This is a genomic window from Paraburkholderia tuberum STM678, from assembly GCF_902833905.1.
Taxonomy (GTDB): Bacteria; Pseudomonadota; Gammaproteobacteria; order Burkholderiales; family Burkholderiaceae; genus Paraburkholderia; species Paraburkholderia tuberum.
The window spans coordinates 57,672-110,713 of record NZ_CADFGP010000027.1 but is presented as its reverse complement, the minus strand read 5'-3'; the positions used below and the strand labels follow the sequence as shown (position 1 = coordinate 110,713).

52 protein-coding genes, 1 tRNA gene and 3 pseudogenes (1 of these 56 only partly in view) are annotated in these 53,042 nt (G+C 63.8%); 25 read left to right on the top strand and 31 right to left on the bottom strand.

Going from position 1 to position 53,042, the window contains the following annotated elements:
* Positions 1-164 precede the first annotated feature (164 nt).
* Entirely contained in the window at positions 165-1,292 is a 1,128-nt protein-coding gene (locus HWY30_RS23250; protein ID WP_090808445.1) for a 4-hydroxyphenylpyruvate dioxygenase family protein, read from the bottom strand.
* A gap of 162 nt (positions 1,293-1,454) precedes the next feature.
* A complete protein-coding gene (pcaQ, locus tag HWY30_RS23245) occupies positions 1,455-2,408 on the bottom strand; it encodes a pca operon transcription factor PcaQ (protein ID WP_090808443.1) in 954 nt (317 codons plus the stop codon).
* Between the two features lie 112 nt (positions 2,409-2,520).
* Between pcaQ and pcaH the strand changes: the two genes are divergently transcribed.
* A complete protein-coding gene (pcaH, locus tag HWY30_RS23240; RefSeq protein ID WP_090808441.1) occupies positions 2,521-3,225 on the top strand; it encodes a protocatechuate 3,4-dioxygenase subunit beta in 705 nt (234 codons plus the stop codon).
* A gap of 3 nt (positions 3,226-3,228) precedes the next feature.
* Positions 3,229-3,816, top strand: coding sequence for a protocatechuate 3,4-dioxygenase subunit alpha (gene pcaG / locus HWY30_RS23235; RefSeq protein ID WP_090808439.1), 588 nt, complete (start codon positions 3,229-3,231; stop codon positions 3,814-3,816).
* Positions 3,817-3,912: 96 nt separating this feature from the next.
* Here pcaG and HWY30_RS23230 read toward each other — a convergent pair whose 3' ends face one another.
* Positions 3,913-4,179: an H-NS family nucleoid-associated regulatory protein gene (locus tag HWY30_RS23230; RefSeq protein WP_090808437.1), complete on the bottom strand. Its 267-nt coding sequence runs from the start codon at positions 4,177-4,179 to the stop codon at positions 3,913-3,915.
* Positions 4,180-4,668: 489 nt separating this feature from the next.
* Here HWY30_RS23230 and HWY30_RS23225 point away from each other — a divergent pair, with 489 nt between their 5' ends.
* Complete coding sequence (locus HWY30_RS23225) at positions 4,669-5,307, top strand: LysE family translocator (protein WP_090808434.1); 639 nt, start codon at positions 4,669-4,671, stop codon at positions 5,305-5,307.
* Positions 5,308-5,388: 81 nt separating this feature from the next.
* On the opposite strand, the gene HWY30_RS23220 is transcribed toward HWY30_RS23225, so the two are convergent.
* On the bottom strand, positions 5,389-7,023 hold the full coding sequence (locus HWY30_RS23220; protein WP_090808432.1) for an acyl-CoA synthetase: 1,635 nt from the start codon (positions 7,021-7,023) through the stop codon (positions 5,389-5,391).
* Between the two features lie 124 nt (positions 7,024-7,147).
* Here HWY30_RS23220 and HWY30_RS23215 point away from each other — a divergent pair.
* Positions 7,148-7,813, top strand: a pseudogene (locus tag HWY30_RS23215) (Crp/Fnr family transcriptional regulator); the annotation flags it as partial.
* 18 nt (positions 7,814-7,831) lie between these two features.
* Here HWY30_RS23215 and HWY30_RS23210 read toward each other — a convergent pair.
* Complete coding sequence (locus HWY30_RS23210; RefSeq protein ID WP_090808428.1) at positions 7,832-8,188, bottom strand: transposase; 357 nt, start codon at positions 8,186-8,188, stop codon at positions 7,832-7,834.
* Positions 8,189-8,331: 143 nt separating this feature from the next.
* Here HWY30_RS23210 and HWY30_RS23205 point away from each other — a divergent pair.
* Positions 8,332-9,106 (top strand): annotated as a pseudogene (locus HWY30_RS23205) (porin); the annotation flags it as partial.
* Between the two features lie 151 nt (positions 9,107-9,257).
* Here HWY30_RS23205 and HWY30_RS23200 read toward each other — a convergent pair.
* The 7 genes from HWY30_RS23200 to HWY30_RS23170 all read right to left on the bottom strand — a co-directional run bounded on the left by HWY30_RS23200 (position 9,258) and on the right by HWY30_RS23170 (position 18,404).
* Positions 9,258-10,400 (bottom strand): porin, encoded by a 1,143-nt coding sequence (locus HWY30_RS23200; protein ID WP_090808426.1) that lies wholly within the window; start codon positions 10,398-10,400, stop codon positions 9,258-9,260.
* Positions 10,401-11,503: 1,103 nt separating this feature from the next.
* A tRNA-Ile gene (locus tag HWY30_RS23195) sits at positions 11,504-11,591 on the bottom strand.
* 153 nt (positions 11,592-11,744) lie between these two features.
* A complete protein-coding gene (rpoD, locus tag HWY30_RS23190; protein ID WP_090808422.1) occupies positions 11,745-14,135 on the bottom strand; it encodes an RNA polymerase sigma factor RpoD in 2,391 nt (796 codons plus the stop codon).
* Between the two features lie 91 nt (positions 14,136-14,226).
* On the bottom strand, positions 14,227-16,107 hold the full coding sequence (dnaG, locus tag HWY30_RS23185; RefSeq protein ID WP_090808420.1) for a DNA primase: 1,881 nt from the start codon (positions 16,105-16,107) through the stop codon (positions 14,227-14,229).
* Positions 16,108-16,224: 117 nt separating this feature from the next.
* Positions 16,225-16,671, bottom strand: coding sequence for a GatB/YqeY domain-containing protein (locus HWY30_RS23180; RefSeq protein WP_090808418.1), 447 nt, complete (start codon positions 16,669-16,671; stop codon positions 16,225-16,227).
* Between the two features lie 235 nt (positions 16,672-16,906).
* On the bottom strand, positions 16,907-17,119 hold the full coding sequence (gene rpsU, locus HWY30_RS23175) for a 30S ribosomal protein S21 (protein WP_090808416.1): 213 nt from the start codon (positions 17,117-17,119) through the stop codon (positions 16,907-16,909).
* Positions 17,120-17,168: 49 nt separating this feature from the next.
* Positions 17,169-18,404 (bottom strand): BaiN/RdsA family NAD(P)/FAD-dependent oxidoreductase, encoded by a 1,236-nt coding sequence (locus HWY30_RS23170; protein ID WP_090808414.1) that lies wholly within the window; start codon positions 18,402-18,404, stop codon positions 17,169-17,171.
* Positions 18,405-18,549: 145 nt separating this feature from the next.
* Between HWY30_RS23170 and tsaD the strand changes: the two genes are divergently transcribed.
* Positions 18,550-19,578: a tRNA (adenosine(37)-N6)-threonylcarbamoyltransferase complex transferase subunit TsaD gene (tsaD, locus tag HWY30_RS23165; RefSeq protein ID WP_090808412.1), complete on the top strand. Its 1,029-nt coding sequence runs from the start codon at positions 18,550-18,552 to the stop codon at positions 19,576-19,578.
* Positions 19,579-19,672: 94 nt separating this feature from the next.
* Here tsaD and folE2 read toward each other — a convergent pair whose 3' ends face one another.
* From folE2 to HWY30_RS23145, 4 genes are all read right to left on the bottom strand, one after another.
* Positions 19,673-20,479, bottom strand: coding sequence for a GTP cyclohydrolase FolE2 (gene folE2, locus HWY30_RS23160; RefSeq protein WP_090808410.1), 807 nt, complete (start codon positions 20,477-20,479; stop codon positions 19,673-19,675).
* 245 nt (positions 20,480-20,724) lie between these two features.
* Complete coding sequence (gene dxs, locus HWY30_RS23155) at positions 20,725-22,632, bottom strand: 1-deoxy-D-xylulose-5-phosphate synthase (RefSeq protein WP_090810358.1); 1,908 nt, start codon at positions 22,630-22,632, stop codon at positions 20,725-20,727.
* An 87-nt stretch (positions 22,633-22,719) separates the two neighbouring features.
* Positions 22,720-23,601, bottom strand: a complete 882-nt coding sequence (locus HWY30_RS23150; protein ID WP_090808408.1) for a polyprenyl synthetase family protein — start codon at positions 23,599-23,601, stop codon at positions 22,720-22,722.
* Entirely contained in the window at positions 23,598-23,906 is a 309-nt protein-coding gene (locus HWY30_RS23145; RefSeq protein ID WP_090808406.1) for an exodeoxyribonuclease VII small subunit, read from the bottom strand. The genes HWY30_RS23150 and HWY30_RS23145 overlap by 4 nt, the downstream gene beginning before the upstream one ends.
* A gap of 320 nt (positions 23,907-24,226) precedes the next feature.
* Between HWY30_RS23145 and HWY30_RS23140 the strand changes: the two genes are divergently transcribed.
* Both HWY30_RS23140 and HWY30_RS23135 read left to right on the top strand, forming a co-directional pair.
* On the top strand, positions 24,227-25,333 hold the full coding sequence (locus HWY30_RS23140) for an aromatic ring-hydroxylating oxygenase subunit alpha (RefSeq protein WP_013092999.1): 1,107 nt from the start codon (positions 24,227-24,229) through the stop codon (positions 25,331-25,333).
* 149 nt (positions 25,334-25,482) lie between these two features.
* Entirely contained in the window at positions 25,483-26,352 is an 870-nt protein-coding gene (locus HWY30_RS23135; protein ID WP_090808405.1) for a sulfurtransferase, read from the top strand.
* A 50-nt stretch (positions 26,353-26,402) separates the two neighbouring features.
* Here HWY30_RS23135 and HWY30_RS23130 read toward each other — a convergent pair whose 3' ends face one another.
* The 3 genes from HWY30_RS23130 to polA all read right to left on the bottom strand — a co-directional run bounded on the left by HWY30_RS23130 (position 26,403) and on the right by polA (position 31,620).
* Positions 26,403-27,275, bottom strand: coding sequence for a dienelactone hydrolase family protein (locus HWY30_RS23130; protein ID WP_090808403.1), 873 nt, complete (start codon positions 27,273-27,275; stop codon positions 26,403-26,405).
* 90 nt (positions 27,276-27,365) lie between these two features.
* Entirely contained in the window at positions 27,366-28,721 is a 1,356-nt protein-coding gene (locus HWY30_RS23125; protein ID WP_090808401.1) for an NAD(P)/FAD-dependent oxidoreductase, read from the bottom strand.
* A 157-nt stretch (positions 28,722-28,878) separates the two neighbouring features.
* Positions 28,879-31,620, bottom strand: a complete 2,742-nt coding sequence (gene polA, locus HWY30_RS23120; protein ID WP_090808399.1) for a DNA polymerase I — start codon at positions 31,618-31,620, stop codon at positions 28,879-28,881.
* Between the two features lies 1 nt (position 31,621).
* On the opposite strand from polA, the gene HWY30_RS23115 reads away from it, so the two are divergent.
* Positions 31,622-32,365 (top strand): LOG family protein, encoded by a 744-nt coding sequence (locus tag HWY30_RS23115; protein WP_035471771.1) that lies wholly within the window; start codon positions 31,622-31,624, stop codon positions 32,363-32,365.
* A gap of 177 nt (positions 32,366-32,542) precedes the next feature.
* Entirely contained in the window at positions 32,543-32,740 is a 198-nt protein-coding gene (locus HWY30_RS43010) for a hypothetical protein (protein WP_090808397.1), read from the top strand.
* A 1-nt stretch (position 32,741) separates the two neighbouring features.
* Here the strand turns inward: HWY30_RS43010 and HWY30_RS23105 are convergent, their stop codons facing one another.
* Complete coding sequence (locus HWY30_RS23105) at positions 32,742-34,268, bottom strand: AMP nucleosidase (RefSeq protein WP_409259241.1); 1,527 nt, start codon at positions 34,266-34,268, stop codon at positions 32,742-32,744.
* A 190-nt stretch (positions 34,269-34,458) separates the two neighbouring features.
* On the opposite strand from HWY30_RS23105, the gene HWY30_RS23100 reads away from it, so the two are divergent.
* From HWY30_RS23100 to HWY30_RS23070, 8 genes are all read left to right on the top strand, one after another.
* Complete coding sequence (locus tag HWY30_RS23100; protein WP_090808396.1) at positions 34,459-34,854, top strand: hypothetical protein; 396 nt, start codon at positions 34,459-34,461, stop codon at positions 34,852-34,854.
* Between the two features lie 214 nt (positions 34,855-35,068).
* Complete coding sequence (locus tag HWY30_RS23095; RefSeq protein ID WP_090808392.1) at positions 35,069-36,064, top strand: homoserine kinase; 996 nt, start codon at positions 35,069-35,071, stop codon at positions 36,062-36,064.
* Entirely contained in the window at positions 36,055-36,861 is an 807-nt protein-coding gene (locus HWY30_RS23090; RefSeq protein ID WP_090808390.1) for a BPSS1780 family membrane protein, read from the top strand. The genes HWY30_RS23095 and HWY30_RS23090 overlap by 10 nt, the downstream gene beginning before the upstream one ends.
* A gap of 156 nt (positions 36,862-37,017) precedes the next feature.
* Entirely contained in the window at positions 37,018-37,470 is a 453-nt protein-coding gene (locus HWY30_RS23085) for a MarR family winged helix-turn-helix transcriptional regulator (RefSeq protein WP_090808388.1), read from the top strand.
* A gap of 171 nt (positions 37,471-37,641) precedes the next feature.
* Entirely contained in the window at positions 37,642-38,061 is a 420-nt protein-coding gene (locus tag HWY30_RS23080) for an organic hydroperoxide resistance protein (RefSeq protein WP_090808386.1), read from the top strand.
* A 186-nt stretch (positions 38,062-38,247) separates the two neighbouring features.
* Entirely contained in the window at positions 38,248-38,913 is a 666-nt protein-coding gene (locus HWY30_RS41775; protein WP_244144967.1) for a cryptochrome/DNA photolyase family protein, read from the top strand.
* Positions 38,802-39,320 (top strand): FAD-binding domain-containing protein, encoded by a 519-nt coding sequence (locus HWY30_RS41770; RefSeq protein ID WP_244144966.1) that lies wholly within the window; start codon positions 38,802-38,804, stop codon positions 39,318-39,320. Before HWY30_RS41775 ends, HWY30_RS41770 begins: the two co-directional genes overlap by 112 nt.
* 57 nt (positions 39,321-39,377) lie before the next feature.
* Entirely contained in the window at positions 39,378-39,836 is a 459-nt protein-coding gene (locus HWY30_RS23070; protein ID WP_090808383.1) for a TspO/MBR family protein, read from the top strand.
* A gap of 155 nt (positions 39,837-39,991) precedes the next feature.
* Here HWY30_RS23070 and HWY30_RS23065 read toward each other — a convergent pair whose 3' ends face one another.
* Complete coding sequence (locus HWY30_RS23065; protein ID WP_090808381.1) at positions 39,992-40,171, bottom strand: DUF3563 family protein; 180 nt, start codon at positions 40,169-40,171, stop codon at positions 39,992-39,994.
* A 109-nt stretch (positions 40,172-40,280) separates the two neighbouring features.
* Entirely contained in the window at positions 40,281-41,459 is a 1,179-nt protein-coding gene (locus HWY30_RS23060) for an extracellular catalytic domain type 1 short-chain-length polyhydroxyalkanoate depolymerase (RefSeq protein WP_090808379.1), read from the bottom strand.
* A gap of 358 nt (positions 41,460-41,817) precedes the next feature.
* Between HWY30_RS23060 and HWY30_RS23055 the strand changes: the two genes are divergently transcribed.
* The 4 genes from HWY30_RS23055 to HWY30_RS23040 all read left to right on the top strand — a co-directional run bounded on the left by HWY30_RS23055 (position 41,818) and on the right by HWY30_RS23040 (position 44,889).
* A complete protein-coding gene (locus HWY30_RS23055) occupies positions 41,818-42,519 on the top strand; it encodes a phosphatase PAP2 family protein (RefSeq protein WP_090808376.1) in 702 nt (233 codons plus the stop codon).
* Positions 42,520-42,709: 190 nt separating this feature from the next.
* Positions 42,710-43,480 (top strand): molybdate ABC transporter substrate-binding protein, encoded by a 771-nt coding sequence (modA, locus tag HWY30_RS23050; protein ID WP_090808374.1) that lies wholly within the window; start codon positions 42,710-42,712, stop codon positions 43,478-43,480.
* A 22-nt stretch (positions 43,481-43,502) separates the two neighbouring features.
* On the top strand, positions 43,503-44,177 hold the full coding sequence (gene modB, locus HWY30_RS23045) for a molybdate ABC transporter permease subunit (protein WP_090808372.1): 675 nt from the start codon (positions 43,503-43,505) through the stop codon (positions 44,175-44,177).
* Position 44,178: 1 nt separating this feature from the next.
* Positions 44,179-44,889, top strand: a complete 711-nt coding sequence (locus HWY30_RS23040) for a sulfate/molybdate ABC transporter ATP-binding protein (RefSeq protein ID WP_090808370.1) — start codon at positions 44,179-44,181, stop codon at positions 44,887-44,889.
* Between the two features lie 37 nt (positions 44,890-44,926).
* On the opposite strand, the gene HWY30_RS23035 is transcribed toward HWY30_RS23040, so the two are convergent.
* From HWY30_RS23035 to HWY30_RS23000, 8 genes and pseudogenes are all read right to left on the bottom strand, one after another.
* The gene (locus HWY30_RS23035; RefSeq protein WP_090808368.1) at positions 44,927-45,772 is read right to left on the bottom strand and encodes a TOBE domain-containing protein; all 846 of its coding nucleotides are present in this window, start codon (positions 45,770-45,772) and stop codon (positions 44,927-44,929) included.
* 84 nt (positions 45,773-45,856) lie between these two features.
* Complete coding sequence (locus HWY30_RS23030) at positions 45,857-46,561, bottom strand: SDR family NAD(P)-dependent oxidoreductase (RefSeq protein WP_090808365.1); 705 nt, start codon at positions 46,559-46,561, stop codon at positions 45,857-45,859.
* A 345-nt stretch (positions 46,562-46,906) separates the two neighbouring features.
* A pseudogene (locus tag HWY30_RS23025) lies at positions 46,907-47,329 on the bottom strand (NAD(P)H-dependent oxidoreductase); the annotation flags it as partial.
* Positions 47,326-48,423: an ACR3 family arsenite efflux transporter gene (gene arsB, locus HWY30_RS23020; protein WP_090808363.1), complete on the bottom strand. Its 1,098-nt coding sequence runs from the start codon at positions 48,421-48,423 to the stop codon at positions 47,326-47,328. The gene arsB and the pseudogene HWY30_RS23025, both read right to left, overlap by 4 nt.
* The gene (locus tag HWY30_RS23015) at positions 48,410-48,931 is read right to left on the bottom strand and encodes an arsenate reductase ArsC (protein WP_090808361.1); all 522 of its coding nucleotides are present in this window, start codon (positions 48,929-48,931) and stop codon (positions 48,410-48,412) included. The genes arsB and HWY30_RS23015 overlap by 14 nt, the downstream gene beginning before the upstream one ends.
* Positions 48,928-49,395: an ArsI/CadI family heavy metal resistance metalloenzyme gene (locus HWY30_RS23010; RefSeq protein ID WP_090808359.1), complete on the bottom strand. Its 468-nt coding sequence runs from the start codon at positions 49,393-49,395 to the stop codon at positions 48,928-48,930. Before HWY30_RS23010 ends, HWY30_RS23015 begins: the two co-directional genes overlap by 4 nt.
* Positions 49,392-49,724: an ArsR/SmtB family transcription factor gene (locus HWY30_RS23005; protein ID WP_018424160.1), complete on the bottom strand. Its 333-nt coding sequence runs from the start codon at positions 49,722-49,724 to the stop codon at positions 49,392-49,394. The genes HWY30_RS23010 and HWY30_RS23005 overlap by 4 nt, the downstream gene beginning before the upstream one ends.
* A 91-nt stretch (positions 49,725-49,815) precedes the next feature.
* Positions 49,816-50,208 (bottom strand): tautomerase family protein, encoded by a 393-nt coding sequence (locus tag HWY30_RS23000; protein WP_090808357.1) that lies wholly within the window; start codon positions 50,206-50,208, stop codon positions 49,816-49,818.
* A 100-nt stretch (positions 50,209-50,308) separates the two neighbouring features.
* Between HWY30_RS23000 and HWY30_RS22995 the strand changes: the two genes are divergently transcribed.
* Complete coding sequence (locus HWY30_RS22995; RefSeq protein ID WP_090808355.1) at positions 50,309-51,160, top strand: LysR family transcriptional regulator; 852 nt, start codon at positions 50,309-50,311, stop codon at positions 51,158-51,160.
* Positions 51,161-51,204: 44 nt separating this feature from the next.
* On the opposite strand, the gene HWY30_RS22990 is transcribed toward HWY30_RS22995, so the two are convergent.
* Complete coding sequence (locus HWY30_RS22990) at positions 51,205-51,879, bottom strand: hypothetical protein (protein WP_090810354.1); 675 nt, start codon at positions 51,877-51,879, stop codon at positions 51,205-51,207.
* Between the two features lie 187 nt (positions 51,880-52,066).
* On the opposite strand from HWY30_RS22990, the gene HWY30_RS22985 reads away from it, so the two are divergent.
* Together HWY30_RS22985 and HWY30_RS22980 are read left to right on the top strand one after the other, a co-directional pair.
* Positions 52,067-52,429 carry an MbcA/ParS/Xre antitoxin family protein gene (locus tag HWY30_RS22985; protein WP_018424156.1) on the top strand — a complete coding sequence of 121 codons (363 nt, stop codon included), beginning with the start codon at positions 52,067-52,069 and terminating at the stop codon, positions 52,427-52,429.
* On the top strand, positions 52,426-53,042 hold the 5' portion of the coding sequence (locus HWY30_RS22980) for an RES family NAD+ phosphorylase (protein WP_090808353.1). Its footprint extends 85 nt past the window's final position; the window shows 617 of its 702 coding nt (coding positions 1-617); the start codon lies at positions 52,426-52,428; the stop codon falls past the right edge of the window. The genes HWY30_RS22985 and HWY30_RS22980 overlap by 4 nt, the downstream gene beginning before the upstream one ends.

The following is a 53,042-nucleotide window of genomic DNA, read 5'->3' as shown; positions in this document are numbered from 1 at the left end:
ACGCTGCCAGCGATCAAATCGGCAGCTTGATGACCCCGGCTCTTCCACTTATAAATTCGATCTGACTGTCCGAACCAACGGCGCCACTTCTGCCCGAGGGGGCGTGACGCGACGAAAACCGCATGCGTGAGTGATCCAATCACGCATGCGACTGCGCGCAGTGTTCAGCTGCCGGTGCGCGCCTGGGCCAATGCGGCGAGATTGCCTTCGCCGAAGCCATGATGCCCCCGGCGTTGCACGATCTCGAAGAAAATCTCGCCGGCGCGACGCCGCACGAAGGTCTGGAAAAACAGCAGCGGCACGCCGTCCGCGCCGATCTCGCCATCTACGAGCACATGCGTGCGCCGCAGTCGCTCGACATCGAGCCCGTGGCCCGGCAAACGTGCATCGAGCTGCTCGTAGTAGCGCGGCGGCGGCTCGACGAATTCGACGCCGTTCGCGAGCAGACGCTCGACGCACGCGAAGATGTCGTCGGTGGCGAGCGCGATGTGCTGCACGCCTTCGCCGGGATGATCGGGCAAATACTCGTGCATCAAGTTGGTCCGGCCCGTGCCTTCCTCGTACAGCGGCACGCGGATCGCGCCGCACGGCGACACCATCACGCGCGATTCCGCCGAGACATGCCAGTTGGCGTGCAGCTCGCGGATCTCGCGGAAATTCAGCAGGTCGCGATAGAAGTCGATCCACTCCTGCATGCGGCCTTCGCCAACGGTTTGCGTCAGATGGTCGACCGCGATCAGGCCGCTGCCCGCGTGATTCAGATCGGCTGCGGCCGTGTCGATTTCGATGGGCCGGAAGTCGATGTCGAAGATCGAGATATCGCCGAGGCCGCCGCGCTGACCGCCGCGCCCGCGCCAACGATCGACGAAATAGATGTGCGAATCGCCGATGCCTTGAATGGCCGGAATCAGCAGTTCGCCGGCACCGAGGCGTTCGCCTTCGAACGCCCACGCGCCGAGTTCCACCGCGCGTTCGAACGCGCGCTGTGCGTCGGCGACGCGAATCCCGATCGCGCAGATGCCGACCCCGTATTCTTCCGCGTAGCGCGCTGCGAACGAATCGGGCTCCGCGTTGATCAGGAAATTCATCTCGCCCTGGCGATACAGCGTCACATCCTTGCTGATATGACGCGCGATCGCCTTGAAGCCGAGCCGCGTGAAGGTCTCGCCGAGCGCCTGCGGATCGCGCGCGGCGAACTCGACGAACTCGAGGCCGGCCGTGCCGAGCGGATTGTGCTGCGGCGCCAATACGGCGCGCTGCGCGGCCTCTGGAGTGGGCAAGTCGCTGGGCATGGCAATCTCCTTGTACGGTCCTTCGACGCGGGGCCGGTCTTTCCGGGTTCGGCGCGAAGTGTTCCGGTCGTTCGCGAGGGGCTGCGTGATGCGTGCTCGCTCGTGGCGCGCACTCGGCGTGCCGCAGGAACAACGGTCTGTGGCGGCTTTCGCACCGTGTTTTTACACCGGGTCGCGGGGCGTTCGCAACCGTCTGCCCCGCGCGACCTCGCGCACCGCCTCGATGAACGCGCGTCCCACCGTCGACGGCTGCGTATCCGAGCGACGAATCAGCCCCACCGGCTCGCCGGTGCCCGCAAACGGCAGCGGCAAGCGCACCAGCATGCCGTGCGCGAGTTCGTATTCGACCGCGCTTTGCGGCACGAACCACACCGCGCCGTTTTCGAGCGTCAGCGCGCGCCCCGTGGATACCGACAACACCTCGACGAACGCCGACAACGGCGGCACGCCCCACGCGCCGAGCAGGCTCTCGGCCGATTGGCGGATCAGCGTGCCGAACGGCGGCAGCACGATCGGAAATTCCTCCAGCGACGTGGCGGGCAAGGCCTTCCCTTGCGCCAGCGGATGCCCGGCGCGCACGACCGCGATCAGCGGCTCGGTAAACAGTTGCTCGAAACTCAGGCCGACCATCCGCTCCGGGTCCGCGAGGCGGCCGATCGCGAATTCGATCGACCCCGCTTTCAGGCGTTCGAGCAATTCCGGATTTGCGCCGGTCGCGAGGCGCACGATCACGCGCGGCCACTGCGTCGCGAACTGTCTCAGCACGGGCGGTACCAGCACCGCGGCGACAGTGGGCAGCACACCGACTTCGAGCGTCGCGGCGGCCGCGCCCTCGGCCCGCGCAAGCAGATCGACGCCCTGGCGCAGCGCGCTCACGCAGGCGCTCGCGTGCGGCATGAAAAGCTGCCCCTCGCGCGTCGGCACTGCGCCGTGACGGCCGCGCTCGAACAGCTTCACGCCGAGAATGGTCTCCAGCTCGGCGACCGTCTTCGATACCGCCGGCTGCGTGATGGACAAACTGTCCGCCGCCCGCTGGACGCTGCCGAACTGCGCGACGGCCAGAAAGCACTGGAGATGACGGAATTTGACGCGGCTATCCGCGAGACTGCGTTGCATAACGGAAGGTTATACGAAACGGGCAAAAACGTCATTTTTCATAACCGCACGCTTTGTATAAAGTGCGAGTCATAACGTCGCATCCCCCCGATTCCTCCAACGGAGACACCTCATGGAAGATTCAATTCTTTCGCCGCGAGATTTCGCGTCCCATCCCGAGTACATCTATCCGCCGTACGGTTCGTCGGTCAAACGCGGTCCGTCGCGTCCGCTGATTCCGCTGAAGGAACGGCTGCGGGACCAGCGCGTGCCGGTCTACGGCACCGACGACCTCGACCCGCTCGACAGCGACCTGACCCGCAACGCGGTGCGCAATGGCGAACCGCTCGGCGAGCGCATCATCGTGACGGGCCGTGTGCTCGACGAAGGCGGCCGCCCGGTGCGCAACACGCTGGTGGAAGTCTGGCAAGCGAACGCCGCCGGCCGCTATGTGCACAAGGCCGACCAGCACGACGCGCCGCTCGACCCGAACTTCCTCGGCGCGGGCCGCTGCATCACCGACAACGAAGGCCGTTACCGCTTCATGACCATCAAGCCGGGCGCGTATCCGTGGGGCAACCATCCGAACGCCTGGCGTCCGCAGCACATCCATTTCTCGCTATTCGGCGACCACTTCGGCTCGCGTCTCGTCACGCAGATGTACTTTCCCGGCGATCCGCTGCTCGCATTCGACCCGATCTACCAGGGCACGCCCGAGCACGCCCGTGAGCGCATGGTCTCGAAGTTCTCGCTCGACACCACGCAAGAGGCCTACGCGCTCGGCTACGATTTCGACATCGTGCTGCGCGGCCCGAACGAAACCCCGATGGAGCGCTAAGCCATGACGACTCTCAAGCAAACGCCTTCGCAAACCGTTGGTCCGTACTTCGCCTACGGTCTTTGCCCGCAGCAATACGATTTCGACTTCAAGAGCCTGTTCACGAACGTTCTGGCCGACATGGAAGCGGCCGGCGAGCACATCACGATCGTCGGTCAGGTGTTCGACGGCGACGGCAAGGTGATCGGCGACGCGATGATCGAGATGTCGCAAGTCGACTCGAACGGCCACTATCCGGAATCGCGCGAAGAAATCCTGAAGACCGGCTTTCACGGCTTTGCGCGCGTCGGTACGGGCACGGATCCGCACAAGCGCTTCATCGTCGAGACGGTGAAGCCGGGCCGCGCGAATCCCGACGAAGCGCCGCACATCGACGTAATCCTGACGATGCGCGGCATGCTGCTGCACACGTTCACGCGCATCTATTTCGAGGACGAAGCGCGGGCGAACGAGCAGGACACCGTGCTGGCGTCGGTGCCGGCCGAGCGCCGTAATACGCTGATCGCGCGCCGCGTTGCCGGTACGGCCAACCTGTATCGCTTCGACATCCACATGCAGGGCGATCAGGAAACCGTGTTTTTCGACCTGTGATGCGCGATTCGTCGCGAGACTCCGCGCAGTAAAGATCGAGCCCGCCTTGCGCGGGCTTTTTTTCGCGCGGGCGTTTCGCGGTGCGCCTGCGCGCGCTCAGCAGCGGAAATGATCGATGCTTTGTCCGGCGTGAATCGCGCGCGCGAGCCACGCCGGTTTATCGCCGCGACCGTCCCACGTGTTACCGAACGCGTCGCGATACAGCACTGCGGCCACGGCGTTCGCATCGGCTTCGAGCGATTCGGCCAGCGCTTCGAATGTGATGCCGTGGTCGTCCATGCGTCGGCGGATCCACGCGATCATGCGCTCGCGCAGGTTCTCGTCGCGTTCGAACAGTCGTTGTTGTCCTTCTCGTTGTTTCATAACGTATTGGTGTCGCAGCTCTTGCTGGCATTAGACAAACGGGCAACTCGCATAGCAACGCGAGGCTCGTGCGTAATTCAATTTGAATGGAAGCAATTCGACGAATTCACGCGATCCATGCAAATGCGTGAAAACCCGCATTTGCAAGAGATGCCTGTCAGATCCTGAATTAAAGCGCCTGAAGTAAAGCGCCTGAGTTGAAGCGCTGGAATCAAGCGAATCGGCTACTCGAAAAATCGGCGTGGCTCGAATTGCGCCCGTGTTTCGCGTCGTGCGTCGCCTCGTCGTGACGAGGGAGCTTCCGCGTATGGAAAGTCATTCTAGCATTCGATGTATTTGGGCCGCAGCAAAGAACTTTTTCTAATTTCACTGATTGCGCGACTTCCGAGTTTTCGGTATTCGTGGCTTCCGCCGCGCGACTGGCGGACAATGCGAGACTCTGTATTCGCCAGAACATCTGGCATCGGCCCGACATCAGGAGACACGACCATGCCCGCCTCGACCGCCATCCTCACGATCCTCGCCGCGCTGCTATTGGGCGCGATGAGTCCGGGGCCCAGCTTCGTCATCGTCGCACGCAATGCGATCGGTCTGTCGCGCGGCGACGGTCTCGCGACAGCGCTCGGCATGGGTATCGGCGGTGTGTTTTTTAGCGGCATCGCGCTGCTCGGGCTTTATACGCTGCTCGCGACGGTCGAATGGCTCTACGTCGGGCTGAAAGTGGCCGGCGGCGTCTACCTGGTCTATCTGGCGTCGAAAATCTGGCGCGGCGCCGCGAAGCCGCTCGCGTTCAGCGAAACGCGAACCGGCAGCGGCGGCAATCCGCGCAAGTCGTTCTGGATCGGCTTGAGCACGCAGCTCAGCAATCCGAAAACGGCTGTCTATTACGGCAGTATCTTCGCTGCGCTGCTGCCGCAGCATCCGCCGGTGTGGTGCTATTTCGCGCTGCCGCCGGCGATCTTCGCGATCGAGGCGGGCTGGTACACGATGGTCGCACTGTGCTTTTCGAGCCAACGGCCGCGCGAAATCTATCTGCGCTGGAAGGGGTGGATCGATCGCATCGCCGCGAGCGCGGTGACCGCGCTGGGCCTGCGGCTGATTTTTAACGCGCACAAGGTGGGAATTTGACGGCAACCCGAAGCGGCGCGCACCGTCGTGACTCGATGCGCGCCACTCGCGCCGCCCTGAATCAGCGGTAATCGCGGCGCGTTACCCTTTTCCCTCCGCCTTGATCCGCGCGCGCAACTCGAACTTCTGGATCTTCCCCGTCGACGTCTTGGGCAACTCGCCAAAGCGCACCGCCTTCGGCAACTTGTAGCCGGCCAGAAACAGCCGGCAGTGCGCGATGATTTCCTCCTCGGTCGCCTGCGCGCCTTCCTTCAACTCGATGAACGCGCACGGCACCTCGCCCCACTTCGGATCGGCCATCGCGACCACCGCCGCCACCGACACCGCGGGATGCCGGTACAGCGTGTCCTCGACCTCGATGCTCGAAATGTTCTCTCCGCCCGAAATGATGATGTCCTTGCTGCGGTCGCGGATGCGGATATAGCCGTCGGCCGTGCGCACGCCGAGATCGCCGGTATGGAACCAACCGCCTTTGAAAGCCGCTTCGGTCGCGCGCTCGTTCTTCAGATAGCCCTTCATGCAGATGTTGCCGCGAAACATGATCTCGCCGATCGTTTCGCCGTCGTCCGGCACCGGCGCGAGCGTGTCCGCATCGAGCACCGCGACCGCCGCCTGCAGGTGATAACGCACGCCCTGGCGCGCGGTCAGGTCGGCGCGGATTTGATCGTCGAGCGCGTCCCATTCGTCCTGCTTTGCGCAGACAGCCGCCGGCCCGTAGGTTTCGGTGAGCCCGTACACGTGCGTCAGATCGAAGCCGATCTGCTTCATCTTCGCGATCACCGCGGGCGGCGGCGCGGCGCCCGCGACCATCGTCGACACGCGATGCGTGATGCCCCCGCGCCATTCGGCCGGCGCATTCACGAGCGAACTCTGTACGATCGGCGCACCGCAGTAATGCGTGATGTGTTCGCGACGAATCAATTCGAACACGATCTTCGCGTCGAACTTGCGCAGACAGACGTTGACGCCCGCGCGGGCGGCCACCGTCCACGGAAAGCACCAGCCGTTGCAGTGGAACAACGGCAGCGTCCACAGATAGACCGCGTGCTTCGGCATGTCCCATTCGAGGATGTTGCTCAGCGCGTTCAGATACGCGCCACGGTGATGGTAGACGACGCCCTTCGGGTCACCGGTCGTGCCCGATGTGTAGTTCAGCGCGATCGCGTCCCATTCGTCGGCGGGCGGAGTCCACTCGAAGGAAGGGTCGCCGGTTTGCAGGAACTGCTCGTAGTCCGTCGCGCGCATGAACTGCGCGGCGTCGGCGGGCTGCGCGTCGGCCACGCTGATCACGCGGAGCTCCGGGAATTCTAGCGCCGCGCGATGCGCGAACTCGCCGTATTCGGTGTCGACGATCAGCGCCTTCGCCTCACCGTGGCGCAGCATGAACAGCAGCGTCGCGACGTCGAGCCGCGTGTTCAGTGTATTCAGCACGGCGCCGGCCATCGGCACGCCGAAGTGCGCCTCGACCATCGGCGGGATGTTCGGCAGCAGCGCGGCGACCGTGTCGCCGCGGCCGATGCCGGCCTCGTGCAGCGCGCTGGCGAGCCGCCGCGCACGCTCATAGGTCTCGCGCCAGTTGCGGCGGATCTCCCCATGGACGATCGCGAGCCGCTCGCCATACACTTGCGCTGCGCGCACGAGGAAATCGATCGGCGTCAACGGGACATAATTGGCCTCGCGCCGCCCGAGGCCTTCGTCGAACATGTGCTGTGTCATTGCTTCGTCTCCTGAGGCGCGAGCCGCGCCGCCGATTGTTGACCGTGTTCTGTGAATGAACCAGGGCCTAGCCTAGCAATTGTCGTCATGAACTGTCTGTCATTCAAATGACAGAGTGGCGCGATTGTTCGTCGCGTGCGCGTGGTTTCGCGCGCTCGCCGCCGATCATCAGGCGATGGTGCTCGCCAGCGCACACGCCGAGCACTTTGAAGGCGGTGCGTGGATCGGCCGCCGCCAGCAACCGTCCGACTATTGGATCGGCGTGCACTCGGGGCTCATCAGGCTCGCTATCTACAACGCATCGGGCCGCAGCTGCACGCTGTCGGGCGTGCCGCCGGGCGGCTGGTTCGGCGAAGGCAGCGTGATCAAGCGCGAATTGCGCAAATACGACGTGGCCGCGATCCAGCCGTCGCTCGTGATGTTCGTGCCGTCCGCGACCTTCCATGCGTTGCTCGAATCGAGTCTGCCGTTCACGGGCTTCGTGATCCGGCAATTGAACAACCGGATGGGGGAATTCATCGCGTCGATCCAGAACACCCGGCTGCTAGACGTGGACGCACGCGTCGCGCAATCGCTCGCGCAGCTGTTCAATCCGGATCTGTATCCGGACACGGGTCGCACACTGGCGATTTCACAGGAAGAAGTCGGTCTGCTCGCGGGAGTGTCGCGGCAGCGCATCAATCAGGCGCTGCAGAACCTCGAGAAGCTGCGGATTTTGCGACTGTCGTATAACCGGATCGAGGTGCTCGATCTCGAGCGGCTGGCCGCGTACGGGCGGGAACAGATCTAGCGACGCGACTGGCGCTCGCTACCCGGCGCGCACGCCGCCCTTGCGCGTCGCGCGCGTTTCGAGAGCGTCGTCGGTCTTGAACAGCGCGAGCATGATCGCGCTCAACACGCCCGTTTTTTTCCAGCGCAGATAGTAGCGATGCGCGGTCTGGTACGGGACGTAGTGCTCGGGCATTGCGCTCCACGGCGCGCGCGCGTGCAGCACCCACAACACGCTGTTGAGCACGTGGCGAATTTCGATCGGCGGACGACCACGGCGCGGGCCGTCATCATGCAAGGTTTCAGGTAACAGCGGCGCGACCCGCTGCCATTGCTCGTCGGTCAGCTCCTGAACGACTGACGAGGTCTCGATGGATTCGGAAGATGGACTATTCATGCGTGAAAGCGCGCGCGTAAAACGCGTGCTGGCGTCGCTCCGAAAGTCGTGTCGATACGTCAATTCGCTCGAGACTACTCGCAGCTTGCCTGGGAGAAAGTCAACTTTTGTCACAGGAACGGCGCGATCACCAACAGCCGCTGGGGTCTGCGCGGCTCGGAAGACCTCTGCTCGGCGATACCTACGACCCGCTCACGGTCGGCAACTACAACGAGAACTCGTGGCTGCCTGGCGCGCTCGGCGCGGGGGTTTACGCCGATAACGCGATCAGGTACACGGGCACGTTCAAAGGCCTGACGGTGGCCGCGATGTACTCATCGGCACGAACTCGGAATCGACCGGCGACGGCGGCTTCTTGGGACAGGTGCCAGGCCATCTCGGCGCGGGCAACATGTACGGCTTCACGCAGTCGTACGCGGCGGGTCCGCTGCCGGTCGCGGCCGGCGTGCAGCAGAACAGCGACAACAGCAATCACAAGCAGACCATCTTCAACGCGAACGCGGTCTATGCGTTCAGCTCGACGAAACTGTACGTCGGCTATCTGCATTCGAAGGCGACACCGGCTTCGTCGACAGCGCGCTCGCGCAGCAGACGCTCGTGCCGGGCGTCGATATCGTCAAGGGCTCGGGCCGCATCGACAACGGACCGTTCGCCGGCGTCACGTGGCAGGCCACGCGCGCGCTGACGCTGACGGGCGCCGCGTACTACGACCACATGTCGAACGCGGCGATCGGCGCTGGTCAGCTCGGCAGTGGCTATCGCTACACGTTCGTCGCACTGGCCGAGTACGCGCTGTCGAAGCGCACCGAGGTGTACGGCACCGTCGATTTCGACAAGGTGTCGGGCGCGGCGTCGGTCGAACTGCCGGGCCGCGACAACCAGACCGGCGTTGCGCTCGGTTTGCGGACAATTTTCTGAATCGTTTCACGTCGTCATGGCAAAACGGGCGTCCCAGGGACGCCCGTTTTTTCGCCCCGCATACGGAAACCGGCTCACCGGTCTGCCGCCCGCATAAAAAAAGGTGCCGCGAACGGCACCTTTGTGTACTACAGGCAGCTTCTGCTGAAGCTTAGAAGCGGTGACGCAGACCGACCGTAGCAGCCGTCTGGTTCTTCGACGACGAGGTCGGAACCGTGTTGTCGCCGCTGTAGATCGAAGCCACGCCGCCGTCACCCATTGCGTGCTGGTACACAGCCTGAGCGTAGACGTCGGTGCGACGCGACAGCGAGTAGTCAGCCTGCAGGCCGATCTGGTGGTAACGGGTCTTCATGTCGTTACCGTCGGCGTTGATGCCGTAGCCGCGCGCGTCGGTGAACGTGTACGCGACGCCGAGAGCCATAGCCGGGGTCACGTTGTACTTGCCGTTGATTTCGTAGTTGTTGGTGTGGCCTTGACGCTGACCAGGAGCTTCACCAACCAGGTTGTCGACGCGCGATTGCGTCCATGCCACGCCAACCAGCGCCGGGCCGAAGCCGTACGAAGCGCCTGCGCCGAACTGACGCTGACGGAAATCGCCTTGCAGCACGCCCGCGGTGTTCGCCAGAACGCCGTCCGATGCGCCGCTTGCGTTAGCAGCCGGGTTGTTTTGCTGAGCGTAGGCAGCACCGAGGTGCAGGCCTTGCCACTGGTATGCGGCGCCCAAGCTGTACTGACGGTTGTTTGCGAAGCCACCAGCCTGGTTCGAGAAGCCGTACGTGCCGCCGAACGTGAAGCCAGCGTAGTTAGCGCTCGAGTACTTGACCGAGTTGTTGACCGACAGACCACCGTTGGTGTTCAGGTTGTCGTTGTTGAACGGGTGCGCGAAGTACGTGCCGCCCCAGCTGCCCGTTGCGGTCAGCGGTGCGAGGTAGTCCTGCGCTGCGTCGTACTGGCGACCCAGCGTGACCGTACCGAATTGCGAGCTCGACAGACCGACGAAGGCCTGGCGGTTGAACATGCCGTTGTTGTTAGCGTACTTGCCGTTGTTGATGTTGAAGCCGCTTTCCAACGTGAAGATTGCCTTCAGACCGCCGCCCAGATCTTCCGAACCACGCAGGCCGAACATGCTCTGGTTGATGCCGCCGCTACCTGCTGCCCACTTGGAGTTGTGGGCAACGTTGCTGGTGTACGTCAGACCTGCGTCGAGCAGACCGTACAGGGTCACGCTGCTTTGTGCGTGAGCGACCGAAGCGAACGATGCGGCAGCCGAAACGACGATGAGACTCTTTTTCATGGGAACTCCAATTCGAAAAATTTATACGGGGAGCAGGACCTGCTTCAGCAGCCGATGCATCGCATTTGCCGCCGCCCGCTTGGCCGAACCGTGGGGATCGACCGGGCACCCTTGAAGCGAAGCGTGAGTGTAGGGGGACACCCTGGTACCGACGCAGGCAATTCCCGCAACAGGATCTTTCGAAATTCGCAACAATGTTAGAGCCGATGGGGATAACTTCTTGTTTTTCCACCGTTTATTGCAAGATCGAGGGGCCGGATCGACAGCTCCAGCCAAAACGAATTTGCAACGCCTCAATATCCTGAGTTGCGCGTTTGCAACAGTGCTTTAATACGCGTGACGTAATCGGGTCGGAGCAAACTGACGAAAAGACCGGCCGATATTTTTTGTAATCAAATGGTTGAAGTGACGGTTTTCCGCGTCGTTTGAGATTTATTTTTGGAGCGCCGGAACTTAATAGAGTTAAATGCAGTCCTGCTCGCGCATCCGCCAATTAATGGTTTCCGGCGGGGCGATTAACTCGTCGAATCACCAAGACGGCTTATTCACCTAATCTTTATTGACCGAGGCAGGCAATCGCTGCCGCCCCCGAGCAGCGCAACGGTTCGAGCCCACCGCGTCGAATCAGCATTCGCTATTGAGACACTGCCATTGCGGCGGTCTTCTGATTTCTCGCTTTAGCGAGCACCCTCTGTCACGTCTCTATAAGATGCGCGTGCGATTCGAAAAAACCTTCAGCATGGGCGTTGCCCGGAGGTGAATTGCGACGCCGGCCACCGCGTGACAAGACCCGCGCTGAAAGCGGACGGCATGCATCAACAAGCCTTTCGCATTCAATTAAGGGCGGGGTTGCGCCCGCTTTTACACGGGGTTTCCCTGATTACGCGTGATCACCGCTTATGGCTGGCGCGGAGCGCGCTTAAGCGCCTCCTCGTCCGCGGGCGAGGAGCCTGGCGCGAGCGGGTCGGTGTCGGGCGGTGTGTGGGGCAACGGACGCCCCTCGCCGGGGTTGAGGCTGGCACTGGGTCGCCCAGCTGAGGCAGCCGAAGGCCGCCCAGAAACAAAAAAGGGTTCCGGAATTCGGAACCCTTTTTTCGATACTTTGGTGGGCCGGGTGGGATTCGAACCCACGATGTCCTTTCGGAGGTGGATTATGAGTCCACTGCCTGCAACCAACACGGCGTCCAGCCCAAGAAAAAAGACCCGGTCGTGAAGGCCGGGCCCGTTTTGTTGATTGGCCGACATACTACACGAAAAAGGAGCCTCCGCAACCGCTTCGCTTCGGCGAAACGACCGGGAGGCCCCTTTGATCGCATCATTTGCGGCCAACCGCGGCCGTCGCCGTCAATTCCCTTCGAGGAATGACTTCAGCTTGTCCGAACGGCTCGGATGACGCAGCTTGCGCAGCGCCTTCGCCTCGATCTGACGAATTCGCTCACGCGTCACGTCGAACTGCTTACCGACTTCTTCGAGCGTGTGATCCGTGCTCATCTCGATACCGAAACGCATGCGCAACACCTTCGCTTCGCGCGGCGTCAGCGAATCGAGCACGTCCTTCACGACGTCGCGCATACTCGCGTGCAACGCCGCATCCGCCGGGGCGACCGTGTTCGTATCTTCGATGAAGTCGCCCAGATGAGAATCGTCGTCGTCACCGATCGGCGTTTCCATCGAGATCGGCTCCTTCGCGATCTTCATGATCTTGCGGATCTTGTCTTCCGGCATTTCCATCTTCTCGGCCAGCGTCGCCGGATCCGGCTCGAGACCGGTTTCCTGCAGGATCTGACGCGAGATGCGGTTCATCTTGTTGATCGTTTCGATCATGTGAACCGGAATCCGGATCGTGCGCGCCTGGTCGGCGATCGAACGCGTAATGGCCTGGCGGATCCACCACGTCGCATACGTGGAGAACTTGTAGCCACGACGGTATTCGAACTTGTCCACCGCCTTCATCAGGCCGATGTTGCCTTCCTGAATCAGGTCGAGGAACTGCAGACCGCGGTTCGTGTACTTCTTCGCGATCGAGATCACGAGACGCAGGTTGGCCTCGGTCATTTCGCGCTTCGCCTGGCGCGCCTTAAGCTCGCCGGCCGCCATCTGACGGTTGGTTTCCTTCAGGTCCTTCAGCGGCAGCACCACGCGCGCCTGCAGATCGAGCAGACGTTGCTGCTGTTCGCGGATCGCCGGAATGTTGCGCGTGAGGATCGCGCTATACCCGTGACCTTCGGCGACGATCTTGTCGGCCCATTCGAGGTCCGTCTCGCTGCCCGGGAAACGCGCGATGAATTCCGCACGCGGCATGCCGCACTTGTCGACGACCGTATGCAGGATCTGACGCTCGACCTGACGCACTTCATCCACCTGCGCGCGCAGCGTGTCGCACAGACGCTCGACGGTACGCGCGGTGAAGCGGATCGTCATCAGCTCGTTCTGGATGGTTTCCTGCGCCTTCAGATACGACTTGGACTTGTAGCCTTCCTTCTCGAACGCGCGACGCATCTTGTCGAACCATTCGCTGATCGACGCGAATTTTTCGAGCGACGCGCGCCGCAGCGCTTCGAGCTGCGCGGCGTTGGCGGTGGCTTGCGCCGCGCCATCGTCTTCTTCCTCGTCCTCTTCGTCCTCTTCCTCGGCTTCCTCGTCTTCATTCTCGATCGCTTCCGCCTCCTGCGCGGAGAAGCCGTCGGCGTCTGCCGCGTCGACGTCGATCAGACCGTCGACGAGTTCGTCGATGCGCGCTTCGTCGTTGGCGACGCGCTCGGCCATCGCGAGAATGTCGGCGATCGTGGTCGGGCACGCGGAGATGGCCATCACCATGTGCTTCAAGCCGTCTTCGATGCGCTTCGCGATTTCGATTTCGCCTTCACGCGTAAGCAACTCGACCGTGCCCATTTCGCGCATGTACATACGCACGGGATCGGTGGTGCGGCCAAATTCGGAGTCGACGGTGGACAGCGCGACTTCAGCTTCCTCTTCGACTTCGTCGTCTGACGAAGCCGCGGGCGCGTTGTCGTTGAGCAGCAGCGTTTCAGCGTCCGGGGCCTGTTCGTAGACCGCGACGCCCATGTCGTTGAACGTGCTGATGATGCCTTCGATCGCCTCGGTCTCGGTGAAGTTGTCCGGCAGGTGATCGTTGATTTCAGCGTACGTGAGGAAGCCGCGCTCCTTGCCGAGCTTGATCAGGGCGCGCAGCTTGGAGCGACGCTCCTCGAGTTCCTCCACCGTGCCAGGCTGCGACGACGCGAACGCATCCTTCAGCAGCGCTTTTTCCTTTGCACGACGGTCGCGAGCCTTGACCTTCTCCGGCTTGCCCGGTGCGGCAGCAGCGGTTTCTTCGGTCTGGGTTGCATCGTCATCGACGGGTACTTCATTCAGCTTTTTCGTCATGGAGTTCGCCGTACCGGCTGTAGTCTCGACCCCCGGCTGTTGGACAACAGCCGGTTGAACCGTGGATACTGAAGTCACGCGCGCTACCGCATCGTCCTGAACGGCAGCCGCTTCCCTTGCGCTTCTGACACCCGCCCGCTTGGCAGCCGGCGGTGCTACAGCTTTCGCCGCCCGAACCGGTGCGGCCTGCGCGGCCGCAGTGGTCGACGACTTCTTCCCGGCAGCCGGTGCAACGCTGACAACAGACGTTCTTCTGGCGGATGCAGTCAGCCTGGCTTCGGTAACTTTTCCGGTGCGCTCTTTAGCGCGTGAGCCCGTTGCATGATTTCCGCCTGTCGTCTTTGCCATCGCATCGCCTTTCGCCTTTGCTAGGAAAACCCTTGAAAAAACAAACCGCTAGAAACTTTTGATTATACCACCCGAGGTTTCGGCCTCTCCGCTACAGCCCGAGTTGACGCTTCATGTCGGCCCGCTTCCGGTTGAGCTCCGAAAACTCGGCAAACTCTTCCGGCGTATGCCGCGACTGTCGCGAAAGCTGTTCGAGACGATCGCAATAAGCGTCGTATCGCATCTTCAAAATCGCGGCTTTCAGCTCCTCGCCGACAATTCGTTCCTGCTCGCGCCGTTCCTCGATGACGGCCGCGTCCTGCGGGTCTTTCAGCAGCAAATCCCGGACGTTTTCATCATAGTCTAGAATTTTGCGAAAGATTTCCTCGAAAGTTGGGGCGTTCGCGCCATTTCGCAAGAGATCGGACAACAACTGGAACGCTGCCGAATCGCCTAGGGCTCGCGCGTGCGTCGTCACTTCCGCGAACAGTTCGCCGTGCCGGGTCACGGTGAGCAGCGCCTCTTCGGCCGCTTCGTCGAGCATCGCGACCGTGCGCGGATACATCACCAGATTGCGCAGCGTCTTTTCCTCGATGCCGGTCACGCTGCGCCGGTCCTTGCGGGCCGGCGCCCTGCGCGACGCGGCCGCGATCCGCGCGTCGACTTCGCAAAGCGCCGCGACTTCGCTGAATGGCACATCGAGCCGGTCTGCGAACATATGCATGATCTGCGCGCGCAGCGCATTGGCCGGCAACGCCTGCAGCAGCGGTTTCGCGTCGAACAGCGCGCGGGCCTTGCCTTCGGGCTGATCGAGCTCCTTGCCGGTCAACACCTCGTTGAGCATGAACTGCGACAACGGCATCGCCCGTTCGACCTGCTCGGCGAAAGCCTCGGTGCCGAACTCGCGCACGTAGCTGTCGGGATCATGCTCGCTGGGCAGGAACAGGAAACGGATCGTCCGGTTGTCGGCGGCGTGCGGCAGGCACGCATCGAGCGCGCGACGCGCGGCGCGCCGGCCGGCCGCGTCGCCGTCGAAACTGAAGATGACCGTATCGGTCTGGCGCATCAGTTTCTGCACATGAATCGGCGTGCAAGCGGTGCCGAGGGTCGCGACGGCGTTCTGGAAGCCCAATTGGGCCAGCGCAACCACGTCCATATAACCTTCGACGACCAGCACGTAATGTTGCTCTCGAATCGCAAGACGCGCCTCGAACAGCCCGTACAGCTCGCTACCCTTGTTAAATAGCGGCGTTTCCGGTGAATTCAAATACTTTGGCTCGCCGCCGTCGAGCACGCGGCCGCCGAAGCCGATCACCTGCCCTTTGACATTGCGGATCGGGAACATGATCCGCTCGCGAAAGCGGTCGTAGCGGCGGTTCTGACCCTGCGCGTCCGACTTTTCGCTGACGATCACGAGACCCGCTTCGACCAGGGCGTCGTCGCGATAGTTCGGGAACGCCGCCTCGAGGTTTTGCCACCCGTCCGGCGCATAGCCGAGACCGAAGCGCGCGGCGACTTCGCCGGTCAGGCCGCGCTTCTTCAAATATTGGATCGCGCCCGGCGCACCGCGCAGTTGCTTACGGTAGTAGTCGCAGGCGGTCTGCATGAGATCGGACAGCGCGGTTGTCACGGCCTTCGATGCCGCCGGCGCGTGGCCGCCGCCAGCTCCGCCACCACCGCCGCCGCCATATCCGGGAGAAGCCTCGTGCGGTACGGTGAGACCCACCGATTGCGCGAGCTCGTTGACCGCCTCGGGAAACGACGCGCCCACGTGTTCCATCAGGAAACCGATGGCCGTACCATGCGCACCGCAGCCGAAGCAGTGATAAAACTGTTTAGTCGGACTAACCGTAAACGAGGGGCTCTTCTCGTTGTGAAACGGGCACAGCCCCATGAAGTTCGCGCCGCCCTTTTTCAGCTGCACATACCGGCCGACCACGTCGACGATATCGACGCGATTGAGCAGGTCCTGCAGGAATGACGGTGGGATCACAGTAAATGACGCTGCCTGGAAAGCTTCAAAATCCAAGCCCGGAGCCCGGGCTCGACACCGCGCCCGGGTCCCGCGCCTCGCCTTCAGGAGGCGCGCGACCCGGACAAATCGACAGAGTTACTTAGCGAGCGCGGCCTTGACCTGAGCGGAGACGGCGGTCATGTCGGCGCGGCCGGCCAGCTTCGGCTTCAGCACGCCCATCACCTTGCCCATGTCCTGCGGGCCGGCAGCGCCGGTTTGCGCGACCGCCGCCTGCACCTCGGCAACGATTTCCGCTTCGGACATCTGCTCAGGCATGTACGCGGAAAGAATGGCCAACTCGGCCTTTTCCTTGTCCGCAAGATCCGTACGTCCTGCGGCCTCGAACTGGCTGATCGAATCCTTGCGCTGCTTGATCATCTTGTCGACGACGGAGGTTATGGCGGCATCGTCGAGCGTGACCCGCTCATCGACTTCACGCTGCTTGATCGCGGCGAGCAGCAGGCGGATCGTCCCGAGACGTTCGGTCTCGCGCGCCCGCATGGCAGCTTTCATATCGTCGTTGATCCGGTCCTTGAGACTCATCACTCACCTGAATTGCGTTGAAAAGTTGAAAAACCGGCCGGTCGACGGCGGCGATACCGCCGCATCAGCACAAAAACCCGCTTGGGACGTCTTCCTCAAGCGGGTTGGCGCAATTTTGCGTAGTGGATGCGACCCTGCCGGTTGGCCCGACGGGCCGGGTTTGCCATGATGACACCTGTCGTGCCGCCATCGGCTTGGATGCTGCCGCGCCGCGTACAGCGGGGCAACGCCAGAATCAGTAGAGCTTCCTTGGCAGCATCTGGCCACGCAGACGCTTGAAATGACGCTTCACCGCCGCCGCTTTCTTGCGCTTGCGTTCGGCTGTGGGTTTCTCGTAAAACTCGCGAGCGCGAAGTTCGGTCAGTAAGCCGTTTTTCTCCATGGTGCGCTTGAAACGGCGCATGGCGACTTCGAACGGCTCATTGTCTTTTACGCGGACGGTCGTCATTTTTCAATAACGGAACTTTGTAAAGGTTCAGGAGTATAGCAGAGCTTTCTCACAAAGCCATTGCGCCGTCAAGCCCCCGGGCATATTCGGCCGCCGCCTCGCCCGCCGCGACACCCGACGCCCACGCCCACTGGAAGTTGTAGCCGCCGAGCCAACCGGTCACGTCGACCGCCTCGCCGATGAAGTAGAGGCCCGGCACCCGCGCGCTCATCATCGTGGTCGATGACAAACCGCGCGTATCGACCCCGCCGCGCGTCACTTCGGCCTTGCGATAACCCTCGGTGCCGTTCGGCGTGAGGGTCCAGCGCGACAGCGCCTCACCGATGCCGCGCAGCGCCTTGTCCGGCAGATCGGCGACGCGGGCCTCGGCGGCCATCTGGTGAGTGTCGAGCCACACATGCGCGAGCCGCTGCGGCACCCATTCCGATAGCAGATTGGCGATCTGCCGCTTCGTGCCGCTTTTCGCGTCGATGAGCGCAGTCGCGGCGTCGCGCTCCGGCAGCAGATTGATGTGAATCGGCTCGCCGGGCTGCCAGTAGCTCGAGATCTGCAGCACGCCTGGGCCCGACAGGCCGCGGTGCGTGAGCAGCAGATCTTCGGTGAATTCGGCGCCGGTCTTCGTGTTGCCAGTCGACAGCTGTACTTCAAGCGACACGCCCGATAGCGCCGCGAACGGCTCCCAGTCGGCCGGAGCGAAGGTCAGCGGAACCAGCGCGGGACGCGTGTCGATCAACTTGTGGCCGAACTGCCTGGCGATCCGGTATGCGAAATCGGTCGCGCCGATCTTCGGGATCGACAGACCGCCCGTCGCGATCACGAGCGCACAGGCGGCGATCGTGCCCGCCGTCGTGCCGAGCAGGAACTGTCCTTCGGCGTCCTGGCGCACCTCTTCGACCGACAGCGGCGTGCGCCATGCAACCCCACCGGCGTCGCACTCGTTCTTCAGCACGTCGATGACCGCGTCGCTCGACTGATCGCAGAACAGCTGGCCCTTGTGCTTCTCGTGCCATGTCACGCGATGCTGCTTCAGCAGCGCCATGAAATCGCGCGGCGTATAGCGCGCGAGCGCCGAGCGGCAAAAATGCGGATTCGCCGACAGATAATTGGCCGGCCCCGCATACAGATTCGTGAAGTTGCACCGGCCACCGCCGGAAATGCGGATTTTTTCCGCGAGACGCTGCGAGTGGTCGATCAGCGCCACACGCCGGCCGAGTTGACCGGCCACGGCCGCGCACATCATGCCGGCCGCGCCCGCGCCGATCACCGCGATATCGAAGGATTCCATGGGGCCGCATTGTACCTGCCGGGCCCTCGCATCCATGCCCGTGCTCAGGCGGCCGCCTGCGGCCGCCTGTCCGCGCTGGTATACTTTCGGGCTTACCTTTCACTTCCGGACGCGCGTCGCGCGCGCCCGTCTCAAGCGATTCATCATGCTCGTTCTCGGCATCGAAAGCTCCTGCGACGAAACCGGTCTCGCGCTCTACGACACGGAGCGCGGCCTGCTCGCGCACGCGCTGCATTCGCAGATTGCGATGCATCGGGAGTACGGCGGCGTCGTGCCGGAGCTTGCATCGCGCGACCATATCCGCCGCGCGCTGCCGCTGCTCGAAGAGGTGATGGAGCGCGCCGGCGTCGCGCGCGGCGACATCGACGCGATCGCTTACACGCAAGGGCCCGGGCTCGCGGGCGCGCTGCTGGTCGGCGCGAGCGTCGCGAATTCGCTGGCGATGGCGTGGAACAAGCCGACCGTGGGCATTCACCATCTCGAAGGGCATCTGCTGTCGCCGCTGCTCGTCGACGAGCCGCCGCCGTTCCCGTTCGTCGCGCTGCTGGTCTCGGGCGGCCACACGCAGTTGATGCGCGTGACGGACGTCGGCTTCTACGAGACGCTCGGCGAGACGCTCGACGACGCCGCCGGCGAAGCCTTCGACAAAACCGCCAAGCTGCTGGGCCTCGGCTATCCGGGCGGCCCCGAAGTCTCGCGCATGGCCGAGTTCGGTACACCCGGCGCAGTCGTGCTGCCGCGCCCGATGCTGCATTCCGGCGACCTCGATTTCAGCTTCAGCGGCCTGAAGACCGCCGTGCTCACGCACGCGAACCGGCTGGGCGGCGCGAACATCTGCGAGCAGGCCAAGGCCGACCTCGCGCGCGGTTTCGTCGATGCCGCCGTCGACGTGCTGGCCGCGAAATCGCTAGCGGCGCTCAAGCGCTCGAAGCTGAACCGGCTGGTGGTGGCGGGCGGCGTCGGCGCGAACCGGCAATTACGCGAAGCGCTGTCGGCCGCCGCGCAGAAGCGCAATTTCTACGTCCACTACCCGGACCTGTCGCTGTGCACGGACAACGGGGCGATGATCGCGCTGGCCGGCGCGCTGCGTTTGCAACGCTGGCCCGAACAGGCCGGCCACGACTACGCGTTCACCGTGAAGCCGCGTTGGGATCTGACGTCGCTCGCGCACTGAACCGCCGCCCCAAGAGGACAAAAAGCCGCTTTACAAGCGGCTTTTTTGCTTCAATGCTTTCGCAACGACACGGCGTGGAGCGATCAGGAACGTATCAGGCGAGGCGCTTGTCCCGCTCGATCACCGCATACGCGCTGTGATTGTGAATCGACTCGAAGTTCTCCGCTTCGAGCACATACGCGACGATGCGCTCGTCGGCATTCAGACGCTGGGCAACGTCGCGCACGAGATCTTCGACGAACTTCGGATTTTCATACGCGCGCTCGGTGACGAACTTCTCGTCCGGGCGCTTGAGCAGGCCCCACAGTTCACACGACGCTTCTTCCTCGGCGATACGGATCAACTCTTCGACAGCGACGTCGCCGTTCAGCTCGGCATCGATCGTCACGTGCGAACGCTGATTGTGCGCGCCGTACTGCGAGATCTTCTTCGAGCACGGGCACAGGCTCGTGACCGGCACCAGCACCTTCAGGAACACCCGCGTCGCGCCATGGCGGGTCTCGCCGGTCAGCGTGACTTCATAATCGAGCAAGCTCTGCACGCCCGACACCGGCGCGGTCTTGTTCACGAAGTACGGGAACGACACTTCGATGCGGCCCGCCTCCGCCTCGAGTTTTTCGAGCATAGCCGCGAGCATCGTGCGGAACGTGGCCGGTTCGAGCGGCGCCTTGTTCTCTTCGAGCAACGCGACGAAGCGCGACATGTGGGTGCCCTTCTGCTCGGCCGGCAGATGCACGTCGAGATTCCACGTGCCGACCGACGGCTGCACTTCGCCACCTTGCGTGCGAATCGTCAACGGATGACGCACGCCCCTCACGCCGACCCGCTGGATCGGAATCTGGCGCATGTCGGGGGTGCTTTGCACGTCGGGCATCACGAAAGCGGGATTCATCTGATTCATTCTTTTGTCCTTTCTGGAAAGCGCCGGGCTGCGCCAAGGTTTCGCTGCATCGGCGACTATCGCGCAGCGAGTGCGAGGCGCCCAGCGGCCATGCGGATCAGCGCGTGCAACGGCGAACGCCGGCTCGCGCCGGCGTTGGGTGACGGGCCGCAACACCCGTCGGTTCAAACTGGAGATTGCCGAAGCCGCCGTCGCATGACGGCGGCATGAGTCGCACCTACGACGGCACGAGAGCCGACAGCGCTTTACGCGACGCGCTTCACAGACGACTGACCGCCGACCGCGCCGCTCGCAAGGAAGCGTTCGCGGATCGACCGGGCGATACCCGCGGCGTCGAGACCGCACGCGGCGAGCAGCTTGGCCGGGTCCCCGTGATCGATGAACCGATCGGGGAGGCCCAATTGTAGTACGGGGCGCATAACCCCACTCGCGAGCAGGGCTTCGACGCACGCCGAACCCGCGCCACCCATGATGGAGCCTTCCTCGACGGTGACGATCGCGTCGTGCGTCTCGGCCAGCTTGCGCACGAGTTCGGTGTCGAGCGGCTTCACGAAGCGCATGTTCGCGACGGTGGCGTCGAGTTGCTCAGCAGCCGCGAGCGACGGCGCGACCATCGTGCCGAACGCGAGAATCGCGATGCGTTTGCCGGCCGGCGCCGACGTCTCGCGACGCACTTCGCCCTTGCCGAGCGGCAACGCGGCCATCTGCTTGACCGTTGCGACCCCGGTACCCGCGCCGCGCGGGTAGCGCACAGCGGTCGGATGCGACTGCTGCAACGCGGTGTACAGCATCTGGCGGCACTCGTTTTCGTCAGACGGCGCCATCACGGTCATGTTCGGAATACAACGCATGAACGCGAGGTCGTACGCGCCCGCATGCGTCGCGCCGTCCGCACCAACGAGACCCGCACGATCGATTGCGAACACCACCGGCAGATTTTGCAGCGCGACGTCGTGAATCAGCTGGTCATATGCGCGTTGCAGAAAGGTCGAATAGATCGCGACGACAGGCTTCATGCCGTCCGCGGCAAGGCCGCCCGCGAACGTCACCGCGTGCTGCTCGGCGATGCCGACGTCGAAGTAACGATCCGGGAAGCGCTTTTCGAACTCGACCATGCCCGAGCCTTCACGCATTGCCGGCGTAATGCCGATCACGCGCGAGTCGAGCTCGGCCGCGTCGCACAGCCACTCGCCGAACACCTGCGTGTAGGTCTTTTTCGACGGCGTCGCGGCCGGTTTGATACCCTCGGCCGGATTGAACTTGCCGGGGCCGTGGTACAGCACCGGATCAGCCTCGGCCAGCTTGTAGCCCTGGCCTTTCTTCGTGACCACGTGCAGGAATTGCGGCCCGCGCAGTTCCTTGATGTTTTGCAGCGTCGGAATCAGCGAATCGAGATCGTGACCGTCGATCGGTCCGATGTAGTTGAAGCCGAACTCTTCGAACAGCGTCGCCGGCACGATCATGCCCTTCGCGTGCTCCTCGAGCTTGCGCGCGAGATCGAGCACCGGCGGCGCGACGCGCAGCACGCGCTCGACGCCCGCGCGCGCGGCCGCATAGAAGCGCCCAGACATCAGACGCGCGAGATGGCGATTCAGCGCGCCGACCGGCGGCGAGATCGACATGTCGTTGTCGTTGAGGATCACGAGCAGCGGCACGTCGTCTTCGACGCCCGCGTTGTTCATTGCCTCGAAGGCCATGCCGGCCGTCATCGCGCCGTCGCCGATCACGGCGATGCCCATGCGGTTGTCGCCTTGCAGCTTGCTCGCGATCGCCATGCCGAGCGCGGCCGAAATCGACGTGCTCGAGTGCGCGGTGCCGAAGGTGTCGTATTCCGATTCGTCGCGCTTCGGGAAGCCCGAGATGCCGCCCAACTGACGCAGCGTGTGCATCTGGTCGCGACGACCGGTCAGGATCTTGTGCGGATAGGTCTGATGGCCGACGTCCCAGACGATCCGGTCGTGCGGCGTATCGAAGACGTAGTGCAGCGCGATGGTCAACTCGACCGTGCCGAGGTTGGACGAGAGATGGCCGCCCGTCTGCGATACGCTGTCGAGCACGAAGGCACGCAACTCGTCGGCAAGCGGTTGCAATTGGCGGCGATCGAGGCGGCGCAGGGCTGCCGGGTCGTCGATGGTTTTCAGCAAGTCGTACATCGTCGTTCCATTGTAGGAAAACTTACGCGCCCGCACTTCATACATGCACCCCGGGGATGGAGGGTGCGCGGCGGCGGGCTTTCGCGTTCAGCTGACCCGGTTCACCACCAGGTCGGCCAGTTCGGCAAGACGCTGCGCGCGCGCGCCGAACGGCGCGAGCGCGGCGTGCGCGTCGCTGCGCAGTTGCGCCGCGAGCGCGCGCGACGCGTCGAGCCCAATAATCGACACGTAGGTCGGCTTGCCGTCCTTCGCGTCCTTGCCGGCGGTCTTGCCGAGCGTTGCGGAGTCGGTCGTGACGTCGAGAATGTCGTCGACGACCTGAAACGCAAGACCGACCGCGGCGGCGTAGGCGTCGAGCGACGCCAGACCCTGCGCGTGCGGCGTCTCGCCGGCCAATGCGCCCATGCGCACGGCCGCGCGCAGCAGCGCGCCGGTCTTCATGCGATGCATGGTCTCGAGCTGCGGGCGGGTCAGCGTGTGGCCGACGCTCGCCAGATCGATGGCCTGGCCGCCGCACATGCCGATCGAGCCGCTTGCGAGAGCGAGTTCGCGTACGAGCGAGGCCTGCTGCGGCCGGCCGAGTACGTCGGACGTGAGCACGATGAATGCTTGCGACTGCAGCGCGTCGCCGACCAGCAGCGCGGTCGCTTCGTCATACTTGACGTGGACCGTCGGCTTGCCGCGGCGCAGTTCGTCGTCGTCCATGCAGGGCATGTCGTCGTGCACGAGCGAGTACACGTGAATCATTTCCAGCGCCGCCGCCGCCGCATCGAGGCATTCGGCACGCGCGCCGGTCAGCTCGCCGGCCGCGTGGCACAGGAGCGGCCGCACCCGCTTGCCGCCGCCGAGCACCGCATAGCGCATCGCCTCGTGCAGCCTGGCGGGTTCGGTCGTCTCGGCCGGCAGATAGTGTTCCAGAGCCGTTTCGACGCGTTCGAGCACCGAGCGCGTCCATTGTTCGAATGTCATAGGTCGTCCCCGCTCTCAGTCGCGGCTGTTCCTGCGGTATTCATGGGCAGCGGCTTGAGGGTCTCGCCATCGAGGACCCGCACCTGCTGCTCGACCTTTTCGAGCTGCTGTTGACAGAATGCGACAAGTGCCGCCCCGCGACGGTAAGCGGCCAGCGATTCCTCGAGGCTCAGACTGCCGCCTTCCATGCGCGCGACGAGCTCTTCCAGTTCGGTCTGCGCGGCCTCGTAGTTCTCCGGCAGCGGCGCGCTATCGCCGCTTTCGGCTGGTGCGGCGGCGGAATCGTTCGATGCGGTCTTCGCCATGAATAGTCGCAAAATTAAAACAAGTCGGACATTCTACGGCAAAAGCGACATTTTCGATCCGCCCGCCGGCCTGCGCCCCACCGTGCTGTCTCGCTTCGAGCCTGTCCGATGCACACCGTTGCCCCGCTTCGACCCTGAAGTCTCGCAGAAAAAAAGCTCGAGGTCTGCGGCGAAAATGCCGAACTTTCTTGACATTTTTAACCCAAATCAGGGACTTAAGTGCCCCTGTCACAGGGAAACGGGTATAATTGCGGGCTCCCTAAATCGAATCTTCGATGGTTGGGTTGTTCACTGCTTTCACGTCTTCATCGGGAGTGGGAATGTCCAATCTGAGCAATGCATTGCAGTTGCGGTCTGTTCATAGCCAGCTGCCAGTCACGGCTTACTTTGACGAAGCGCTTCTTACGCGCGAAATCGACACCCTTTTCAAGAAAGGTCCTCGCTACATCGGCCACGATCTCATGGTGCCCGAAGCGGGGGATTATTTTGCCTTGCCCAGCGAACGCGAGGGGCGGGTACTCGTCCGTAACCAGCAGTCGCAAGTCGAGTTGCTGTCGAACGTGTGCCGCCACCGGCAAGCCATCATGCTCAACGGCCGCGGCCAGACGCAGAACATCGTCTGTCCGCTGCATCGCTGGACGTACGACCTGAAGGGCGAGCTGCTCGGCGCGCCCCATTTCGCCGACAACCCGTGCCTGAATCTCGGCGCCACGCCACTGCAGAACTGGCAGGGTCTGCTGTTCGAGGCCCAAGGTCGGGACGTCGCGAAAGATCTCGCACGCCTCGGCACGAAGCGCCATTTCGATTTCTCGGGCTTCATGTTCGATCACGTCGAAGTCCATGAGTGCAACTACAACTGGAAGACCTTCATCGAGGTCTATCTGGAGGACTATCACGTCGCACCGTTCCATCCGGGCCTCGGCAGCTTCGTCAATTGCGACGATCTGACGTGGGAGTTCGGCGACTGGTACAGCGTGCAGACGGTCGGTGTGCACAAGGCGCTCGAGCAACCGGGCAGCCCGACGTATCGCAAGTGGCACGACGAAGTGCTGCGCTTTCGCGACGGCAATCCGCCCGAGTTCGGCGCGATCTGGATGGTGTACTACCCGGGCATCATGATCGAGTGGTATCCGCACGTGCTGGTCGTGTCGTGGCTGATTCCGCGCGGTCCGCAGAAGACCACCAACGTGGTGGAGTTCTATTACCCCGAGGAAATCGCGCTGTTCGAGCGCGACTTCGTCGAAGCCGAGCGCGCCGCCTATATGGAGACAGCCCGCGAAGACGACGAGATCGCCGAGCGCATGGACGCCGGCCGCCTCGCGTTGATGGAGCGCGGCGAATCACAGGTCGGACCGTATCAGAGCCCGATGGAAGACGGTATGCAGCACTTCCACGAGTTTCTGCGGCGCGAACTCGGCACGATCTGATCCGCGCCGCGTGGCGCATCGATCGACTCAAGGAAAGACGGGCTTCGACCCGTCTTTTTTTGTTTAGACTACCGATATAGACCGGCCATGCGCCAGCCGCGTGAACGACGCGGCCCGCAGCCGCCATCGCCCGTATCGAGGAGACGCTCATGCCCCACACTCATTACACCACCCTGATCTCCGCGACCAATCTTGCCGAGCGGCTCACGGCCGCGCCGGGCAGCGTGTTCGTGATCGACTGCCGGTTCGACCTCGCCGATACCGACGCGGGCGAGAAAGCCTGGCTGGCCGGCCATCTGCCGGGCGCGCACTATCTGCATCTCGATCGCGATCTGTCCGGGCCGAAGAACGGCTCGAACGGCCGGCATCCGCTGCCCGATCGCGCGCGGCTCGTCGAAACGCTGGAGTCGCGGGGACTGAAGCAAGGTCAACAGGTCGTCGCATATGACGCACAAGGCGGCATGTACGCGGCGCGCGTCTGGTGGCTGTTGCGCTGGCTCGGTCACGACGCGGTCGCGCTGCTCGACGGCGGGCTGCAGGCATGGGAAGCGGCTGGCCAACCGCTGACGCAGGACGTGCCCGCGCAGAACACCGGCGACTTCAAGGCGGCCGCGCCGCTCGCCGTGACCATCGATACCCAGGCGGTCGAGCGCAACCTCGGTTCGAAGGAGCGAATCGTCGTCGATGCGCGCGCGGCCGATCGCTATCGCGGCGAAAACGAGACGCTCGACCGCGTCGGCGGCCATATCCCGGGCGCGCTGAACCGCTTCTTCAAGGACAACCTGACCCCCGACGGCCGCTTCAAGCCGGCGCACACACTGCGCGAGGAATTCCACGCGCTGCTCGGCGACACGCCGCCCGAACACGTGGTGCTGCAATGCGGCTCGGGCGTGACCGCCTGCATCAATTCGCTTGCGATGGAGGTTGCCGGCCTGCATGGTTCAGCGTTGTACGCGGGCTCCTGGAGCGAATGGAGTTCCGACCCGAAACGGCCGGTGGCGACGGGGGCGAAACCTTGAGCGCGAGCCGCCGCAAGTCGTAACCAGACGCGAGGAATTCGAGCAGCGCTTCAAGCCACGCCGTGCTGCTTGAACCACACGAGCGCGCGACGCCAGCCATCCTCGGCATCGGCTTTCTTGTAGCTCGGACGGTAATCGGCGAAAAACGCGTGACCTGCGTCGTCATATACGACGAACTGCGAGCCGCGTCCCGCTTGCGGCCCTTGCGCGATCGCCTGCTTCATCTGCTCGAGCGTGTCCTGCGGAATGCTTTGATCCTGGCGTCCATACAAGCCGAGCACAGGCGCATGCAGGTCGGCGACGAGATCGAGCGGATTGGCCGGCGTCATCGCGTTCTTCGCGCCGGTCACGCGACCATACCAGGCGACGCCTGCCTTCACGCGCGGATTGTGCTCGGCATACAGCCACGAGATGCGCCCGCCCCAGCAGAAGCCGTTCACGCCGAGCCGGTTGAGGTCACCGCCATTCTCGCCGGCCCACGCGGCGGCCGCGTCGAGGTCGGCCAATACCTGCTCGTCGGGCACCTTGCTGACCAGTTGCTCGTTGAGTTGCTGCATGCTCGTGTAGACAGTCGGATCGCCCTCGCGCTCGTACAGGTTCGGCGCGATCGCCAGATAGCCCTGCTTCGCGAAGCGCCGGCAGACGTCGGCGATATGCTCATGCACGCCGAAGATTTCATGCACGACGAGGATCACCGGCAGATGCGTCTTGCCCTTCGGCTGCGCGCGATAAGCCGGTATCAGCGTACCGCCCGAATGGAACGCCACTTCCCCTGCTTCGAGACCGTCGCTATCGGTATGGATGGTTTGCGCCGAGACTGGCAGCACCGCCGCCGCGAAGCCGGAGCCCAGCGTCGCCTTGATGAAGGTGCGCCGATCGAAAGGAACGTGCGGGATCAGACAGTCGACTTCAGGCTTCAGCACGGGACGCTCCTCGAAGTACTGTTAGAGGCAACAGGATACGCCTTGCGCGCATCCCGTTGCACATTCAACTGAGGAGATCGTCCGCGCGCGTCAGTGCAGCTTGACGCGCGGCAGCGTCGTACGGTGCAACCAGTGCGCGAAGGTGTCGAGCACCATGCGCGGATAGCCGTGCAGCGCCGCGATATGCAGCCGGTACAGCGACATGTACATGAAGCGCGCGAACAGCCCTTCGATCAGCATATTGCCGCCAATCACCCCGCCCATCAGATTGCCGACCGCGCTGAAGTGGCCGAGCGAGACCAGCGAGCCGAAGTCGCGATAAGTGAATTCCGGTAGTGGCCTGTTGTCGAGGCGCGCCGCCAGTCCTTTCATCAGAAAGCTCGACTGCTGATGCGCGGCCTGCGCGCGCGGCGGCACGTTGCGCTCGTTGCCCGGCCACTCGCAGGCCGCGCAGTCGCCGAGCGCGAAGATGTTGTCGTCGATCCCGGTTTGCAGCGTACGGCGCACGACCAGCTGGCCGAGCCGGTTGACCGGCAAGCCGTCGAGCTGACCGAGCACAGCCGGCGCCTTGATGCCCGCCGCCCACACGGTCAGATCGGCCCGCACGGTGTGACCGCTCGCGGTGCGGATGTAGCCCGGCGCGACCTCGGCCACCGTCTCGCCGATCATCAGCTTCACGCCGAGCCTGGTCAGCAATTCGGCGGTGGCCGTGGAAACGCGCTCCTGCAACGCGGGCAGAATGCGCGGCCCCGCCTCGATCAGCACGATGCCGACGTCATGCCGCGGATCGAGCTTGTGCAAGCCATACGCGGACAACACCTGCGCGGTATTGCGCAACTCCGCCGACAACTCGACCCCCGTCGCGCCGCCGCCGACGATCGCCACCTGAATGCGCGGCTCGCTGGACGTCCACGTGCCGGGTCCCGGTCTCGACTCGACGGGTTCGTGCGCCTGATGTTCGGCGCGCACGCATGCGGCGATCAGGCGCTTGCGGAAACGCTCTGCCTCGCTGACCGTATCCAGTGCTATGGAGAATTCGGCCGCTCCCTTGACGCCGAAGAAGGCCGTGGTACTGCCGATCGCGATGATCAGCGTGTCGTACTCGAGCTCGCGTTCGGGCAGCAGTTCAGCGCCGTCGTCGTCCAGCACGGTGCCGAGCGTAATGCGTCGATTCGTGCGGTCGAGTGCGGTCAGGTCGCCTTGCTGGAACGCGAAGCCATGCCAGCGCGCCTGCGCCGCGTACGGGAGCTCCTGCGTGAACGGGTCCATGCTGCCCGCCGCCACCTCGTGCAGCAGCGGCTTCCAGATATGCGTCGGATAGCGGTCGACCAGCGTGACCTGGGCCTGCGCGCTGCGCCCCTTCTTGTCGGCCCCATAGCGATCGCCAAGACGCGTCGCCAGTTCCAATCCTCCCGCACCTCCGCCAACGACGATAAATCGATGCATTGCACTTCTCCGTGTAGCCGATGAATTATCTGTCGCGACGCTGCGCATGAATGCGCCGTCCTGAACCGATTGTCCTCGACCCGCCTAAGAAGTCACAAGTCGCCAAAACCCATGTGTCACATGCGCACGACGTTATCGTGCGCATGTCACGGGCATGTCAATGCGCTTCCTCCCAGTTCAGGCCCGCACCGACCTCGGCGACGAGCGGCACCTTCAGCGCGGCGACGCCGCACATCAGTTCTGGCAGGCGCTTGCGGACTTCGGACAACTCAGCGTCGGGCACTTCGAGGATCAGTTCGTCATGCACCTGCATGATCATCCGCGTGCCGATCTTCGAGCCTTCGATCCAGTTCTGCACGGCGATCATCGAAAGCTTGATCAGGTCGGCCGCGGTACCCTGCATCGGCGCGTTGATCGCGGCACGCTCCGCGGCCTGGCGGCGCGGACCGTTGCCGCCGTTGATCTCGGGCAGCCACAGACGACGGCCGAACACCGTTTCGACGTAGCCCTTCGCCTTCGCGCTCAAACGCGTCTCGTCCATATAGCGCGCGACGCCGGGATAGCGCGCGAAGTAGCGGTCGATATAAATCTTCGCCGCATCGCGCGTGATGCCGAGGTTCGATGCGAGTCCGAACGCGCTCATGCCGTAGATGAGCCCAAAGTTGATGACCTTCGCGACGCGCCGCTGATCGCTCGACACTTCGAGCGGCGTCACGCTGAAGATTTCCGACGCGGTGGCGCGGTGAATGTCCTCGCCCTGCGAAAACGCGCGCAACAACGATTGGTCGCCCGAGATGTGGGCCATGATGCGCAATTCGATCTGCGAATAATCGGCGGAGACGAGCTTGTGCCCGAGCGGCGCGATGAACGCCTCGCGGATGCGCCGACCTTCGCCGGTACGCACCGGAATGTTCTGCAGGTTCGGATCGTTCGACGCGAGCCGCCCCGTCACCGCGACGGCCTGCGCGTAGTTCGTATGCACGCGGCCGGTGTGCGGATTGACCATGCGCGGCAGCTTGTCGGTATAGGTCGACTTCAGTTTCGACAGGCCGCGATGTTCGAGCAGAATCTTCGGCAGCGGATAGTCTTCGGCGAGCTTCTGCAACACCTCTTCGTCGGTGGAAGGCGCACCGCTCGGCGTCTTCTTGATGACCGGCAGTTCGAGCTTCTCGAAGAAAATCTGACCAATCTGCTTTGGCGAGCCGAGGTTGAATTCGCCGCCGGCCAGTTCGTACGCCTTGCCTTCGAGTTCGATCAGACGCGTGGCGATCTCACTGCTCTGCTGACGCAGCTTCTCCGCGTCGATCAGCACGCCGGTCCGCTCCATCTTGCGCAGTACGCGCGAAGTCGGCACTTCGATCTCGCGATACACATGGTCGAGCGACTTCTCCGCGGCGATCTGCGGATACAAGGCCTGATGCAAACGCAGCGTGATGTCTGCGTCTTCGGCCGCATATTCGGCGGCTTTGTCGAGCGCGACTTCGTCGAACCCGATCTGCTGCGCGCCCTTGCCCGCGACCTCTTCGTACTTGATCGTCTTCACGCCGAGATGACGCAGCGCGAGGCTGTCCATGTCGTGCGTGCGATGCGATTCGAGCACGTACGACTCGAGCAGCGTGTCATGCTCGACGCCGCGCATTTCGATGCCGTAATTCGCGAGCACCTGTTCGTCGTACTTCAGATGCTGGCCGACCTTCTTGTGCTCGGCGCTTTCGAGCCACGGCTTGAGCTTCGCGAGCACTTCGTCGCGCGGCAGCTGCACCGGCGCGTCGGGGCCGCGATGCGCGAGCGGCACATACGCGGCGCGGCCCGCTTCGACCGACAGCGACAAGCCGACGATCTGCGCGATCATCGGATCGAGCGACGTGGTCTCGGTATCGAACGAGGTCAGCTCGGCCGCATTGATCCTGTCGAGCCACGCGTCGAGCTGCTCCCATGTTTGCACGGTCTCGTAGTGGCGCTCGTGATCGACGGACAACGCGGGGGGCACGTCGGTTTCCGGACCTTCGACCGCATCGGCGATTTCGACTTCGCGCAGCCACGTCTTGAAGCCGTGGCGCGTAAACACCTCGCGCAACTCTTCGCGCGATTCGGGAAGGCTCGGCAAACTCTCCTCGATCGACACGATGTGCCCGGTCAGATCGCAATGACGCTCGACTGTGACGAGCTTGCGCGCCATCGGCAAAAAGTCCAGCGCGCGGCGCAGATTCTCGCCGACCGCGCCCTTGATCTCGCTCGCATGCCCGACGATGCCATCTAGCGACTCATATTGCGTCAGCCATTTGACCGCGGTTTTCGGACCGCACTTCTCGACGCCCGGCACGTTGTCGACGGTATCGCCGATCAGCGACAGATAATCGATGATGCGCTCCGGCGGCACACCGAACTTCGCGACCACGCCTTCGCGGTCGAGCGTTTCGTTGGTCATCGTATTGACGAGCGTCACGCGGTTCGACACGAGCTGCGCGAGGTCCTTGTCGCCGGTCGACACGACCACGTTCATGCCGAGCTTTTCCGCTTCGGTGCACAGCGTGCCGATCACGTCATCCGCTTCGACGCGATCGATCATCAGCAGCGGCCAGCCGAGCGCACGCACCGCGACGTGAATCGGCTCGATCTGACGGGCAAGATCTTCCGGCATCGACGGACGGTTCGCCTTGTATTCCGGATACCAGTCGTCGCGAAACGTTTTGCCCTTGGCGTCGAACACGCACGCGCTATACTCTGCTGTGACTTCCTTGCGCATGCGCCGCAGCATGTTGATCATCCCGTAGAGCGCACCCGTCGGGCCACCCTCGGGACCGCGCAGATCAGGCATCGCATGGTAGGCCCGGTACAGATAACTCGAACCGTCGACCAACAGCAGGGTCTTACCTTCAAGGCTTCGTTCTTCAGGCATTATGACTAAGAGAAAAGTGATTCCGAGTCTGCGATCGCTCGCAGATCAAGAGCGCGCAACGGCCAAGAAAGCCCGCGCATCGTGGCAGATGTTCACGATTATGGCAGAGTTTATCGAGGCGACCGAGTACCTGTCGGAGATTCGCCCGGCGGTCAGCATCTACGGTTCGGCGCGCCTGAAACCGAACTCGCCGTACTACAAACTCGCCACGCAGATCGCGCGCAAATTGTCGGATGCTGGCTTCGCGGTGATCTCCGGCGGCGGCCCCGGCATCATGGAAGCGGCCAACAAGGGCGCGCATGCGGGCAAGGCGCCTTCGGTCGGTCTGAACATCGAGTTGCCGCACGAGCAGTCGGGCAACCAGTGGCAGGACATCTCGCTGCGCTTCCGCCATTTCTTCACGCGCAAGGTCACGTTCGTGAAGAACTCGGACGCGGTGATCGTGATGCCCGGCGGCTTCGGCACGCTCGACGAACTGGCCGAAGTGCTCACGCTGATCCAGACCAAGAAGTCGCGCCATGTGCCGATCATTCTGGTCGGCGCCGAGTTCTGGGAAGGTCTGCTCGCGTGGTTCAAGAGCGCTCTGATTCCGATGGGTTTGATCAATCCGACCGACATCGATCTGATGCAGGTGATCGACAATCCGGACCAGGTGCTCGAAGCGGTGCTCAAGTTCTACGAAGACCGCGAGGAAGGTGAAGTTCATCCGGTCAAGTCGGAAGAAGACCGGATGTTCTACCTGTGATGGCAAGAGGCTGCGCGCCTCGCATTGCGCGTAGCACGATGCCTATCGTCGCGCACATGGCGGGCAGCCTTCGGGCTGCCCGCTTTCGTTTAGCAGGCCAGTTTGCGCGCGCTGACTGTCAACCGGATTGGCGAACAAATCGTTTGCACGCTTGCCGTCCGGCGCTAACGTGCTCAGTTGGTACTCGAAGCTCGCAATCTGAACGAACTCACCTCACCCGAAGCCGCGCTCGCGCCCATGCCGACGTTGCGTGAGATCTTCAGCGGCTTTCTCGACCTCGGTCTCATTTCATTCGGCGGCGCGTTGCCGCTCGCGAGCCATCTTCAAAGCGGCACATCCAGCGTAAGCGGGCTGTTTATCAGTGCCTCGGCCTGAGTTACTGAAACGCGACTTCCGCGAAACTCCGCAGCTTGCGGCTATGCAATCGATGCAGCCCATTCATCCGCAGCAGTTCCATCGCCTTCACGCCGATCTGCAGATGCTGATCGACCTGCGCGCGATAGAACTGATCGGCCATGCCCGGCAGCTTCAGCTCGCCGTGCAGCGGCTTGTCCGACACGCACAGCAACGTGCCGTAAGGCACGCGGAAGCGGAAGCCGTTCGCGGCGATCGTCGCGCTTTCCATATCGAGCGCGATTGCACGGCTTTGCGACAGCCGCTGCACCGGCTCGCGATGATCGCGCAGCTCCCAGTTGCGATTGTCGACGCTCGCCACCGTGCCCGTGCGCATCACGCGCTTCAGCTCGACGCCGTCGAGCTGCGTGACCTGCGCGACCGCGCGCTCGAGCGCGACCTGCACTTCGGCGAGCGCCGGAATCGGCACCCACAGCGGCAGATCGGCATCGAGCACATGATCTTCGCGCACATAGCCGTGCGCGAGCACGTAGTCGCCGAGACGCTGCGTGTTGCGCAGTCCCGCGCAGTGGCCGAGCATGATCCACGCATGCGGACGCAGCACCGCGATGTGATCGGTGATGGTCTTCGCATTCGACGGCCCGACCCCAATGTTGATCATCGTGATGCCGCTGCCGTCCGCGCGTTTCAGGTGATAGGCCGGCATCTGCGGCAGACGTGGCGGCAGCGTGCCCTCCTGCGCCTGCTCGCCGAGATTCTCGTTGTAGGTAATGACGTCGCCGGGCTCGACGAACGACGTGTATTCGCTGCGATAGGCGCGCAATTCCTCGTCGTCGGTACGGGCCATCATGCCCCGGCCGAGCTTGACGAATTCGTCGATATAGAACTGGTAGTTGGTGTACAGCACGTAGTTCTGCACATGCGTCGGCGAGGTCGCCGTGTAGTGCTTCAGCCGATGCAGTGAAAAATCGACGCGCGCCGCCGTGAACAACGCGAGCGGATGCGGCTCGCCCGGCAGCGGCTCGTACGTGCCGTTGACGATGCGGTCGTCGAGCAGCGCGAGGTCCGGTATATCGAAGATGTCGCGCATCAGGAACAGGCGCTCGCGGTCCAGATCGCCTTCGAGGTGGATGCCCTCGGCGAACGCGAAATGAATCGGAATCGGCTGGTCCGACACACCGACCTCGATCTGCACGTGATGATTCTTCGCCAGCAGCCGCAGTTGCTCGCGATAGTAGTTGCCGAACAGGTCTGGCCGCGTGACGGTCGTCTCGAACACGCCCGGCCCCGCGACGAAACCGTACGAGCGACGTGAATCGACGTGCGTGTTGACCTCGGTACGCACGCGCACGAACGGATAGCAGGCGCGCACGCGATGGTCGAACTGCTCGTTGCGGCGATAGCGCGCGAACGCATCGCGCAGGAACGACGTGTTCGCCTCGTAGATCGCGGCGAGGCGGGTGACGGCCTCGGCCGCGTCGTCGAAGCCTTCGGTTGGGAAGCTGTTGGCGGGAGTCTGCACCGTGCGCTGATTGATATCGTTGTTGATCATCATCGTTCACCCTTTTTGATGAGACGACATTACCACGGAACCCGCTGTTGCCAAATGTCGGCGGCGACGCTTGCAACAGCGCCCGCGAGAACGCGCGCAGGTTGCGCGAAAGCGGCGCAAAATAAGGCTTGGCGCCCGTGCGTCAGGCCGGATTTGCTAGAATCTGGCACCCAATCGGAGAATCACCATGAAGCTGCTCCTTCCCATCGCTGTTGCGCTGGCTCTGGCCTTCGGCAACGCCGCGATGGCTGCCCAGCCCGTCGACGAACCGCCGGCCGCCGGCGTGCCCCAGTCCGGCAATGAACGGGCCGGTCTGCCGGACCTGGACAAGATCAATCGTCCGGCCGCAGAGGTCAGCTCGAAGGTCGACATCAACGTTCCGCGCACGCCGAGCTTTCACGAAGTCAGCCCGAACGGCACCGAAATCACCGAATTCCGCGACAAGGGCAAGCCGGTCGAAATCGACGTGCATTCGAATTTCGGCACCCGCTACCAGATGAGCGCGTCGCCCGACACGTCGCCCACCGTCCACGACAGCGGCAAGCCCAGTACGCGCTTGCCATCGGTGAATCTCCACTATTGATCGTTACGAAAGCGGCACGCCGGCAACGGCGGCCGCGGCGCGACCGCGCCCCCGCTCAACCCGATCGCGGCCGCTGCGCGATGAACCCGCGCTGAATGCGGCGACGCTTGCACTTCGCCGTTCCGCATTCGTCGCCCGCTCCGCCTCATTCGTTTGTCTCACCTCGCACTGGCCGCACCGCGCCAGCCCGAACAACCTGATCCGACGTTTCCGCATGGCCGTCTTCACCGCTGTCAACGAATCCCAACTCGCAGAATGGATGAGTCACTACGATCTCGGCGATGTCGTCGAGTTTCGCGGCATTTCGTCCGGCATTGAAAACAGCAACTTCTTTCTGACGACGACGCGCGGCGAATACGTGCTGACGATTTTCGAAAAGCTGACAGCTGAACAACTGCCGTTCTATCTGAACCTGATGCGGCATCTTGCCGCGCATCGCGTGCCGGTACCGGATCCGATGCCGCGTCTCGACGGCGCGCTGTTCGGCATGCTGCTCGGCAAACCCGCGACCATCGTGACGAAGCTCGAAGGCGCACCCGAACTCTCGCCGGGCGTCGAGCATTGCGTCGAGGTCGGCCAGATGCTCGCGCGCCTGCACCTCGCGGGCCGCGACTATCCGCGCTATCAGCCGAACCTGCGCAGCCTGCCGTGGTGGCGCGAAACCGTGCCGACGATCCTGCCGTATCTGGAAGGCGAGCAGCGCGATCTGCTGGCGTCCGAGCTTGCGCATCAGGAAGCGTTCTTCGCCTCCGCCGATTACGCGGCAATGCCCGCGGGCCCGTGCCACGCCGACCTGTTCCGCGACAACGCGATGTTCGCTCACGCGGCGCCCGACACCGGCCACGAAGTGCGGCTCGGTGGTTTCTTCGATTTCTATTTCGCCGGCTGCGACAAGTGGCTGTTCGACGTCGCGGTGACGGTCAACGACTGGTGCGTCGACCTCGCGACCGGCAAGCTCGACGCCGAGCGCACCGAGGCGCTGTTGCGCGCGTATCAGACGGTGCGGCCGTTCACCGTCGAGGAAAACCATCACTGGGGCGACATGCTGCGTGCGGGCGCATACCGTTTCTGGGTCTCGCGCCTGTATGATTTTCATTTGCCGCGCGCGGCCGAACTGCTGAAGCCGCACGACCCCGGTCATTTCGAACGCATTCTGCGCGAGCGCCTGCACGGCGTCGCGAATCCAGGCATCCATACCTCATGCAACTGATCGAAGTCCCCGCGAAAACCGGCTATGTGTGGTTCCGCCAGGGTATCTGGCTGTTCCGCAAGAATCCGCTCGCCTTTCTGACGCTGTTCTTCACCTATTTGCTGGTGATGACGCTCGTGTCGCAGATTCCGGTGGTCGGCGGCGTGTTGCCGCTATTGTTCATTCCCGGTGTCGCGGTCGGCTTCATGGCCGCATGCCGCAACACGATCGCGGGCAAACCGGTGTTTCCGACCATCCTTGTCGACGGCTTTCATTCGTACGGCCCGGTGGTCGCGCGGCGGCTGCTCGTGCTCGGCGTGCTGTATGTCATCGCCATGGCGCTCGTGCTGGCCGGCTCGGCGCTCGCCGACGGCGGCATGCTGCTGAAGGTGATGCTCGGCAACGCGTCGATGGACGAGAACACGATCGCCAACAGCAATATCCCGCTCGCGGTGATCACCGCGCTCGCGTTCTACATACCGGTCGCGATGCTGTTCTGGTTCTCGCCCATCCTCGCCGCCTGGCACGACGTGCCGCCCGTCAAGGCCATGTTCTTCAGCGTCGTCAGTTGCTGGCGCAATCGCGGCGCTTTCGTCGTATTCGCGGCGCTGTGGTTTGCAGTCGCAACGGTCGTGTCGATCGGGCTGTCCGTGCTGATGCAGGCGCTCGGCGCGGCCGACTTCGCGTTCGCGATCCTGATGCCCGCGACGATGATCGTCACGACCATGCTGTACTGCTCGTTCTACGCGACCTATCGCGGCTGCTTCGGCGTGCAGACGCCGCAAACGCCGGATCTGCCGACCACGCCGGCGGCCTGATCCGTCGTTCCCGCGCGGGAGCCGTTCTGGCGCCCGCGCGCACCTTCCCGACGTCTCTGTCGACACACCTGTTCCCGACGCTCGGCATCCTGAATCGACTTGCGGCACAATGGTTTGCGTGCAATCCATTTGCACGCTCTTTTGCCGAGATGAATCATGACCCAGCGCCCCGCTCTCCCCTTCACGCTCGACGAGCAACTGTGCTTCGCGCTCTACTCGACCTCGCTCGCGATGACGAAAGCGTACAAGCCGCTGCTCGAAAAGCTCGGACTCACGTATCCACAGTATCTGGCGATGCTCGTGCTGTGGGAAACCGACGACGTCACCGTCAAGGACATGGCCGCGCGCCTGAATCTCGATCCGGCGACGGTCACGCCGCTGCTCAAGCGCCTCGAAGCGCAGGGACTCGTCGAGCGCGCGCGCGGCACCGACGATGAGCGCCTCGTCTACATTCGCCTGACGGGCGCGGGCAAGGCGCTCAAGCGTCAGGCGCGCGACGTGCCCGGCGAGATCTTCTGCGCGACGCAGCAGACGGCGGACTTCCTGCTGCGTCTGCGCGACGACCTCACACGCCTGCGCACGACGCTCAACGACTTTATGGACCAGTAGCGCGATAGTTGAAAAGGACTAGTTCCGGTTCCATCGAAAAATTAATTTGTACACAAATGATTTGTGTACTATCTTGGTCATCTGTCGCTTCGCTAGCGCTTCGCCAGACCGGCGAACCGGCAGCCAGCGGCAAACAAGCCAACCCTGACACCCCAGACTAGGAACCGCACCATGAACATCCTCTACAAAGCAAGCGCAAGGAGCACCGGCGGCCGCGACGGCCGCGCCGTATCGTCGGACGATGCATTGGACGTGAAGCTGGCGGCACCGCGTGAACTCGGCGGAAATGGCGCAGCAGGCACGAATCCCGAGCAGCTGTTTGCAGCCGGCTACTCGGCCTGTTTCCTGAGCGCCATGAAGTTTGTCGCCGGCCAGCGCAAACAGGCCCTGCCGGCCGACACGCAGGTTTCCGCCGACGTCGGCATCGGTCCGAACGACAAGGGCGGCTTCGCGCTCGACATCGACCTGCGTATCACTCTGCCGGGTCTGGCTGCGGACGCTGCCAGGGAACTGGTGGATGCAGCGCACCAGGTCTGCCCGTACTCGAACGCTACGCGTAACAACGTCGCGGTTCGTCTGCACGTCGCTTGAGGTCAGGCCGGCCGTTGCGCCGATCAGCAATGCTCAAGAAGAACCGCTCGCGGCGCATTACCCTGCGCCGTCGCGAGCAGCGCCCGCACCCTGCACAATAGGGCCGGGCGCTGATTGTTTTCGCGCGCACGGCACGCATCCTGCGTAGCCGGTCCTCGACCACCTTCAGCCCGACTGCCTGTCCCGATGACACGCGCCCGCCGCCTGCACGACAGCTTCGACTCCGGCCTCGTCCGGTTCCGCCGCGATCTGCGCAGCACCGATCATGCCGCGCTGTACTACGCGCCCAAGCATTGCGAGCGTATCTGGTGCGTGTTCGTGTTCGACACGACGATCCTGCAGCCGATTGTCGATGCCCGGCAGACGCGCCATCCAGGCGAGCCGGTGCAGGATCGCCACACTCGACCAGTTCGGCTTCGCGCCTGGCAACCTGACGGACTTTCAACTGCCCGCCGGCATGAGCGGCGCCCAATAGCTGCTCGACGATTTCCTCACGCGCATCGACAGCTACGCGGAACGGCGCGATTTCCCCGCTGCGAAAAGCCGAGCTATCTGTCGGTGCATCTGCGCTTCGGCACGGTGTCGATCCGCACATTGGCGCGGCTCGCGTACGAGATGTCGCTGCAACCCGACGGCAAAGGCGCCGCGACGTGGCTGTCGGGACCGATCTGGTGGGATTTTTACTTCATGGTCCTCGCGCACCACCCGCGCCTCGCGAAAGGCGCGCCGTTCAAGCCGGAATACGAGCAGTTGCACACTGGGAAAAAGGCCGCTCGGCCGACGCAGCGTTCGCCGCCTGGTGCGACGGCCGCACCGGCTATCCGCTCGTCGATGCCGCGATGCTGCAGTTGAACCAGACCGGCTATATGCACAACCGTCTGCGGATGGTCACGGCAAGCTTCCTCGCGAAGGATCTCGGCATCGACTGGCGGCTCGGCGAGCGATACTTCGCCGATTTGCTGAACGACTTCGATTTCCCGGCGAACAACGACGGCTGGCAGCGGGCCGCCTCGACCGGCTACGGCGCGCAACCTTACTCCCGTATTTTCAATCCGGTCACGCGATCCGAAAAATTCGACCCCGACGGCGCTTTATCAAACGATATCTACCGCAGCTCGCGAACTTGCCGGCAAAATGGATTCGCGCGCGGTGGCTGGCCGGCGCGGAGCGGCTCGCGGAATTCGGTGCATGGTACTGGGCGGGAATTTCCCGAACGGATCGTCGACCAGGCACAGGCCCGCGAGCGCACACTGGCCTGATACGGAAAGTGAGTGCCTGCTCACATTATTGAATAAGAAAGTCTGAAGGGGGCGAAGATGCGCCGTCTGCCGTCGCTGCTCGTGTTTTTGATCCTGACGCTGGCGGCCGGCTGGGCCGCGAGTCTGTCTCTGCCGGACGCGTGGTACACGGGCCTGCAAAAGCCTGTGTTCAATCCGCCGAACTGGGTTTTCCCTCCGGTCTGGACCGTACTTTACGTGCTGATGGCGTTTTCCGCGTGGCGCGTGTGGAAGCGCGACGGCCTGACCGCGGCGATCGTACTGTGGGTCGTGCAGCTGGTGTTCAACGCCGCGTGGATGTGGCTGTTTTTCGGCCTGCATCGGCCGGAGACGGCGCTGATCGACATCCTGATTCTGCTGCTACTGATCGTGATGCTGACGTATGTGTTCTGGCGGCGCGATCGCCTCGCGGGCATTCTGCTCGTGCCGTATGTCGTGTGGGTCGCGTACGCCGCGCTTTTGAACTACGCGTTGTGGCAGCTGAATCCGGCTGCTTGAGTGGAGTCTGCCGAGCGGTCGCGAAGGCCGCGCGATGAGAAAAGGGGAGTGCGCGACACGGGCACTAGCCTGATCGCCAACCCCAAACACCAGCGCCTCACCACGCGCCGATGTTCCGATTGCTGACGGCCTGATGCCGATTACAGGCAGTCGGCTTAGCCGTAGTGCTGGCTCATCCACGACGGACGCGCGTTCGTCTCTTGATCGAGCTTGCGCATGCGGAATTCGAGATCGTAGAGATCGGTCGCTTCAGCGAGATAGGCATCAGCGCGCTCCTTCGCGAGCTGGTCCGGCGACTTGGTCAGAAACAGGAACAGGCGGCTGATCAGATACATGGTTCACCTCGGCAATGATAGCTAGGCGGTTACGCCTAAGGGATAACCCGTATTATAGGGAAAACCCTGATTTCATGCCACTGCTCATTTTCGAGGTGTTGCTCGGACGTCACCGCCCGATCGACGATGCCGCCAATCCTTCCGCGATGCGGCCCGCGTCCGCACGACGCTGATGCCGGAAAAACTCCCACAGCATGGCGCTCGCGTCCGGGCCCTTGGACGAATGGAAGGGCAGCGCATCGTCCCCGCCGGCCCATGCGTGACCCAGCCCCTGCACACGACAAACCCGTACCACGCGCCGCCCGCCGCGCAGATAATCGCGCATCACGACGCCATTTTTGCGGTCCTCGCGCGTCTCGCCGGCTTTGCGCGCGCCGTTTGCGTCAATGAGGCGGTTCAGACGCAGAAACTGTGTCGCCAACTGGTCCGCGTTGACCGGCGCCACCACATGGTCGGCATCGCCGTGGACGATCAATGCCGGCATGCCCGGGTATTGCGCGACGTTCGTGGTTTCGTCGACGAGTTCCGCCGGCTCGCGACGCGCGCCGCGCCGCATCACGTCCATCGCGGTAATGCCGGAGCGCGCCTCGCCGAAAGCGGGGCCGGAATGCAGCGCGACCGCGGCGAAATGCCCGGGGTACTTGACGGCCAATAGCGCGGTCAGCCCCGCGCCCGCCGAAATCCCCGCCACGTAGACACGCGCGCGGTCAAAGCCGTGCTGCTCGACCAGCGAATCCACCAGCGACACGACCGCGCGCGCTTCCGCGCCGCCCGCGTTATCGCCGGCATCGTACCAATGCCAGCAGCGGTGCGAGTGCGCGTGCTTCGATTGCTCCGGATACACGACCGCGAAGCCGTGGCGGTCGGCGAGCAGGTTCATGCGCGTACCCTCGGCGAATTCGTCGATCGACTGCGTGCAGCCATGCAGCATCACGACCAGCGGCATCGCCTCATGCGCGTGCCCGGACGGGATATAGAGCCCGTACTGCAGGTGATTGACCAGCCGGCCCGGCGCGGCCGGCGCGGAATGGAACGAGCGCGTCCACGCGCCGCTCGCCCACGCTGCCGCGCGTGGACGCACGCGCGACTCGCGCGGCGCTTCGCGTTTCATCGGCGTGCGTAGCGCGGCAGCCGGCTTCAGTGGATGAGCCTTGCTCGACGGTTTCGTGGTGGCGGCGCGAACCGGTCGCGCCTGCGCTCGCTTGGCGGTTTTTTGCGCGTGTTCGGTTTGGATCGCGAGCAGGCGCTTGAAACCACGCAGCCAGATTTTCGACAGGCTTTTTGCCATCGGCGATAACCTCGCAAAAGAGACAAATGCGGACCCCAAAACTGCGGATCAGATGAAGTTGTGCAATGCACAATAACATCATTTTTCCTGCGGTGCTGAACACAGCGCCGCTCTTCATGCCCCATTTCGATCGTCGCGAACCTTGCCGGGGCCCTGTCGTCAAACCACCTCGATAGCCGTTCGGCAGCCCACATTCGGCGTGCAAAAGCGCTGTGCGCCGCAAGACCGTCGCGCGACACCCGACTATACTGGCGGTTGATCTCCCGACCTGTCGATCCGGGCCGCATCGGCGTTTCGTGCCGGCCGCGCGCCGATTTCCACCAACCCGATTTCACGCGACCCGCGTCGCGCTCCCGCCATGCCCGATTTACCGATCCACCTGTGGTATTCGATCACCAGCCTCGGCGGCGCCGGCTTGACGCTGCCGCTCGCGCTCGCCATCGCGCTGTGGTTGGCGGTCGGCTACTCGTGGCGGCTCGCGGCCTGCTGGCTCGCGCTGCTCGGTACCGCGATCGGCGTCGTGACCGTGACCAAGCTCGCCTTCCTCGGCTGGGGCGTCGGCGTGCGCGAGCTCGATTTCACCGGCGTCAGCGGTCACTCCATGCTGTCCACGGCCGTCTATCCGGTCGCGCTGTTTTTGATGCTATTGCCCGCGCGCCGCGCCGTCCGGCTGCTGGGCGTGCTCGGGGGGCTTGCCGCCGGCCTGGCGGTGGGCTTGTCGCGCGTCGTGCTGAGCGCGCATTCGCCGTCCGAAGCCGTGACTGGCTGCCTCGTCGGCGCGCTCACCGCGCTCGTGTTCGTGCGCATCGCGTGGAATGCGGAGCCGGGCCGGCTGTCGGCGCTCCCGGTCACCGTCAGCCTGATGGTGCTGGCAATCCTGATGCACGGCGTGCACGTGCCCACGCAGCGCTGGGTCACGCATATCGCATTGAAGGTGTCCGGCCACGACCGGCCGTTCATTCGCGCGACATGGCGGGCCCCACGCTACATTCGACCGTCGGCCGCGCCGCTGTCGCAAACGCGCAATACGCTTGAGCCGATGCGCGCCTCGGACATCTGAGCACGCTGCGCCGGCCCTTCCGCCGCGTTTTCAAGCTTCCTTTTACAGTTTCGTAGCACTTCCCTCGCTTCACGCCATACGTGAAGCGCTGCGCCGAATCGACCGTTTCGCCCACCGCTATAACCGCGCATATATTACGATAGCGTTTTTAAGCCACTGCTTCCCGTTCACGTCAGACTCCAGGTCCTTCATGACACGCTCTTGCCATCTGAAGCAGTACGCGCTGTGCGTCGCAGCCGCCGCCCTCGTGGTCAGCGTGAATGCCCACGCCGATGAACTGGTGGTCTCGGCCGCCGCCAGCCTGACCAATGCGTTCAAGGCGGTCGGCGACGCGTTCGAGCAACAGCATCCGGGCACCAAGGTTCTGTTGAACTTCGGCGCGTCCGACGTGCTGATGCAACAGATCGTCAAAGGCGCGCCCGCCGACGTATTCGCGTCCGCGGATCAGAAGGCAATGGACAAGGCCGCCGCCGAAAAGGTGATCGTGCCGTCGACGCGGCGCGACTTCGCCGCCAACTCGCTGGTGCTGATCGTGCCAGCCGACAGTCATTTCGCGCCCGCCAACCTCAACGCGCTGACGACCGCGCACGTCAAGCGCGTCGCGTTCGGCGATCCGGCCTCGGTGCCGGTTGGCCGCTACACGCAGGGCGCGCTTCAGGCCGCCGGCGTGTGGGACGCGGTCAGCGCGAAGGCGGTGCTCGCGTCGAACGTGCGTCAGAGCCTTGATTACGTCGCGCGCGGCGAAGTCGACGCCGGCTTCGTGTTCGGCACCGATGCCGCGATCATGCCCGACAAGGTCAAGATCGCGCTGAACCTGCCGACGCAAACGCCGATCAGCTATCCGATCGCGCAGGTCGAAGGCAGCCATCACGCGGCCGACGCGCAAGCCTTCATCGACTTCGTGCTGTCGCCGGCCGGCGAGGCGGTGCTCGCGAAGTACGGCTTCAAGCCGGCGCATTGATTCACGGGGAGAGCACACGCTCATGCAACAGGCCTGGGTTCCGCTGCTGCTATCGCTGAAGGTCGCAGGCTGGGCCACCGCGCTCACTCTCGTGCTCGGCGTCGCGGCCGCGCTCGGCCTGTCGCGCTGGCGCTCCGGCGCGCGCGACGTGATCGATTCGCTGCTGATGCTGCCGCTCGTGCTGCCGCCCACCGTGCTCGGCTATTACCTGCTCGTGCTGCTCGGCCGACGCGGCGTGATCGGCGCGTGGCTCGACCGCTTCGACATCCAGCTCGTCTTCACGTGGCAGGGCGCGGTGATCGCGTCGACGGTGGTCGCGTTTCCGCTCGTGCTGAAGTCCGCGCGCGCCGCCTTTGAAGGCGTCGATCCGCAGTTGGAGCGCGCGGCGCGCACGCTCGGCGTCAGCGAAGCCGCGGTGTTTTTCCGCGTGACGCTGCCGCTCGCCGCGCGCGGCATCCTCGCGGGCGGCCTGCTCGCGTTCGCGCGCGCGCTCGGCGAATTCGGCGCGACGCTGATGATCGCGGGCAATCTGCCAGGCCGCACGCAGACACTGTCGGTCGCGGTCTATTCGGCGGTGCAGGCCGGCGACGACAGCACCGCCAACTTCCTCGTGCTCGTGACATCGGTCGCGTGCGTGACGATCCTGCTGCTCGCGGGGCGTCTCGTGCCGCAGCACACGCTTCTGAGAGCCCGCTGACATGCCGCTCAACGTCGCCATCCGCAAGACCTTCGAGACCGCCGGGCGGCGCTTCACGCTCGACGTCGCGTTCAGCGCGAGCACGCAGCGGCTCGTGCTGTTCGGGCCGTCGGGCGCGGGCAAGAGCCTGACCTTGCAGGCGATCGCCGGCTTGCTGCGTCCCGATGAAGGGACCATCACGCTGCACGGCACCACCTTGTTCGATAGCGCGGTCGGCATCGATCAGATGCCGCAGGCGCGCAAGATCGCGTATCTGTTTCAGGACTACGCGCTGTTTCCGCATCTGAACGTGCGGCAGAACATCGGCTTCGGGCTGCACCGGGGCTGGCTCAATCCGCGTGCGCGCGGCGCGCATACGCAGGTCGATTACTGGCTCGATGCGCTCGAATTGAGGGGCTTGGCGGGCAATCACCCGGCGCAGCTGTCGGGCGGGCAGAAGCAGCGTGTGGCGCTCGCGCGCGCGCTGGTTTCGCAGCCGCGCCTGCTGCTGCTCGACGAGCCGTTTTCCGCACTGGATAGTGAGTTGCGCCAGCGCATGCGGCGCGAGCTATCGGACCTGCAAACGCGGCTCGATATTCCGATGGTGCTGATCACGCACGATCCGGACGACGTCGCCGCATTCGGCGATCAGGTCGTGCAGGTCAGCGACGGCCACGTGCGCGAGGATCATCCGTTCGCAGGATATGCGCGCAGCGAGGCGTCGCCTCGTTGAGCGGGTGGCATTGCGCTTCCGTTACGCCCCGGCAACCTCAATCCTTCACGCCAAGTATCACGCTCGACGCCTTGAACACCGCGACCGCGCTCGCGCCTTCCTGCAAACCGAGCACGTCGACGCTGCCATTGGTGACGACCGCCGTGACCACCGCGCCGCCTTCGAGCCCCAGCGACACTTCCGCGTTCACCGCGCCGCGCTTCACGCTGTGCACGGTGCCAGACAACTGATTGCGCGCCGACAGGTTCAACGGCGCATCGCGATCGCCATCACCCGGTACGAGCAAAACGACCCACGACGCCTTGATCAGCGCAAACGCCGCCACGCCGACCGCGAGCCCGAGGGCTTCGGTGCTCTCGTGCGTGAGCACGGCGACGATCGTGTGGCCGCCGGGCAGCGCGAGCGACACTTCGTCGTTGACGGTGCCGCGCTCGATCGCCGACACCGTGCCGTAGAACTGATTGCGCGCGCTCGTCTTCACGCCGATGCGGCCGATCAGGTCCCAGTCCGTCGCGAAGCCCTCGCCAATCGCCGCGCCCGCGCGTTCGAGAAAGCGCCGATGCTCGCGCTCGACCGCGCGAAACGTCTCGATCAGCTTCACCGCGCGCGGCGTCAGCGTCGTGCCGCCGCCGCCCTTGCCGCCGGTCAGACGCACCACGAGCGGCTCGCCGGCGAGGTTGTTCATCGTGTCGATGGCATCCCACGCGCCTTTGTAGCTGATGCCGACCGCCTTCGCCGCGCTCGTGATCGAGCCGGTCTCGCCAATCGCCGCAAGCAGCGCGATGCGGGCCGCGCCGCCGAGCGTCTGCGTGCCCGCCTGAAACCAGACGGAGCCGCCGAGTTCGAGGGCATCGCGGGGAGGATCGGGGCGCTCGATGGTCATGGCAGAGAGTGGTTGAGGGTACGTGTAGGGCGGCGAATCATTATAGCGACGCGCCCTTCTACCGCTGGCCCCTACGCTTGCCGTTCACCACGGCACGACTCTGCCGAGGTAATCGAGATAATGCAAACCGGCACGGCCCTCGTAAGCGTCGATCGTGCTGACCAGGTTCGGGATGCTTTCGTCGATGCTCAGACGCGCGTCCGGCCCGCCCATATCGGTTCGCACCCAGCCGGGCGCCATCAGCAGCAGGGTTCTGGTATCGCTTCGGTGACGTGCGGCAAAGCTGCGCATGAACATGTTGAGCGCGGCCTTGCTGCCGCGATAGACCTCGTAGTTGCCATTCTCGTTGTTGGCGACGCTGCCCTGCCCCGACGACATCACGCCGATCGTGCCAGTCGGCCGAACGAGATCCTGCAGCGCCTCGACGACCCGCATCGGACTCAACGCGTTCGTCACCATCACCCGCACGAATTCGTCGGTCGATACATCCGCGATCGTTTCACTATCGTCGTTCTTGACGCCGGCGTTGACGAACAGCAGGTCGACCGGACGTCCTTCGAGGCGGCCCCGCAACGCGGCGACCTGTTCGGGCATCGTGATGTCGACCGTTTCGACTTCGAGTGCGTCATGTGACGCCGTCGCAAGCTGAAGGAGCCTGGTCGTGGAATTTTGCCTGCCGGTCGCGATGACTCGCCAGCCGCGCTTCAGATACTCCTCGACCATCGCGAAGCCGAGGCCGCGCGAGGCGCCGATCAGAAGCACGGTTTTTTGCTGGTTTGCGGGTTGCATGGAACGTTTCCTGTCGATGGACTCGGGTTAAAGCCGGTCCAGGAAATATAGTCCCGCGTGATACAGCGCGGAAGATGCAATGCTTGCACTTACCGACCGTGAATCGTCGACAATGAGCAAGCGCCCGAACCAGGAGACCGCGCGATGTCACCCTCTCGTGAATACTGGTTCCCAGCCAAACGCTATGGCTGGGGTTGGGGCCTTCCCCTGCGCTGGCAAGGATGGCTGACGCTGCTCGCGTATTTCGTGTTGCTCGGGGTGGTCGTTTTCCGGTTTCTGGAGTTGACCCGCTTTCGTGGACACCTATCCTTTGGAACAGGAGGTGTCCATCGGTCAAGGCCGGGCGCACACCTGCATCACAGCCAGCGTGCGCCCTTGGGTCGGCCGTATTCCCGCGCTTTCGAGCGGCAGCCGGTCGATCTGATTCTTGAATACGGCCGTGAGATTGCCGTGGCGTTCCGGGCTGCACCAAACCTGCCCCTCCGACCACTCGGACAGCTTGCGCAGTTCGACGACCTTCGGATGATCTGCCGGGACGCTATCGGCGAGCGGCAGGCCGTGCGGGTCGAATACCCGCGTTTGCGCTCCGAAATGACGGAGGATGCGCTCGGCTTCGAGCGTCAGCAGCCGGCTATAAGACGTTGCTCGCAGCGACCCATAAAGCAGCAGGATGCGTGGCGGATGCGTTGAAGTGGTCACGGGTGCCAGCTTGTCCACGTCCGGTATATCGAGGTGAATAGGGCTGACGTTCGGCAGATCACTCGTCACGATCCGTTTCTCCCCAAGTTGGGCGCGGCGTTCCGCTGCCCTGATTCGTACCATGCTTGCGAACGGTTCACGACCCCCACGACGAGCAGCATCACGGGGACCTCGATCAGAACCCCAACCACCGTCGCCAGTGCGGCACCCGAATGAAAGCCGAACAGGCTGATTGCGGTGGCCACGGCGAGTTCGAAGAAGTTGCTCGCGCCAATCAGACTCGACGGGCCAGCGACGCAATGTGCGACGCCCAACTGGCGGTTGAGCAGGTAGGCCAGTCCCGAGTTCAGAAACACCTGAATGAGGATTGGCACGGCGAGCATCGCGATCACCAGCGGCTGCTCAACGATCTGCTGACCCTGAAACGCAAACAGCAGGACCAGCGTCACGAGCAAGGCGCAGATGGACCAGGGACCGAGACGGGCAACGACGCTACGGAAATGCTCTTCGCCCTTTCGAAGAAAGCGTTGGCGCAGCAGTTGCGCGAGGATGACCGGGATCACTATGTAAAGGCCAACCGAAGCGATCAGTGTGTCCCAAGGCACTGTAATCGCGGACAGCCCGAGCAGCAACGCGACGAGTGGCGCGAACGCCACGACCATGATCGAGTCGTTCAGCGCGACCTGCGACAGAGTGAAATACGGGTCGCCCTTGCACAGCTGCGACCACACGAAGACCATTGCCGTGCACGGCGCGGCGGCGAGCAGGATGAGACCTGCGAGGTAGCTGTCGAGTTGCTCGACGGGCAGCCACGGCCTGAACACGTGACGAATGAACACCCAGCCCAACACGGCCATCGAGAACGGTTTGACGAGCCAGTTGACCGCGAGCGTCACGCCGATGCCGCGCCATTGGCTGCCGACCTGCTTCATCGCCGAGAAGTCGATCTTGATGAGCATCGGGATGATCATCACCCAGATCAGCACGCCGACGGGCAGGTTGACGTGCGCGACTTCCATGCGCCCGAGCGCCTGAAATGCGCCCGGCAACAACTGGCCGAGTATCACGCCTGCCACGATGCACAGCGCGACCCACACCGTCAGATAGCGCTCGAAGAAGCCGATAGCCGGGCGCGCTACTGCACGAGCCTCAGCGCGACTCATTGGTTTCCTCTGCCGGACGCTCGCCAATGGCACGCATTTCGCGCCGGATTGCGTCGTGGTTGAGCGCGTGCAGCGGCAGGTTCACGAACTGGCTCACGCGATTCATGATCTGTCGATAGATCTTGTCGAAAACTTCGCGCTTCTCGTCGTCGGTTCCCTGCCAGGCTGCGGGATCTTCAAAGCCCCAGTGTGCGCTGATCGGCTTGCCGGGCCAGATCGGGCAGACCTCGCCCGCGGCCTGATCGCATACGGTAATGACGAAGTCCATCTGCGGCGCGTCGGGCGTTGCGAACTCGTCCCAGCTCTTACTGCGCATCCTGGCGGTGTCGTAGCCCAGTGCCGCGCATTTCTCGATCGCGAACGGATTGACTGCGCCGGATGGATGGCTGCCCGCGCTGTACGCGCGAAACTGTGCTTTGCCGAGCACGTTGAACAGCGCCTCGGCCATGATGCTGCGTGCGCTGTTGCCGGTGCAGAGAATCAGTACGGAATACGGTTTGCCGCTCACGTGCGGCTCCGAAATGAAATGCTTGTCTGGGACGGAGCGCAGCAGGCTGCCGCGGATTCGTTTGCTGCCAATGCCTGGGTATGAGATTGCCCATAGATGGGAGCCGATTCGAGGGTCAGGAAGGTTTCCCAGGCCACGCCTTGCGGATCGACGGTCCACGCCTTGTCCGACTTCGCGTAACAGCATGTCGTGCCGCTCTGGTGCTGCACGGGAACTTCAGCGGCGGCGAAGCGCGCGTTCATCTCTGCCAGTTCTTCATCGGTTTCGACCTGGATGCCAATGTGATCGACGCCAGGTTTCGCCCCGCGTTGCGAGATCGCGAAGTTCACGACGGGGTCGCTCAACTCCCACTTGCAGTAATCGCTCTTGATGACCGTCGGCTCGACGTTGCCAAACATCGCGCTGTAGAAGCGGATGCTGTCGGCAAGATTGTCCACAGCCACGTGAATGTGCATGCGTTTCATGTTTCGTCTCGGCAACAGTTGGAAAGGTCGCTCGCGGCGCACGATGCACCGGAGCAGCAGTTCTCTGTGAGGAAGCCGATCAGCGACGTCATCGCGTCGAAGTTTGCGGTGTAGATGACGAAGCGCCCTTCCTGTCGCGGACTCACCAGTCCGGCGTGTGTCAGGTCTTTCAGGTGGAATGAAAGGCCGGAAGGCGAAATGCCTAACTGCTGCGCTATTTCGCCAGCCGCCATGCCTTCGGGGCCGGCAACGACGAGCTGGCGAAAGATCGCGAGACGGGATTCGTGAGCGAGCGCGCCGAGCGCGCGTACGGCATTGATCGTGTCCATAAAGACACTATATCCACTTCACCGTTATATTTCAATATTTGTTGAAATGTCGCAATTTGGTCAGTGGTTCGCTCTTTGATGACGCATTTCGCTAGTCGGGACGGCTTGCGTACTGCGCAATCCCATTCCCAAACGACCAGTTCTCCTTCTCGACCTCGACGAGATTGATGAACACATCCTCGGGCCGCACGCCCGGCGACTTCCCGAGTTCATCGACGATGCGCCGGTAGAGCGCCTTCTTCTGCTCGACCGAGCGCGTGTTGCTAACGGTCAGCTGGATCACGACGAGATCGTCGCCGCGCTCGATATTCTGGTACTGCCGGTCATAGATCATGTTGTCGGGCGTGTGCTGGGTGATCAGCATGAACATGTCGTCCTTCGGCACGTTGAACGTGTCCACCAGCGAGCGCTGGATGCCGGCGCTCAGCGCCTGGCGGTAATCGGCCGGCTTGCCGGCGCGCAGTGAGATCCGGGTGAGCGGCATGATGGGGCTCCTTGTTTGCGGTGTTGGCTTGAACACAGCTTAGGCGCGCTCCGTCATAATAAACAGATATCTCTGTCTATTTCATCTATTTCTATCCGAAATGAAAGTCCTCGATCTCGATGCGGTGCGCGCCTTCGTGCTGGTCGCCGATCTGCGCAGCTTCACGCGCGCCGCGGACGCGCTCGACACCACGCAATCGGCCGTCAGCCTGAAGCTGAAGCGACTGGAGGCGCACCTGGGCAAGCAGTTGCTGGAGCGCACGCCGCGCATCGTGCGTCTGTCCCCCGACGGCCACGCGTTTCTCGGCGCCGCGCGCGAGTTGCTGAACGCGCACGAGCGCGCGCTCGGCGCGCTATCGGTGGAGCGGCGACGGCTCGTGCTCGGGCTCAGCGAGCACGTTGCGGGCTCCGATCTGCCGCACCTGCTCGGCCGGCTCAACGCACACGATCCGGGCCTCGTGGTCGAGTTGCATATGGGCACATCGGCGGCGTTGCTCGCGCAGTTCGACGAACGCCGGCTCGATGCGGCGATCGTCCGCTACGGCGCCGACGAACCGCCGCGCGATGACGCGCAGACGCTGTTCAGCGAACCGCTCGGTTGGCTCGCGACGCCGACATGGCTGCCGCGAGTCGGTGAGCCGCTAGCGCTCGCGCTATTGAGCCCGCCGTGCAACGTGCGTGAGGTCGCGTTGCACACGCTGACGGCGGCGGGGATCGCCTGGCAGGAGGTGTTTGTGGGTGGTGGCGTCGCGGCAGTGGGCGCGGCTGTGGCTGCTGGGCTCGCCGTGTCGCCGCTCGCGCGTCGGGTTGCGCCGCGCGGTCTGATCGACGTCGGCGCGCGGCTCAGCCTGCCGGCGCTGCCGGAATCGCGTGTGACGCTGCATTCGCGCGTGCGCGAGGCCCGCTCGGCGGAAACGCTGCGGCTGCTTGCAAACGGCCTCGCCACGGCGTGACGCCACGACCGATGCCACACCGCGCCGCGCCGCTCGAAGCAGCCTTAGTGGATGATCGGCGGCAGCGAACCGCTGCTGGCGGTCGCCGGATTGGGCACGGAGCCCATCGGCGCGATATCGCTAACGTTTGCGGACGCGTCCGACGAAGTCCGCACGGGCGGTTTGATCAGATTCGCACGTGAAATCGCGGGCTTCGCCGCGACCTTGTCCACATGCGGACGCGCGGTGTGAGCCGCCGCGAAATCGGCGTGCACGACCTTGCCCTGAGCCGGCCTCGCGTGCGCCAGTTGCACATGTGGCTGCGCGTGCTTCGCGGTCTGCGCGGTCACGGTGGCGTGCGACCGGTTCGGGCCCGACGCCGCGACTTTCGTACCGCCTTTCACGTTCCCGTCCGCCACGGGACGTTTGACGCCGTTCCCATGCGCCGCGAGTTTGCCGCCGTGGGCCGCGCCGGCCGACGCGACATGGGTTGCCGCGTGCCGGGCGCTCGCCGTCTGCCGCGCATGCGCACCAACTTTGGTCTTGATTCCGCCCTTGGCGCCCGCCTTCACTTTCACCGCCTCGGGTTTTTTCCGCGCATGCGCCTGCCGGGTAACGTGTCCGCTCGCGATATGCCCGCTCGCCTCCGGCGGATTCCACACTTCAGCATAACCGGCAGCCAACGCCACCTCCGACACACACCACACGGCCAGCGCCGCTGCTACTGCTCGAACCCGCATCTGCTGCTTCTCCTGATCGACGGCTGCCAAAACGAGCCGGGATTATATTCTCTTGCTAAAATCCACTTTTGGACTAATATCATTAAAAAGTACACATAGGGACCTACCCGCAATGACTCACGCTGCCCGAATTTCCTCGCCCGAGGCATCGCCGCGACAATCGCTTTCGGAACCCACGCTGACGCAGATGTCCGCGGCCGGTCTGCGTGCGTTCTTCAACATCGCGCGCGACTGGGACCTGAGCGCCGACGAGCAGATCGTGCTGCTCGGCAAGCCGGGCCGCTCGACGTTCTTCAAGTGGAGGGCGACGCCCGAGACCGCGCGCCTCAGCCACGACACGCTGGAGCGATTGTCGCTGCTGCTCGGCATCTACAAGGCGCTGCAGATTCTGCTGCCGCAGCCGAGCGCCGCCGACACCTGGGTCAAACGTCCCAACAGCGCGCCGCCGTTCGGCGGCAAACGCGCGCTGGACCGCATGCTGGCGGGCAACATCAGCGATCTCGTGGCCGTGCGCCAGTATCTCGACGCAATGCGAGGCGGCTGGGCGTGACGCAACCGCAATGGCAGGACCGCTGGACCAGCGCAGCGCTCGATTGGTCGCCCGCGTATCGCGTGATTCCGACGCGCTTTCCGGCCATCAACCTGTTCGATCGGGTCGCATCGCCGGAGGATTTCGACGCGCTGTACGCGCTCGAAGCGATGACCAACGACCGTCTGCGCACCGAAATCGGCGAACTCGATCTGGTGCCGCGCGAGGAGCGCCGTTTCGGGCCCGGCTACGGGCCGATCATGGCCGCGCTCACGCATCTGAATCCGCTCGGCAGCCGCTTTTCCGACGGCACCTACGGCGTGTTCTATTGCGCGCGTTCACGCGCGACTGCGATCGCGGAAACACGCTATCACACGGGTCAGTTTCTCCAGGCGACCGCCGAGCCGCCGATGCGTCAACAGATGCGTCTCTACACGGTAGTCGCACAAGGCAGCGTGGTCGACTTGCGTCGCGACCCCGAGTTCGATCCCGCCGTGCTGTCGCCCGACGACTACCTTCCCGGACAGGCGCTCGGGCGCGCGGTACGCGCGGCGGGCGCGCCGGGCATCGTGTATCCGTCGGTGCGCGACAGCGCTGGCGAATGCCTCGCGGCATTCCGCACGATGCTGCTGCG

Bases quoted from the DNA above. Each gene is read 5' to 3' on its own strand.
- HWY30_RS23250 (WP_090808445.1), bottom strand. From the start codon at position 1,292: ATGCCCAGCGACTTGCCCACTCCAGAGGCCGCGCAGCGCGCCGTATTG.
- pcaQ (WP_090808443.1), bottom strand. From the start codon at position 2,408: ATGCAACGCAGTCTCGCGGATAGCCGCGTCAAATTCCGTCATCTCCAG.
- pcaH (WP_090808441.1), top strand. From the start codon at position 2,521: ATGGAAGATTCAATTCTTTCGCCGCGAGATTTCGCGTCCCATCCCGAG.
- pcaG (WP_090808439.1), top strand. From the start codon at position 3,229: ATGACGACTCTCAAGCAAACGCCTTCGCAAACCGTTGGTCCGTACTTC.
- HWY30_RS23230 (WP_090808437.1), bottom strand. From the start codon at position 4,179: ATGAAACAACGAGAAGGACAACAACGACTGTTCGAACGCGACGAGAAC.
- HWY30_RS23225 (WP_090808434.1), top strand. From the start codon at position 4,669: ATGCCCGCCTCGACCGCCATCCTCACGATCCTCGCCGCGCTGCTATTG.
- HWY30_RS23220 (WP_090808432.1), bottom strand. From the start codon at position 7,023: ATGACACAGCACATGTTCGACGAAGGCCTCGGGCGGCGCGAGGCCAAT.
- HWY30_RS23210 (WP_090808428.1), bottom strand. From the start codon at position 8,188: ATGAATAGTCCATCTTCCGAATCCATCGAGACCTCGTCAGTCGTTCAG.
- HWY30_RS23200 (WP_090808426.1), bottom strand. From the start codon at position 10,400: ATGAAAAAGAGTCTCATCGTCGTTTCGGCTGCCGCATCGTTCGCTTCG.
- rpoD (WP_090808422.1), bottom strand. From the start codon at position 14,135: ATGGCAAAGACGACAGGCGGAAATCATGCAACGGGCTCACGCGCTAAA.
- HWY30_RS23180 (WP_090808418.1), bottom strand. From the start codon at position 16,671: ATGAGTCTCAAGGACCGGATCAACGACGATATGAAAGCTGCCATGCGG.
- rpsU (WP_090808416.1), bottom strand. From the start codon at position 17,119: ATGACGACCGTCCGCGTAAAAGACAATGAGCCGTTCGAAGTCGCCATG.
- HWY30_RS23170 (WP_090808414.1), bottom strand. From the start codon at position 18,404: ATGGAATCCTTCGATATCGCGGTGATCGGCGCGGGCGCGGCCGGCATG.
- tsaD (WP_090808412.1), top strand. From the start codon at position 18,550: ATGCTCGTTCTCGGCATCGAAAGCTCCTGCGACGAAACCGGTCTCGCG.
- folE2 (WP_090808410.1), bottom strand. From the start codon at position 20,479: ATGAATCAGATGAATCCCGCTTTCGTGATGCCCGACGTGCAAAGCACC.
- dxs (WP_090810358.1), bottom strand. From the start codon at position 22,632: ATGTACGACTTGCTGAAAACCATCGACGACCCGGCAGCCCTGCGCCGC.
- HWY30_RS23150 (WP_090808408.1), bottom strand. From the start codon at position 23,601: ATGACATTCGAACAATGGACGCGCTCGGTGCTCGAACGCGTCGAAACG.
- HWY30_RS23145 (WP_090808406.1), bottom strand. From the start codon at position 23,906: ATGGCGAAGACCGCATCGAACGATTCCGCCGCCGCACCAGCCGAAAGC.
- HWY30_RS23140 (WP_013092999.1), top strand. From the start codon at position 24,227: ATGTCCAATCTGAGCAATGCATTGCAGTTGCGGTCTGTTCATAGCCAG.
- HWY30_RS23135 (WP_090808405.1), top strand. From the start codon at position 25,483: ATGCCCCACACTCATTACACCACCCTGATCTCCGCGACCAATCTTGCC.
- HWY30_RS23125 (WP_090808401.1), bottom strand. From the start codon at position 28,721: ATGCATCGATTTATCGTCGTTGGCGGAGGTGCGGGAGGATTGGAACTG.
- polA (WP_090808399.1), bottom strand. From the start codon at position 31,620: ATGCCTGAAGAACGAAGCCTTGAAGGTAAGACCCTGCTGTTGGTCGAC.
- HWY30_RS23115 (WP_035471771.1), top strand. From the start codon at position 31,622: ATGACTAAGAGAAAAGTGATTCCGAGTCTGCGATCGCTCGCAGATCAA.
- HWY30_RS23100 (WP_090808396.1), top strand. From the start codon at position 34,459: ATGAAGCTGCTCCTTCCCATCGCTGTTGCGCTGGCTCTGGCCTTCGGC.
- HWY30_RS23095 (WP_090808392.1), top strand. From the start codon at position 35,069: ATGGCCGTCTTCACCGCTGTCAACGAATCCCAACTCGCAGAATGGATG.
- HWY30_RS23090 (WP_090808390.1), top strand. From the start codon at position 36,055: ATGCAACTGATCGAAGTCCCCGCGAAAACCGGCTATGTGTGGTTCCGC.
- HWY30_RS23085 (WP_090808388.1), top strand. From the start codon at position 37,018: ATGACCCAGCGCCCCGCTCTCCCCTTCACGCTCGACGAGCAACTGTGC.
- HWY30_RS23080 (WP_090808386.1), top strand. From the start codon at position 37,642: ATGAACATCCTCTACAAAGCAAGCGCAAGGAGCACCGGCGGCCGCGAC.
- HWY30_RS41775 (WP_244144967.1), top strand. From the start codon at position 38,248: ATGACACGCGCCCGCCGCCTGCACGACAGCTTCGACTCCGGCCTCGTC.
- HWY30_RS23070 (WP_090808383.1), top strand. From the start codon at position 39,378: ATGCGCCGTCTGCCGTCGCTGCTCGTGTTTTTGATCCTGACGCTGGCG.
- HWY30_RS23065 (WP_090808381.1), bottom strand. From the start codon at position 40,171: ATGTATCTGATCAGCCGCCTGTTCCTGTTTCTGACCAAGTCGCCGGAC.
- HWY30_RS23060 (WP_090808379.1), bottom strand. From the start codon at position 41,459: ATGGCAAAAAGCCTGTCGAAAATCTGGCTGCGTGGTTTCAAGCGCCTG.
- HWY30_RS23055 (WP_090808376.1), top strand. From the start codon at position 41,818: ATGCCCGATTTACCGATCCACCTGTGGTATTCGATCACCAGCCTCGGC.
- modA (WP_090808374.1), top strand. From the start codon at position 42,710: ATGACACGCTCTTGCCATCTGAAGCAGTACGCGCTGTGCGTCGCAGCC.
- modB (WP_090808372.1), top strand. From the start codon at position 43,503: ATGCAACAGGCCTGGGTTCCGCTGCTGCTATCGCTGAAGGTCGCAGGC.
- HWY30_RS23040 (WP_090808370.1), top strand. From the start codon at position 44,179: ATGCCGCTCAACGTCGCCATCCGCAAGACCTTCGAGACCGCCGGGCGG.
- HWY30_RS23035 (WP_090808368.1), bottom strand. From the start codon at position 45,772: ATGACCATCGAGCGCCCCGATCCTCCCCGCGATGCCCTCGAACTCGGC.
- HWY30_RS23030 (WP_090808365.1), bottom strand. From the start codon at position 46,561: ATGCAACCCGCAAACCAGCAAAAAACCGTGCTTCTGATCGGCGCCTCG.
- arsB (WP_090808363.1), bottom strand. From the start codon at position 48,423: ATGAGTCGCGCTGAGGCTCGTGCAGTAGCGCGCCCGGCTATCGGCTTC.
- HWY30_RS23010 (WP_090808359.1), bottom strand. From the start codon at position 49,395: ATGAAACGCATGCACATTCACGTGGCTGTGGACAATCTTGCCGACAGC.
- HWY30_RS23005 (WP_018424160.1), bottom strand. From the start codon at position 49,724: ATGGACACGATCAATGCCGTACGCGCGCTCGGCGCGCTCGCTCACGAA.
- HWY30_RS23000 (WP_090808357.1), bottom strand. From the start codon at position 50,208: ATGCCGCTCACCCGGATCTCACTGCGCGCCGGCAAGCCGGCCGATTAC.
- HWY30_RS22995 (WP_090808355.1), top strand. From the start codon at position 50,309: ATGAAAGTCCTCGATCTCGATGCGGTGCGCGCCTTCGTGCTGGTCGCC.
- HWY30_RS22990 (WP_090810354.1), bottom strand. From the start codon at position 51,879: ATGCGGGTTCGAGCAGTAGCAGCGGCGCTGGCCGTGTGGTGTGTGTCG.
- HWY30_RS22985 (WP_018424156.1), top strand. From the start codon at position 52,067: ATGTCCGCGGCCGGTCTGCGTGCGTTCTTCAACATCGCGCGCGACTGG.